Origin of the sequence: Rudaeicoccus suwonensis, assembly GCF_007829035.1 — a bacterium.
Classification (GTDB): domain Bacteria; phylum Actinomycetota; class Actinomycetes; order Actinomycetales; family Dermatophilaceae; genus Rudaeicoccus; species Rudaeicoccus suwonensis.
Genome location: NZ_VIVQ01000001.1, coordinates 856,864 through 914,534 on the forward strand (window position 1 = coordinate 856,864; position 57,671 = coordinate 914,534).

General features: G+C 66.8%; 51 protein-coding genes (2 of these 51 only partly in view). 24 read left to right on the top strand and 27 right to left on the bottom strand.

All coding sequences use genetic code 11. The features are described from left to right. The 4 genes in view from BKA23_RS03935 to BKA23_RS03950 are tightly spaced (at most 1 nt apart) and all read left to right on the top strand, a layout consistent with a single transcriptional unit that may run on beyond the window. On the top strand, window positions 1–27 hold the 3' end of the coding sequence (locus BKA23_RS03935; protein WP_145225673.1) for an acyltransferase. The gene continues 573 nt to the left of window position 1, outside the view; the window shows 27 of its 600 coding nt (coding positions 574–600); its start codon lies off the left edge, out of view; its stop codon occupies window positions 25–27. Next, on the top strand, window positions 24–1,112 hold the full coding sequence (locus BKA23_RS03940) for a DegT/DnrJ/EryC1/StrS family aminotransferase (RefSeq protein ID WP_145225675.1): 1,089 nt from the start codon (window positions 24–26) through the stop codon (window positions 1,110–1,112). The genes BKA23_RS03935 and BKA23_RS03940 overlap by 4 nt, the downstream gene beginning before the upstream one ends. Window position 1,113: 1 nt before the next feature. Beyond that, window positions 1,114–2,097, top strand: a complete 984-nt coding sequence (locus BKA23_RS03945; RefSeq protein WP_145225677.1) for a Gfo/Idh/MocA family protein — start codon at window positions 1,114–1,116, stop codon at window positions 2,095–2,097. Next, window positions 2,075–3,652, top strand: coding sequence for a hypothetical protein (locus tag BKA23_RS03950; protein ID WP_145225679.1), 1,578 nt, complete (start codon window positions 2,075–2,077; stop codon window positions 3,650–3,652). Before BKA23_RS03945 ends, BKA23_RS03950 begins: the two co-directional genes overlap by 23 nt. A 47-nt stretch (window positions 3,653–3,699) precedes the next feature. On the opposite strand, the gene BKA23_RS03955 is transcribed toward BKA23_RS03950, so the two are convergent. After that, window positions 3,700–4,716: a D-glucuronyl C5-epimerase family protein gene (locus BKA23_RS03955; RefSeq protein WP_170226363.1), complete on the bottom strand. Its 1,017-nt coding sequence runs from the start codon at window positions 4,714–4,716 to the stop codon at window positions 3,700–3,702. Between the two features lie 31 nt (window positions 4,717–4,747). Further along, the gene (wecB, locus tag BKA23_RS03960) at window positions 4,748–5,827 is read right to left on the bottom strand and encodes a non-hydrolyzing UDP-N-acetylglucosamine 2-epimerase (RefSeq protein ID WP_145225683.1); all 1,080 of its coding nucleotides are present in this window, start codon (window positions 5,825–5,827) and stop codon (window positions 4,748–4,750) included. A 66-nt stretch (window positions 5,828–5,893) separates the two neighbouring features. Here wecB and BKA23_RS03965 point away from each other — a divergent pair, with 66 nt between their 5' ends. Next, window positions 5,894–7,138, top strand: coding sequence for a lipopolysaccharide biosynthesis protein (locus BKA23_RS03965; RefSeq protein ID WP_145225685.1), 1,245 nt, complete (start codon window positions 5,894–5,896; stop codon window positions 7,136–7,138). Window positions 7,139–7,178: 40 nt separating this feature from the next. Here BKA23_RS03965 and BKA23_RS03970 read toward each other — a convergent pair whose 3' ends face one another. From BKA23_RS03970 to BKA23_RS04000, 7 genes are all read right to left on the bottom strand, one after another. Continuing rightward, a complete protein-coding gene (locus tag BKA23_RS03970; protein ID WP_145225687.1) occupies window positions 7,179–8,555 on the bottom strand; it encodes an O-antigen polymerase in 1,377 nt (458 codons plus the stop codon). Between the two features lie 5 nt (window positions 8,556–8,560). Continuing rightward, the gene (locus tag BKA23_RS03975; protein WP_145225689.1) at window positions 8,561–10,849 is read right to left on the bottom strand and encodes a glycosyltransferase; all 2,289 of its coding nucleotides are present in this window, start codon (window positions 10,847–10,849) and stop codon (window positions 8,561–8,563) included. Then, window positions 10,846–11,478, bottom strand: a complete 633-nt coding sequence (locus tag BKA23_RS03980; RefSeq protein ID WP_145225691.1) for a NeuD/PglB/VioB family sugar acetyltransferase — start codon at window positions 11,476–11,478, stop codon at window positions 10,846–10,848. The genes BKA23_RS03975 and BKA23_RS03980 overlap by 4 nt, the downstream gene beginning before the upstream one ends. Continuing rightward, a complete protein-coding gene (locus BKA23_RS03985; RefSeq protein ID WP_145225693.1) occupies window positions 11,475–12,134 on the bottom strand; it encodes a sugar transferase in 660 nt (219 codons plus the stop codon). Before BKA23_RS03985 ends, BKA23_RS03980 begins: the two co-directional genes overlap by 4 nt. Window positions 12,135–12,150: 16 nt before the next feature. Further along, entirely contained in the window at window positions 12,151–13,287 is a 1,137-nt protein-coding gene (locus tag BKA23_RS03990) for a DegT/DnrJ/EryC1/StrS family aminotransferase (RefSeq protein WP_281287529.1), read from the bottom strand. Window positions 13,288–13,444: 157 nt separating this feature from the next. Beyond that, window positions 13,445–15,307, bottom strand: coding sequence for a nucleoside-diphosphate sugar epimerase/dehydratase (locus BKA23_RS03995; RefSeq protein WP_145225695.1), 1,863 nt, complete (start codon window positions 15,305–15,307; stop codon window positions 13,445–13,447). Window positions 15,308–15,313: 6 nt separating this feature from the next. After that, the gene (locus BKA23_RS04000) at window positions 15,314–16,720 is read right to left on the bottom strand and encodes a tyrosine-protein kinase domain-containing protein (RefSeq protein WP_246104435.1); all 1,407 of its coding nucleotides are present in this window, start codon (window positions 16,718–16,720) and stop codon (window positions 15,314–15,316) included. A 232-nt stretch (window positions 16,721–16,952) separates the two neighbouring features. Between BKA23_RS04000 and BKA23_RS04005 the strand changes: the two genes are divergently transcribed. Beyond that, window positions 16,953–17,753: an HAD-IIA family hydrolase gene (locus tag BKA23_RS04005; protein ID WP_145225697.1), complete on the top strand. Its 801-nt coding sequence runs from the start codon at window positions 16,953–16,955 to the stop codon at window positions 17,751–17,753. Window positions 17,754–17,775: 22 nt separating this feature from the next. Next, entirely contained in the window at window positions 17,776–18,483 is a 708-nt protein-coding gene (locus BKA23_RS04010; RefSeq protein WP_170226364.1) for an arsenate reductase/protein-tyrosine-phosphatase family protein, read from the top strand. 22 nt (window positions 18,484–18,505) lie between these two features. Here the strand turns inward: BKA23_RS04010 and BKA23_RS04015 are convergent, their stop codons facing one another. Continuing rightward, complete coding sequence (locus tag BKA23_RS04015; RefSeq protein ID WP_211841585.1) at window positions 18,506–19,309, bottom strand: DeoR/GlpR family DNA-binding transcription regulator; 804 nt, start codon at window positions 19,307–19,309, stop codon at window positions 18,506–18,508. A gap of 174 nt (window positions 19,310–19,483) precedes the next feature. On the opposite strand from BKA23_RS04015, the gene trpS reads away from it, so the two are divergent. The 6 genes from trpS (at window position 19,484) to BKA23_RS04045 (ending at window position 26,428) form a co-directional block, all read left to right on the top strand. Further along, window positions 19,484–20,521 (top strand): tryptophan--tRNA ligase, encoded by a 1,038-nt coding sequence (gene trpS, locus BKA23_RS04020; RefSeq protein ID WP_145225703.1) that lies wholly within the window; start codon window positions 19,484–19,486, stop codon window positions 20,519–20,521. Continuing rightward, on the top strand, window positions 20,518–21,048 hold the full coding sequence (locus BKA23_RS04025) for a 2'-5' RNA ligase family protein (protein WP_145225705.1): 531 nt from the start codon (window positions 20,518–20,520) through the stop codon (window positions 21,046–21,048). The genes trpS and BKA23_RS04025 overlap by 4 nt, the downstream gene beginning before the upstream one ends. Window positions 21,049–21,135: 87 nt before the next feature. Next, complete coding sequence (locus BKA23_RS04030) at window positions 21,136–21,861, top strand: succinate dehydrogenase cytochrome b subunit (protein WP_145225706.1); 726 nt, start codon at window positions 21,136–21,138, stop codon at window positions 21,859–21,861. A 14-nt stretch (window positions 21,862–21,875) separates the two neighbouring features. Further along, window positions 21,876–23,855 (top strand): fumarate reductase/succinate dehydrogenase flavoprotein subunit, encoded by a 1,980-nt coding sequence (locus BKA23_RS04035; RefSeq protein WP_145225707.1) that lies wholly within the window; start codon window positions 21,876–21,878, stop codon window positions 23,853–23,855. A 43-nt stretch (window positions 23,856–23,898) separates the two neighbouring features. Then, on the top strand, window positions 23,899–24,642 hold the full coding sequence (locus BKA23_RS04040; protein ID WP_145225708.1) for a succinate dehydrogenase/fumarate reductase iron-sulfur subunit: 744 nt from the start codon (window positions 23,899–23,901) through the stop codon (window positions 24,640–24,642). 4 nt (window positions 24,643–24,646) lie between these two features. Continuing rightward, a complete protein-coding gene (locus tag BKA23_RS04045; protein ID WP_145225711.1) occupies window positions 24,647–26,428 on the top strand; it encodes a glycosyltransferase family 39 protein in 1,782 nt (593 codons plus the stop codon). A 33-nt stretch (window positions 26,429–26,461) separates the two neighbouring features. Here the strand turns inward: BKA23_RS04045 and BKA23_RS04050 are convergent, their stop codons facing one another. Next, window positions 26,462–28,174, bottom strand: coding sequence for a hypothetical protein (locus tag BKA23_RS04050; protein WP_145225728.1), 1,713 nt, complete (start codon window positions 28,172–28,174; stop codon window positions 26,462–26,464). A 60-nt stretch (window positions 28,175–28,234) separates the two neighbouring features. Beyond that, the gene (locus BKA23_RS04055; protein WP_246104436.1) at window positions 28,235–29,416 is read right to left on the bottom strand and encodes a glycosyltransferase family 4 protein; all 1,182 of its coding nucleotides are present in this window, start codon (window positions 29,414–29,416) and stop codon (window positions 28,235–28,237) included. Between the two features lie 47 nt (window positions 29,417–29,463). Here BKA23_RS04055 and BKA23_RS04060 point away from each other — a divergent pair, with 47 nt between their 5' ends. The 8 genes from BKA23_RS04060 to BKA23_RS04095 all read left to right on the top strand — a co-directional run bounded on the left by BKA23_RS04060 (window position 29,464) and on the right by BKA23_RS04095 (window position 39,590). Beyond that, window positions 29,464–30,561, top strand: a complete 1,098-nt coding sequence (locus tag BKA23_RS04060; RefSeq protein ID WP_145225730.1) for a mannose-1-phosphate guanylyltransferase — start codon at window positions 29,464–29,466, stop codon at window positions 30,559–30,561. 222 nt (window positions 30,562–30,783) lie between these two features. After that, window positions 30,784–31,830, top strand: a complete 1,047-nt coding sequence (locus tag BKA23_RS04065; protein ID WP_145225732.1) for a quinone-dependent dihydroorotate dehydrogenase — start codon at window positions 30,784–30,786, stop codon at window positions 31,828–31,830. A gap of 7 nt (window positions 31,831–31,837) precedes the next feature. Next, window positions 31,838–33,109, top strand: a complete 1,272-nt coding sequence (locus BKA23_RS04070) for an amidohydrolase (protein WP_246104437.1) — start codon at window positions 31,838–31,840, stop codon at window positions 33,107–33,109. 269 nt (window positions 33,110–33,378) lie between these two features. Further along, complete coding sequence (locus tag BKA23_RS04075; RefSeq protein WP_145225734.1) at window positions 33,379–34,482, top strand: BMP family lipoprotein; 1,104 nt, start codon at window positions 33,379–33,381, stop codon at window positions 34,480–34,482. 129 nt (window positions 34,483–34,611) lie between these two features. Continuing rightward, window positions 34,612–36,132 carry an ABC transporter ATP-binding protein gene (locus tag BKA23_RS04080; RefSeq protein WP_145225736.1) on the top strand — a complete coding sequence of 507 codons (1,521 nt, stop codon included), beginning with the start codon at window positions 34,612–34,614 and terminating at the stop codon, window positions 36,130–36,132. After that, window positions 36,129–37,841 carry an ABC transporter permease subunit gene (locus BKA23_RS17940; protein ID WP_246104438.1) on the top strand — a complete coding sequence of 571 codons (1,713 nt, stop codon included), beginning with the start codon at window positions 36,129–36,131 and terminating at the stop codon, window positions 37,839–37,841. The genes BKA23_RS04080 and BKA23_RS17940 overlap by 4 nt, the downstream gene beginning before the upstream one ends. After that, complete coding sequence (locus BKA23_RS04090; protein WP_211841586.1) at window positions 37,838–39,157, top strand: ABC transporter permease; 1,320 nt, start codon at window positions 37,838–37,840, stop codon at window positions 39,155–39,157. The genes BKA23_RS17940 and BKA23_RS04090 overlap by 4 nt, the downstream gene beginning before the upstream one ends. Window positions 39,158–39,161: 4 nt before the next feature. Beyond that, on the top strand, window positions 39,162–39,590 hold the full coding sequence (locus tag BKA23_RS04095; RefSeq protein ID WP_170226365.1) for a cytidine deaminase: 429 nt from the start codon (window positions 39,162–39,164) through the stop codon (window positions 39,588–39,590). Between the two features lie 20 nt (window positions 39,591–39,610). Here the strand turns inward: BKA23_RS04095 and BKA23_RS04100 are convergent, their stop codons facing one another. The 3 genes from BKA23_RS04100 to BKA23_RS04110 all read right to left on the bottom strand — a co-directional run bounded on the left by BKA23_RS04100 (window position 39,611) and on the right by BKA23_RS04110 (window position 41,061). Further along, window positions 39,611–40,063, bottom strand: a complete 453-nt coding sequence (locus tag BKA23_RS04100; RefSeq protein WP_145225738.1) for a hypothetical protein — start codon at window positions 40,061–40,063, stop codon at window positions 39,611–39,613. Between the two features lie 189 nt (window positions 40,064–40,252). Continuing rightward, entirely contained in the window at window positions 40,253–40,609 is a 357-nt protein-coding gene (locus BKA23_RS04105) for a hypothetical protein (protein WP_145225740.1), read from the bottom strand. A gap of 104 nt (window positions 40,610–40,713) precedes the next feature. Beyond that, window positions 40,714–41,061, bottom strand: a complete 348-nt coding sequence (locus tag BKA23_RS04110; protein ID WP_145225742.1) for a hypothetical protein — start codon at window positions 41,059–41,061, stop codon at window positions 40,714–40,716. Window positions 41,062–41,250: 189 nt separating this feature from the next. Here BKA23_RS04110 and BKA23_RS04115 point away from each other — a divergent pair, with 189 nt between their 5' ends. Then, on the top strand, window positions 41,251–42,618 hold the full coding sequence (locus BKA23_RS04115) for a thymidine phosphorylase (RefSeq protein ID WP_145225744.1): 1,368 nt from the start codon (window positions 41,251–41,253) through the stop codon (window positions 42,616–42,618). Window positions 42,619–42,769: 151 nt separating this feature from the next. On the opposite strand, the gene BKA23_RS04120 is transcribed toward BKA23_RS04115, so the two are convergent. Further along, window positions 42,770–43,765 carry a stage II sporulation protein M gene (locus tag BKA23_RS04120; RefSeq protein WP_145225746.1) on the bottom strand — a complete coding sequence of 332 codons (996 nt, stop codon included), beginning with the start codon at window positions 43,763–43,765 and terminating at the stop codon, window positions 42,770–42,772. Between the two features lie 24 nt (window positions 43,766–43,789). On the opposite strand from BKA23_RS04120, the gene BKA23_RS04125 reads away from it, so the two are divergent. After that, window positions 43,790–44,683 carry an RDD family protein gene (locus BKA23_RS04125; protein WP_145225748.1) on the top strand — a complete coding sequence of 298 codons (894 nt, stop codon included), beginning with the start codon at window positions 43,790–43,792 and terminating at the stop codon, window positions 44,681–44,683. Here the strand turns inward: BKA23_RS04125 and BKA23_RS04130 are convergent. The 7 genes from BKA23_RS04130 to BKA23_RS04160 all read right to left on the bottom strand — a co-directional run bounded on the left by BKA23_RS04130 (window position 44,658) and on the right by BKA23_RS04160 (window position 51,771). After that, window positions 44,658–45,734: an adenosine deaminase gene (locus tag BKA23_RS04130; RefSeq protein WP_145225750.1), complete on the bottom strand. Its 1,077-nt coding sequence runs from the start codon at window positions 45,732–45,734 to the stop codon at window positions 44,658–44,660. The genes BKA23_RS04125 and BKA23_RS04130 overlap by 26 nt on opposite strands. Beyond that, window positions 45,727–46,080 carry a cupin domain-containing protein gene (locus BKA23_RS04135; RefSeq protein ID WP_145225752.1) on the bottom strand — a complete coding sequence of 118 codons (354 nt, stop codon included), beginning with the start codon at window positions 46,078–46,080 and terminating at the stop codon, window positions 45,727–45,729. Before BKA23_RS04135 ends, BKA23_RS04130 begins: the two co-directional genes overlap by 8 nt. A 168-nt stretch (window positions 46,081–46,248) precedes the next feature. Then, a complete protein-coding gene (locus BKA23_RS04140; RefSeq protein ID WP_145225754.1) occupies window positions 46,249–47,544 on the bottom strand; it encodes a DUF58 domain-containing protein in 1,296 nt (431 codons plus the stop codon). Between the two features lie 139 nt (window positions 47,545–47,683). Further along, entirely contained in the window at window positions 47,684–48,694 is a 1,011-nt protein-coding gene (locus BKA23_RS04145) for an AAA family ATPase (protein WP_145225756.1), read from the bottom strand. Next, a complete protein-coding gene (locus tag BKA23_RS04150; protein WP_145225758.1) occupies window positions 48,691–49,899 on the bottom strand; it encodes a DUF4350 domain-containing protein in 1,209 nt (402 codons plus the stop codon). Before BKA23_RS04150 ends, BKA23_RS04145 begins: the two co-directional genes overlap by 4 nt. Beyond that, entirely contained in the window at window positions 49,896–50,537 is a 642-nt protein-coding gene (locus tag BKA23_RS04155) for a DUF4129 domain-containing protein (RefSeq protein WP_170226366.1), read from the bottom strand. The genes BKA23_RS04150 and BKA23_RS04155 overlap by 4 nt, the downstream gene beginning before the upstream one ends. Then, complete coding sequence (locus tag BKA23_RS04160) at window positions 50,524–51,771, bottom strand: DUF7847 domain-containing protein (RefSeq protein WP_145225762.1); 1,248 nt, start codon at window positions 51,769–51,771, stop codon at window positions 50,524–50,526. The genes BKA23_RS04155 and BKA23_RS04160 overlap by 14 nt, the downstream gene beginning before the upstream one ends. A gap of 364 nt (window positions 51,772–52,135) precedes the next feature. On the opposite strand from BKA23_RS04160, the gene BKA23_RS04165 reads away from it, so the two are divergent. Beyond that, window positions 52,136–53,893 (top strand): APC family permease, encoded by a 1,758-nt coding sequence (locus BKA23_RS04165; protein ID WP_211841587.1) that lies wholly within the window; start codon window positions 52,136–52,138, stop codon window positions 53,891–53,893. Between the two features lie 47 nt (window positions 53,894–53,940). On the opposite strand, the gene BKA23_RS04170 is transcribed toward BKA23_RS04165, so the two are convergent. The 4 genes in view from BKA23_RS04170 to deoC are tightly spaced (at most 17 nt apart) and all read right to left on the bottom strand, a layout consistent with a single transcriptional unit that may run on beyond the window. Continuing rightward, window positions 53,941–54,534, bottom strand: a complete 594-nt coding sequence (locus BKA23_RS04170; RefSeq protein WP_145225764.1) for a uridine kinase family protein — start codon at window positions 54,532–54,534, stop codon at window positions 53,941–53,943. 8 nt (window positions 54,535–54,542) lie between these two features. Continuing rightward, the gene (locus BKA23_RS04175; protein ID WP_145225766.1) at window positions 54,543–55,427 is read right to left on the bottom strand and encodes an aldehyde dehydrogenase family protein; all 885 of its coding nucleotides are present in this window, start codon (window positions 55,425–55,427) and stop codon (window positions 54,543–54,545) included. Further along, window positions 55,427–56,875 (bottom strand): aldehyde dehydrogenase family protein, encoded by a 1,449-nt coding sequence (locus tag BKA23_RS04180; protein WP_145225768.1) that lies wholly within the window; start codon window positions 56,873–56,875, stop codon window positions 55,427–55,429. Before BKA23_RS04180 ends, BKA23_RS04175 begins: the two co-directional genes overlap by 1 nt. A gap of 17 nt (window positions 56,876–56,892) precedes the next feature. Beyond that, window positions 56,893–57,671, bottom strand: the 3' portion of a protein-coding gene (gene deoC, locus BKA23_RS04185) for a deoxyribose-phosphate aldolase (protein WP_145225770.1). It continues 205 nt past the right edge of the window; only the last 779 of its 984 coding nucleotides appear in the window; the start codon falls outside the window, past its right edge; the stop codon is at window positions 56,893–56,895.

Genomic DNA, 57,671 nt, shown 5'->3' on the forward strand with positions numbered 1-57,671 from the left:
GTTCTCACGGAGGACAACGCATCATGAGTGACTTCATCCCGCCCGCCAAGCCGCTCATCGGTGACGAGGAGCGCGCGGCCGTCGATCGCGTGCTGCGCAGCGGCATGATCGCGCAAGGCCCGGAGGTCAAGGCGTTCGAGCAGGAGTTCAGCGAGCACTTCAAGCTCGGACGCGCCTGCGTCGCAGTCAACTCCGGGACGTCCGGTCTGCACCTCGGTCTGCTCTCCGCCGGGGTCAAGGCGGGCGACGAGGTCATCGTGCCCTCGTTCACGTTCGCCGCGACCGCCAACGCGGTGGCCCTGACCGGCGCAACCCCGGTGTTCGCCGACATCAGCGCCGACGACTTCTGCCTCGACCCCACTGCCGCCGAAGCCGCCATCACCGACAAGACCGTCGGCATCATGCCGGTGCACCTCTACGGTCACCCCGCCAAGATGGAGCAACTGATGCAGATCGGCCGTGATCGCGGCCTGCACGTCTTCGAGGATGCCGCTCAGGCGCACGGCGCCGCACTCAACGGCACCCCGGTCGGTGCCTTTGGCACGTTCGCGATGTTCTCGCTCTACCCCACCAAGAACATGACCTCCGGCGAGGGCGGCATGGTTTCGGTCGCAGACGCCGAGATGGAGCGGAATGTACGCCTCTACCGCAACCAAGGCATGGAGCAGCAGTACCACAACGAGGTCGTCGGCCTGAACAACCGGATGACCGACATCAACGCCGCCATCGGCCGGGTTCAGCTGACCAAGGTCGACGCGTGGACCAAGCAGCGTCAGGACAACGCCGCCTTCCTCACCGCCAACCTCGACGGAGTCACCCCTCCGCCGGTCGCCGACGGCGCGGTGCACGTCTACCACCAGTACACGATCCGGGTGCACGACGACCGCGACGGTCTGGCCAAGGCGCTGAAGGAGGAGTACAACATCGGCTCCGGCATGTTCTACCCGGTGCCCAACCACCGCCTCAAGCCGTTCCAGGCCGACGTCGACCTGCCCGCCACCGAACTCGCTGCCCGCGAGTGCCTGTCGCTTCCGGTGCACCCGTCGGTGACGCAGGCGGACCTGGAGCGCATCGTCTCCGCGGTCAACACCCTGGCGAAGGCAGGTGCCTGACATGGCGAACCTTCGCGCCGGTCTCATCGGTGCCGGAATGATGGGGCGCAACCACGCCCGCGTCCTCGCCTCGCTGGACGGTGTCGACCTCGTCGGCATCGTCGATCCGAACGGTGATCAGCACGGCGTCGCCGGCGGTCGACCGGTCTTCAACACCGTCGAGGAACTCGTCGAGCACGGCATCGACTACGCGATGGTCGCCGTTCCGACCGCCTTCCACCTGCCGGTCGGTATGGCGCTGGCGGAGGCCGGCGTCCACGCGATCATCGAGAAGCCGCTTGCCGAGAACGTCGAATCGGCGACCGCGCTCGCCGAGGCGTTCAGCTCCCGAGGGCTGATCGGCGGCGTCGGTCACATCGAGCGATACAACCCGGCGCTGCAGCAGGCTCGCAAGCGGATCGAGGCCGGTGACCTCGGCGACGTCTACCAGGTCGCGACCCGTCGCCAGGGCCCGTTCCCCGGACGGATCGCCGACGTGGGCGTCGTCATGGATCTCGCTACCCACGACATCGACCTGACCGCCTGGGTGACCCAGCAGACGTATGTCGAGATCTTCGCGCAGACCGGTCATCGCTCCGGCCGCGACCACGAGGACCTCGTCGCCGCCACCGGTCGCCTGTCGAACGGCACCGTGGTCAACCACCTGGTGAACTGGCTGTCGCCCCTGAAGGAGCGCACGACGATCATCACCGGTGAGAAGGGCACCTTCGTGGCCGACACGCTCACCGCCGACCTGACGTTCTTCGAGAACGGCAAGGTGCAGACCACCTGGGACGAACTTCGGCAGTTCCGTGGGGTGTCCGAGGGCAACGTGATCCGCTTCGCGATCCCCAAGCCGGAGCCATTGCGTGTCGAGCACGAGCAGTTCCGCAATGCGGTGCTGGGGCAGCCCTGCGACATCGTCACGCTGGACCAGGGTCTGGCCACAGTGCGCACTGCATTTCGCTGCATAGAATCCGGTCGTGGAGGGAATGCGAATCGATAGGAGGGACCTGCTCAAGGTCTCCTTCGGCGGGGCGGCGGCGCTGGCACTGGCCGCCTGCCAGCCGCTGACCGAACTCCAGGTCAGGACCTCCTTCGACCAGTTGCTGCTGCAATTGGAGCAGCAGGAGCCGGAGCTGTTCGCCCCTACCGCCGACGCCACCGACGGCATGGTGGCCTGGGGGACGTCATACGTGCTGCAGGCACTCAACGAACGATTTTTGCGGACCGGCCGCACCGACTACGCCGACTTGTTCGTGCAGGTTGCCGACTGCGTCCTGAACATCCGTGATTCGGTGCTGCAACGACGCGACTGGACCGGCAAGGCCCTGCCGATCTGGACGGTCGCGTCGGTCTACACCGCGATGCGCGCCAACGTCACCGACGCGACCGGCACCGTGCTGGCGATCTTCGCGCTGGCGCCACTGGCCCATGCGAAGAGCTACACCATCCACGTGCTCCCGGGCACCAGTAGCTTCGACGTGCGGGTGCTCGACAACACCGGCAAACAGGTGGACTCGGTCACGGGGCTCACGATGGACCCGACATCCGCGTCCTACGCGCCGCGCGTGCTTCGACGCCGGGCGCCGACGACGATGTCGATGACCTGCCAGGACGTTCAACGATCCGGCGCGATGCCGGTCGCGCAGACCGTGGTGCCACGAAGCGCGCGGGTCGGATTCGCCGTACACACCGGCATGATCGCCTCCCCACTGATCGAGTTCTCCACCTCGGTCGCCAAACGCGGCATGAGCAGCAGGTATGGCGCCGATGCCGCTCGCTACGCACGTGCCGCAGCGAGCGCGTGGCTGGTCCACGCCGACGAGGTCACCACGGACAGTCGCGGCACCTACGTCAAGACTCCGCGTGGCACGCCGGTGCGGTATGACGGTGCGGACGTGCCGCACAACCAGGCGCTGGCGCTGGCGCGACTCGGTCTGGGTGTCGGCGCCCACCTGCCGTCGGCGCGCACCAGTGCGACAAAGATCTTCCAGACCTTCGCCGCCGACGTGCGGCAGGCCGGTGCGGGACTGACCTGGAACTACTTCTGGACCAAAGGCGTGTGTTACCGCGGGTATTCGGCTGCCACCGGGATCTCCCAGTATCTGCCTGCGATGGTCGGCAATCACGGCCCGGAGGACACCTCGCACGGCGCGATCGACGTCCTTGCTGTGCTGCAGGCGCTCGATGCCGGCATCGACCTTGGCAAGGTCACGGTGGCGTCGTTGCAGGCGACCTTGCGGTCACTCACCCTGGCCAGCGGATTCTCGACGATCGTGAGTGAGGTCGAGGGTTCGACCAAGGGAGCACGCAATGCGCCGCTCTGGTCCGCGGTGCTCCCGCCGGATCAGCGGGCGAGCTATCTGATGATGCAGCAGGACATCCTGCACCACGCGCCGCCGCGGGGGTCCGATCTGCTCGGAGCCGCGTATGCCGATGCGTTGTCGCCGAGTTCGTCGATCCCGGCGTCGGTGACGCCCACCACGTCGACGCCGTCGTCCTCGAACGGTTCTTCACCCTCGCCGACGGCATCACTGACGACGCCGCTGAACGACTGAAGGCCCGTTCCTCCACTCGGAGGAACGGGCCTTCAGGTCGGCGCCGATCAGAATCCCGGGTCGAGTCCTGCCCCGACGAGTGGCGCGGCCTGCGCGCTGTAGAGGCTCGGCGACCCGGCAACACCGGCACCAGGGTATGGCGCCCACAGGTTGGCGTAGAACGCATACACGGGGTTGGGCGCGAAGGAGTTGATCGCGTTGAGCAGCATGACATGGATCTTGTGATAGTGCAGCGCCTCGTGCACCGGACGGGTCGGCTTCGTCAGGTGCCCCAGGTGGTAGGCCGAGACCACGACGCAGTCGTGATAGGGCAACTCGAAGGCAAGGGTCGTCAGGCCCGCGCTCAACAGCGGCTTGGCAGCGGCGATGCCGTAGGCCTGCGCGTCATACAGGCCGACCAGGCAGAACTGGAAGCCGTTGAGCGCGTGAGTGGGCGCGGTGACTGTGGGGTACTCCTGGTACTGCGGGTGACCGTAGAAGTCGGCGACGAAGCCTCCGTTGGCGATCGTCTTGGTCATCGGCGCCAGCGCCCGGGTGGCCGCGGCCGCGTAGTTGGGTGATTTCGGGTACTGCCGTGCCATTCTGGTGAGCAGCGAGATTGCCTGACCCTGCGCCATCGCGGACCCCCAGCCGGCCGGGAGGGTCTCCGACATACCACCCACGCCGAAGGGATAGCTGTAGTTCCAGCGTCCGGTGGCACGGTCCTGGTTGGTGAACAACCAGCCCGCCTGGCGGACCGCCGCGGTCAGATTGGCCTGCTTGCCGCTGGTGAGGTAATAGCCGTACTGCTGCAGGCCGTACTGCGCGATCGTCGTCGGGTTGTAGACAAACGCGGATCCCAGCTTCACCTTGATGATGCCCTGGGCGTCGAACTGCACGTTGCTGCCGCTGCCGATCGGGCTACGGCTGTCGTAGTCAAGGTAGGCACCGGCCGGGTTGTACGCGCCGTTGATGGGCGGGGTATTGGTCGGTGTCGCCGCAGCTGCGGATGACATGTTCGCTGCGACGGGAACGATCCCGGCTGCGGTCACACCGGTCACGACGGTTCTTCTGCTGATTGCCATGTGTTGCAACTTTCCCTGATCACGGTCCTGCTCAGGATCGAGCGCTGGATGTGCTTCCGCAGAAGTTCGCGAGGGCATCGACGACACGTTCGGCGGCGTGGCCGTCACCGTATGGCGTGGCGTCGGTCTCTGTCGGGGCGTCCCGCGTCACGAGGGCGTCGATCATCGACGGCTGTGTGGCAAGGGCATTCCAACCGAGTTCGACCGTCTCCACCCATTCGGTCTCGGTTCGCACGGTGGTGCATGGCGTCCGGGCAAGGAAGGCTTCCTTCTGCAACCCGCCGGAATCGGTGACGACCCCTGACGCCTTGCACAGAGTAGCCACCAATGTCTGATAATCCAAGGGTTCGACGGGCTCGATCGCGCCTTGGTGCAGGTCGATCCCGAATTCCGCGCACGTGGCGACCAAACGCGGGTGCGCGGTCAGCAGGACCGGGTGGGGAAGCCGGCTCAGCGCCTCGATGATCGCGCGTAGCCTGGCCGGGTCGTCAGTGTTCTCGGCGCGGTGGATGGTGGACAGGTAGAAGTCACCGGCAGTGGCGGTCGCCGGCAGTGCCGCCATCGAGGAAGCCTCCGCCAGCGTGGTCAGGAAGACATCGGTCATGACGTCACCGACCAGGACCGAGCGGTCCGACAGGCCTTCCGCTGCGAGGTGGTTCATGGCGACCTGTGTGGGCGCTAGACAGAGATCGGCCGCGTGGTCGGTGATGACGCGGTTGTGTTCCTCCGGCATGCGACGGTTGAACGAGCGCAGACCGGCTTCCAGATGAGCGACCGGTACATGCATTTTCACGGCGCTCAATGCGCCGGCGACCGTCGAATTGGTGTCGCCATAGACGAGCACCACATCAGGAGTGAAACGCTCCAGGCACTCATCCATTCCGGCGAGCATCGCACCGGTCTGCCGCCCGTGTGTGCCGGAACCGACTGCAAGGTCGACGTCGGGTGCGGAAATTCGCAGACCACTGAAGAAAACGTCCGACATTTTCGCGTCATAATGCTGACCGGTGTGGATGATGATGTGTTCTGCGCCGGCCCCTGCGAGGGCGTGGTCAATAGGGGCTAGTTTGACAAATTGCGGACGGGCACCGACAACGCTCAGAATCTTCACCGGAAAATCCTACCCTGGGTGATTAGCAGTCCGAGGTACGCGCACTGGTGTTGGTAGGGTGCGACGGTGAGCGGCACATCATGGCGGAGAGCCAGTCTGACCGTTCTCATCGGAAGCGTCGCCGGCTTCGGCATCAACCTGCTGCTGACGCCCGTCCTCAGTCGCGTGTACTCGCCGGCGGTCTTCGGCACCTACTCGACGATCCTGGCCGTCGGCTCGTCGATCGTCGGCATCTCCACCTTCCGCCTGGAGGTGCGAGCCCAGGGTGAGGCGGACGGTCACCGGGCCGCCGGGATGCTCCACCTGGCCTTTCTCAGTTCGCTGGGTTGGTCGATCGTGGCGACGGTCGTGGGCGCGGTCGCGGTTTCGTTCGGTGCGCCACTTGGTTGGGCACTGGTCGGGGTCATCGTGTTCACCGGATCCCTGCAACTTGTCGGCACCGCGATCTGGGTGCGACGCCAGCATTACCGATCCCTGGGAGGTGCGAACTTCATCCAGGGAGCCGGCACCGGTATCGCGCAGGTCGCGATCGGGCTGTGGCGTCCGATCGTCGGGGTCCTGGTGGTCGGCTTCGCAGTGCCGCGACTGGTGTGGTCGCAGCCTTACCGGGACCTTGTCCGCGACACCGGAGGTGCCCGTGGACTGTCCTCGGCGTGGCGGTACAACCGTGCTTACGCCATGGTCGCCGGCACCAGCGCCGGTGTGAATTCCCTTGCTGGGCAAGGCTTCGTCGTTTTGGTCGCCGCGATGTACGGATCGGTGGGTGCTGCCCTGGTTGCCATGGCGATGCGCATCCTGGTCAGCCCGTTGACGATCATCGGCCAGGCGGCTGCGTCGGCCGCGGTGGGCGAGATCGGCAGCGCGATGCGCAAGGGGGAGTCTGGTCGTTATCTGCTCGGCAGGGGAGTGCGCGACCTCGGATTCTTCGGTGCTGTGCCGTGTGCGGTGGCAGCGATCGCCGCCCCCTACCTTGCTCCGCTGGTGCTGGGCCGCCGCTGGACAGAGGTCGGCATCATCACCTCGTGGATGGCGCTCGGTGCTTTCCCTCAGTTCGTGGTCGCGCCGTTCTCACAGTTGATGAACATGTCGGGTCGGTCCAACCTGATGCTGCGATGGGATATCTCGCGCCTGATCGCAGTGGCGTTGACCATCACGGTGCCGCACGTGCTCGGTGCCGGTGTCGTCACGGCGGTCGCCGCGTTCTCGATCAGCCAGGTACTGCTCTACGCGGGGCTGTTGCTGATGGTCCGTCGTGCAGTGGAGGTCGGAGCGCAGATCGCCCGCGAACCACGCCACCTTGCGGAACTGTGACCGACTGCTCCATCCCGGGGCGGCACCGGCCGACGGAGAATCAGGTCTCGGCGGCGTGCGCGGCGGGGGCTTTGACCACCACGGATTCAGTGCTCCACCGTTTTCCTTTGACGACTGCCGGCATGAACAACATGAGCACCAATGCCACGATTCCACCGTGCGTGGAAAGGACGGTCAAAGTCGCCGTGTTAGCGGCCGCGACCAGGACCAGAGTCAACGACGGAGCGGAAACCTGCAACGGCAGATGCAGTGATGCCTTGTCGAATATGCGCAGGAAGACGCCGAAGATCGCGGCCATGAGAATGCAACCGAGAATTCCGAAGTTCGCATATCCATCGGCGACGAGATTCGCATTCGCCGACACATTCGCCGAGCCGTAGTAATGCAGACCGATGAGACTGGCCGGCGACAGATCGTATGGCGGGGCTCCAGTGAAGGACAGAACGCTGTGCTTGAGTTCGTAGTTCGGGTTGTGCGAGAAGAAGTCGAAATACAGGGCGGTGTTCAGTCCGGCGGTCGCCAAGGCGCGACGAACGATCAGTGTCGTCATCGCGAACGATCCAGAGAAGAAGTCGAAGACGGCGGCGACTGCGACGGCTGAGCCGAGTGCGATCAGCCACGACCGCCCCGAGCGAACGCTCGGTCGGCACAGAACGTATCCCACCAGCGCGAGCAGGACGCCGACGACGTAGCTCTTGTTTCCGGTGATGCTGTAGAGCACCAGGATGCCCATCGACGCGGACCCCACCAGGATGAGATTGCGACGGTAGAGTCCCACCGCCAGCACAGCCGGCAGCGTGCCCGATCCCAGCCATCCCACGAGGTAGGACCCGAGAGCGGTGACATTCGAGGAGAAGTCGTCACGCTGGGAGTACACATCCGACAGGCTCAGCACCGTCGGCGAGATGCCGGTGCTGCGAATCAGGTAGACGATCCCGCCGACGGAAACCACCAGCAGCACGAGCCAGAAGACTTCTGGGGGCAGCTTCAGGCCCGGCAGCGGAACCCGGCCGCCCGCGAGGCACAGCCGCATCGTTGCGAAGGCCGCCAGCGTCGTCACTTGCAGCGTGAGTACCCCCGAGGCGGTCAGCGGACCCCAGAACACCGGTATGACGATGATCGGCACGGCCACCGTCGCCACCAGGAAGGTGTAGGCGACGTGCGAGGGATAGCGCCACTGCGGATAGTTCATCGACCCGAGGATGAGGAGCATGACGCCGCACTGCAGCACATCGACGAGTGACCAGTTGCGGGCGTCATACCCGAGGTAACGGAATGGGCCTGCGATGAAGTGGGACGTCACGACGACGATCAGCGCGCCGTACAGCACCGTGATGAAGGCGCCGCGACGTTTGCGGCCGGCGGTCGCGTCGTCGTCGGGGCGTGTGACAGCCGCCAAGTGGGAATCGAGTTGCATCACCATCAGGATTCCAGAAGTTCGTGGTTCATCGCGACCAGTCGGGTGGCTTCGCCCTCGAACGAGAAGCGCTCCTCGACAGCACGCCGCCCGTTGTCACCCATGACCGCAGCTGTCTCCGGATCGTCGAACAGCTCCGCCATCGCGGCGGCAACGGCCGCCGGGTCGGTCGGGTCGACGAAGAGCCCGCAGTCGAAGTCGCCCAGCATGGTGCGCCAGTACTCCAGATCAGATGCGATGAACGGGCGCCGGGCAGCCATGTACTCGAACAGCTTCGTGGGCTGGCACTCCATGTGGTTGGGGATCGGGTGGAACAGCACCAGCCCGACCTGCGCATCACGCACGATACCTGGCACTTCGGTCGCCGGGCGGATGCCGAGATAGTCCACGTGCTCGGCGTCCGCCATGATCGCACTGCTGTCGGCGGTGGCAGGGCCTGCGACGGTGATGTGGGCCGGCGGCGTGAGTGAGCCCGCTGCTGCGACCATCTCGGCGGCGCCACGTTCGAGGCTCAACCCGCCGACATAGGACAGTGTGCGCTCGGGGGCGGTGTCGTATGCGGTGGCCGCCGGAAAGTCCCGCAGCCACGGGTAGTTCTGCACCATGACCGTGCGCGGATTGCTGAAGTTGCGCGCGATCGACGGGGTGGCGGCGACGATCGCGTCGCAGCGACCGTCGGCAAGCTTCTCCAGACGGCGCGCGAACGCCGCCACGGTGCGACGGCTCCAGCGGGGCAGATACGGCTTGCCCATCACCTGCTTGGGCAGATCCTCGTGCGCGTCGAAGACGACCTTGCCGCGAGAGATGGCCTTCCAGGCGAGCGCGACAGGAATGAGTTCCGGGTCGTGCACGTGCAGGACGGACGGCTTGAGGCGACGCACGGTGCGCAACGCGTCGACCGGCCCCACCGTCATTCGCAGCAGTCTGTTCTTGCGTTTGTGCAGCGCGTGGATCGGCACCTCGGAAACGGTCTGGTCCTGCGGTGCGCACGCCACGACATGCACGTCGATACCCGCCTCGCGCAGGGCGACGCATTCCTTGCGGAAGATCCGGTTGTCGGTGGGATTGTGCGCGGTCGTCAGGTGGATCACCTGGGGGGATGTGGTCATCGCAGTTCTTCCTGGGTGTTGCGTTGCTCGGGCCTGGCCCAGCACCTGCGCCAGCGTCTGTGCGGCGCTGCTTCTCGAAAACCGTTCGGTGACGATGGTGCGGGCCGCCGCGGCCCACTCGCCGCGCTGCTGCGTGCCGGCGGCAGCAACAGCCGCGACGAGTTCCGGCAGCGAATCCGGCGCTCCGGTCCGTCCGGCCTCGCCGTCGCGCACCACCGCTCGCAGGCCTTCGCCGGCATTGCTGACGGTCGGCAGACCGGCGGCCATGTAGTCGAACAGCTTGTTGGGGCTCATGCCCGTGGTCAGGATCGGCAGCGGTTCGATGCAGTGGATGCCGATGTCGGCAGCGGCCAGCAGTCGGGCGAGTTCCGGCTTAGGCAATGGGTCCAGGAAGCGCACATTGGCTGCATCGGCAGCGGCGTCCTGCAGGCGCGGCTTCTCACTGCCCGAACCCACCAGCACGAAATCCACATCCGGGCAGGCGCGCGCTGCATCCAGCACCATCTGAAGGCCGTTGGAGGGGCCGTGCGCGCCGGCATACACCGCCGTCACGGTGTCGAAACCGAACTCGGTGCGCAGGGCTGAACGCTCCTCGGTGACCGTGAAGTCGTCGACCTCGGTGCCGTTGGGTATGACGGTGAGCTTCTCGCGGGGCACGCCCAACGACTCGAAGTGCTCCTCCCACCCCGCGGTGACCACAACGATGCGGTCGGCATGCCGGTAGATCCACCGCTCGAGGGTCAGCAGGGCCGAATGCACTTTGCTGCCCCGCCGCAGTGCCCCCGCGCCGACGATCGACTCGGGCCACAGATCGCGGATCTCGACGATGAACGGCACCCGGCGGGCCCGTGCGACCAGCCATCCGGCGACCGGCGTGAGCATGTTCGGGCTGGAGGCGTAGACCGCATCGAGCCGGCCCTCGGTCACGCCGACGACGGCGGCCTGCGCGGCATACAGCCCCCAACCGGCCATCCGGACCAGGCTGGTGCCCTCATAGGACGGCACCGGCAGCAGCCGGAAGCGGGCGTCGTCGGTGGCGTACTTCAACTGGGTGTTGTAGTTGTGGTCACCGGCGACAATGGTGGGGGTCCATCCGTCGACCCGGCCGAACAGATCGATGTGGCGGGTGCCACCGCTCTGGTCACGGGGCAGGGCGAACTGATTGAGGACGAGCACACGCTTCATCGCGCTGGGACTCCTTTGACGGTGCGATCAGGCTCGACGTCGCTCACGACGACGGCACCCGCCCCGACCACGCTGCGCGCGCCGATGGTGCGACCCTGCAGGATCGTGGCGCTCGCGCCGACGGTCGCCCCCGACCCGATGGTGACATTGCCCGACACGCAGGCCTGCGGGTTGAGACGGCTGTAGTCGCCCAGGCTGCTGTCGTGACCCACAGTGACGTTCTGGTCGAGGTGTGCATGCCGGCCGATGGTGATGGCGGTGCTCACGCGACTTCCTGGTGTGACGACGACTCCGGGGGCCAGAGACACGTCGGCGCCGATCGTGCTGTCGGGGTGGACGATGGTGGCCCAGGCGCGGACTGCGAAACGCGCGTCGAGATTGCGACGCACCGATGGCGACCCGATGGCGATGACTGCGTGCACCTCTGGGGCGCACCCGTCCAGCCAGTCGGTGTCACCCAGGAGCTGTATGCCGATGCGCTCGAGCGCATCGCGGCTCGCAGCGGACGGCGCATCGTCGAGCACGCCGAGCAATTCGAAGGTGGGCTGCACGGCGTTGATCGCGGCGACGATGGAGCAGACCTCACGGCCGAATCCGCCGCACCCGACGACGACCAGGGGGGTCGTCACGTCGCCACCGCAGCGGTGGTCGCGCCGGAACGAGTCGTGGATTCGTCTGGGGGAGTGGCCGATTGGTCTGGTTCGTCGGCAGCCGCGCCCATGAACTCGTGCATTGTGGTGATGCCCTCGGCCGAGATGCCGTCCCGCTTCAGCACCGCGCGAACGGTGCCCGCGATGATCTTCAGGTCGCCGAGCAGGGTGTGGTTGTCGACGTACCAGACGTCGAGCTCGAACTTCTTCTCCCACGACAGGGCATTGCGGCCGCTGATCTGCGCCAGTCCGGTCAGCCCTGGGCGCACCTCGTGGCGGCGCGCCTGCTGCGCGGTGTAGCGATCGAGGTAGCGCACGAGCAACGGGCGCGGACCCACCAGCGACATGTCGCCGCGGATGACATTCCACAGGGTGGGCAGTTCGTCCAGGCTGGTGGATCGCAGGAAGTGCCCGAGTGGGGTGATCCGGTCGTCGTCGTGCACCTTCCCGCGTTCGGGGTCGACGTCGACCATCGTGCGGAACTTGTGCAACGTGAAGATCTCGCCGTTCAGCCCTGGACGTTCCTGGTGGAAGATCACCGGCCGGCCCATCGACCGCGCGACGGCGGCGGCGATAGCGCCCTGCACCGGCAGCGTCAGCACGAACACCGGCCCGGCGAGGGCAAGGTCCATCATCCGTTTCACCGACACGTCAGCCCTTCCGCACCGCGGTCGTCAGGGCGTCGATGACCCGGTCGATCTGCTCGTCGGTGAGCTCTGAACCGCTCGGCAGGTTGACGCCGCGGGCGAACAGATCCTCCGCGACACCGCCGCCGAACATACGGGCGCCGGCGAACAGCGGCTGCAGGTGCATCGGCTTCCACAAGTGACGGACCTCGATGCCCTGGGCGTTCATCCGCTCGACGATCTGGTCGGGCGTGGCCAGATCCGCCGACGGGTCGAGCATCAGGCTGGTCAGCCAGCAGTTGTCGTGGGAGTCGTCCAGCTCATGGGCAAGTATGTCGAGGCCGGTGACGCCGGCGAAGGCGTCGGCATACCGTGCGCGAATCGCCCGGCGCCGCTGGATCATCGAGTCCAGCCGCGACAACTGACCGACGCCCAGGGCCGCCAGAATGTTCGACATCCGGTAGTTGAAGCCCATCTCGGTGTGTTCGTACCACGGCGCCGGCTGCCGGGCCTGCGTCGAGAGATATCTCGCGCGGTCCAGCAGTTCACGGTCGTCGCTGACCAGCATGCCGCCACCGGAGGTGGTCATGATCTTGTTGCCGTTGAAGGACAGCACCCCGGCCCGGCCGAAGCCGCCGGCACCGCGGCCGTCGCACGATGCGCCCAGCCCCTCGGCGGCATCCTCCACGAGCGTGACACCCAGATCGGCCAGCCCCGGCTCGATCACCGAGTAGTCCGCGCACCGGCCGTACAGATCGACCGGTATGGCGGCGGCGACGTCGTGGCCCTCTGCCTGCAGCACACGCACAGCGTCCAGCAGCAGGGCGCCGTCGACGTTGGCGTCGTCGGAGCGGGAGTCCACGAAGACCGGCGTTGCGCCGGTGTAGAGCACCGCGTTCGCGGTCGCGGCGAAGGTCATGGAGGGCAGCACCACGGTGGTGCCCGGGCCGGCTCCGACCTCGAGCAGGGCCAGGTGCAGGGCGGCCGTGCCGGACGACAGCGCCAGCGCACCGGCGACGCCCACCCGGTCGGCGATCTCGCGCTCGAAGCGGTCGACCATCGGGCCCAGCGGGGCGACCCAGCCGGATCGCAGAGCCTCCAGGACGAGGTCCTCCTCGACCTGCGTCACATGAGCCTTGGACATGTAGATGTGGTCGGTCACCGCTGCGTGGTCCTCTATCCGTTACTTACGTGTCAGTCGCACTCGAACGTGCCGGGTCAGGTCGAAGTCGCCGCGTTCCGGAGTAAGCGCCAGTGCCAGGTGCTGAGCCCGCTTCACCCTCACACGCGGCAGCTGTATGCCGGTCGCACCGGTCGAGTCATACGTTGGTTTCGGGCCGCGAGTAGCTCATGCTCTCGGTGATCAGCCAGTTCAGCGTCTTCTCGCTGGAGTGTGCGGCGAATCCGCGCACTGCGTCGGAGTCGACCGGTGGCACCGTCACGTAGGAGACGAGTGGGTGCGGTGACAGGCGGGCCTGCTCGCCTTCGTAGAACAGCACCTCGGAGAGCTTCTCTCCCGGGCGCAGGCCGGTGAACTCGATGGCGATGTCCTCGCGGCCGGACATGTCGATGAGGGCGCGAGCAACATCGACGATCTTCACCGGCGATCCCATGTCGAGCACCATGACCTGGCCGTCGTCCCCGATGACCGACGCCTGCAAGACCAACTGGCAGGCCTCGGGGATGAGCATGAAGTAGCGCTCGACGTTCTCGTCGGTGACGGTCACCGGGCCACCGCGCTCGATCTGCGCCATGAAGGCGGTCAGCACGGAGCCGCGTGAACCGAGCACGTTGCCGAATCGAACACTGGTGTAGGTGCCCGGGTTGTCGACCGCGAACTGTGCGGTGAGACGTTCGGCCATGCGCTTGGTGTAACCGAGCACGCAGGTGGGGCTGGCGGCCTTGTCGGTGGAGATGTTCACGAAGGTTTCGACGCCGACCTCGCTGGCGGCGGTGAGCACGTTGAGCGTGCCGAGCACATTGGTTTTCCAGCCCTCGTTGGGGTGTTGTTCCAGCAGCGTGAGGTGCTTCAGCGCGGCGGCGTGGAAAACGACATCGGGGCGCTCCTTGGCAAAGATGGCGCGCAGGGCGTCCAGGTCGCGGATGTCGGCCAGCGCCAAGGTCCCGTCGTCGAGCAGGGCGCGGCCCGTGATCGACATCTGGGTGCCGTGCAGACCGGACTCGTCGCGGTCGAGCATCGTCAGCTTGGCGGGATTGAAGCGGGAGATCTGGCGGCACAGCTCGCTGCCGATGGATCCACCCGCCCCGGTGACCAGGATCCGCTTGCCGGCGACGCTGGCGGCAATGGCACCTTCGTCCAGGGCGATCTGGCGGCGGCCGAGCAGGTCCTCCAGGTTGACCTCGCGCAGGTCGCGGACCGAGGCGCCGTTGCCGAGCAAGGAGGCCACCGGTGGCAGGATCAGCAGTTCGAGGCCGATGTCGTGAGCCGCATCCCGCAGGTCGCGCACCAGGTCGGCGTCGGCCGACGGCATCGCGATGATCAGGACCGTGGCTCCGGACTTCTCGGTGACCGTGCGGAGGCGGTTGCGCCCGCCACGCACCGGAACGCCGTCGATGCGCATCCGGCGTTTGCGCGGGTCGTCGTCAAGGATGGCGACGGGTGTGTACTGCCGCTGGCCGTCGCGCACCAGAGCACGCACGAGTTGCCGGCCACCTTCGCCGGCGCCGAAGACGATGGCCTTCTGCTCACCGACGCCGCTGGCGGGACGACCCCAACGGTAGGAGCGCACGAAGAATCGCAGGGCGAACATCCCGACGAGTGCGAAAGCCGGTGCCGCGAAGGGAAGGCTCCGCGGAATCTGGAAGGTGGAGGTTCCGAAGCGCAGCACGCAACTGATGACCATCGTGAGGAAGACGGCCTTCATGATGTCCGCGGTTTCCTCGAATGATCCGAGGTTGTGCGCGAATCGGTGCGGCCCGACGAGCACGCCCGTGACGATCTGAATCAGTCCGACGGTGACCGCGAACCAGAAGATCGGCACGGTGAAGACGTCCGGGATGTCCAGGTCATAGCGGATCCAAGCGGCGGCGCCGGTTGCCAGCGCAGCGACGATCCCGTCGAGCACCAGCCACAACAGCCCGACGCGCCAGTGGCGATTGGGGCTGAACCCCGGCCGCGAGCCTCGCCTACCGGATGTCGTTGCTGCTCTCGTCGTGGGCATCGCCGGTCACTTCCGTGCGAGCCGGCGGCTGGTCCGGGACTTCTCCGCCGACCCGCCCTCGGAGCGGTATTCGTAGTAGCGGTAGCTGTCGTAGCCGTGGCGGCTACGCGGAGTCCGGTTCACCACCACGCCGAGGATCACCGCGTCCACGGTGGCGAGCTTGTCGATGCTCGCGGTCAGGTTGTCCTGCGTCGCAATGGAGGCGCCGACCACGATGAGAGTGCCGTCGACGAGCGTGCTCATGACAGCTGCGTCCGTGACCGGGATCGTCGGAGGAGCGTCGATGATGACGTAGTCGAAGGCGCTCTTCAGACGCTCGAGGACGTCGCGCATGCCGGTCGAGCCCAGCAGCTCACTGGGGTTCGGGGGCAACTGGCCGGCACCGAGAACCGCCAGGCTGGTGTCGCCGTACGGCTGGATGACGTCGGCGAGGTCGACGCGACCGATGAGTGCGTCGGTCAGACCGACGGCACCTTCCATGCCGAGGTATTCGAGCAGTCGCGGGCGACGTAGGTCACCCTCGATCAGACAGACGCGGGAGCCGGCTTCGGCCAGCGCCATACCAAGATTGGCGGAGGTGGTGGTCTTGCCTTCGCCGGCGATCGACGAGGTCACCGAGATCAGGCGGGGGTGCTTCGCGGCGTTGACGAATTGCAGGTTGGTGCGCAGCGATCGGAAGGCTTCGGCGCGGGCGGAGTGCGGGTCGCCCTGCACCGTCAGCGGGTGGGCGGGTGCATCACCGTCAAAGGGGATGCCGCCGACAATGGTGTGCGTGGTGATGCTCTTGACGTCGTCAGTGGAGCGGATGCGGGTGTCCAGGCGCTCACGCAGGAGCGCAGCGCCGACTCCGGCGAACAATCCGAGTATCAGGCCGAAGGCGATGTTCATCGTCGGCCTCGGGGAAATCGCAGCGGACGAGAAGTTCGCCGGCGACACCATGGTCACCTTGACCGGGCTGGACTGGGAACCACTGACCTTTTCGAGGTTCTCGACCGTGCCAGGAAAGGAGTTGCCGATTGCGGCAGCGATCCGTTGAGCTTCCGCCGGTGAACGGTCGGAGACAGCGACATCGATCAGGACGGTGTTGGGCGGCACGGATGCCGACACCTTGCTGGCCAGGTCCGAGGTGGTGCCCGGGAAGTTCAACTGCTTGATGACCGGCTGCAGCACGGCCGGTGTCTTGAGCAGTTGGGTGTAGGACACGACACGTGCCTGGGTGAACGTGCTGCCTTGCGCCAGCTGCGAGTTGTCGCCGTTGCTGTCCGACGTCGAGACGAAGAACTGCACCCTGGAGGAGTAGGTCTTCGGTGTGAGGTAGGTGAACAACACCGCCAACCCGACACAGATCACCGCAAGAACTGGAATGATGCGCCAGCGCTTACGCAGGATGCGGAGATAGGTCTGCAGGCTCACAGGCGTCCTTCATTCGAGGCATTGGGTTCGCAGCGGCCGATGTGATATCCCTGAATTCCCGGCGCGCCTGCAAGATGTTAGCCGGTGGGCACCTGTATAGGTAATCGTCTGAGCACATAATTTTCCCTCGCGTATCTTCCGCAACACGCGCCACAGTGGTTCGGCGCGTATGTCAGCGCGTCCAGCGGCCGAGGTGTCAGCCCGTTCACCGGCCAGCATGGACAATGGATGCATGACCAATCGCAGGCCGGTGGATTCGTGGCTGACCGACATGGACGGTGTGCTCGTGCACGAGGAGCACGCCATCCCGGGAGCCGCGCAGTTTCTGCAGCGGCTGCAGGAGACCGGCCGCCGGTTCCTGGTGCTCACCAACAATTCGATCTACACACCGCGTGATCTGCGGGCGCGGTTGGCAGCAGGCGGCATCGACGTGCCCGAGGAGGCGATCTGGACCTCGGCCCTGGCGACCGCGCAGTTCCTGGACGACCAACGAGCCAACGGATCGGCATACGTGCTGGGTGAATCCGGTCTGACCACCGCGCTGCACGACATCGGGTACATCATGAGTTCGCGCGACCCCGACTATGTCGTGCTCGGGGAGACCCGCACCTATTCGTTCGAGGCGATCACCCGCGCCATCCGACTGATCGACAAAGGTGCGCGCTTCATCGCGACGAATCCGGACGCGACCGGACCTTCGGCGGAAGGCTCACTGCCGGCAACGGGGTCGATCGCCGCCCTCATCACCAAAGCAACCGGTGTCGAGCCGTATTACATAGGTAAGCCGAATCCATTGATGATGCGCAGTGCTCTCAACCGCATCGATGCGCACTCGGAGACCACCGTGATGATCGGCGACCGCATCGACACCGACATCGTCAGCGGGCTCGAAGCCGGCCTGCGGACGATCCTGGTGCTGAGCGGGTCCACCCAGCCGCATCAGGTCGAGCGTCATCCGTTCGTACCCACCCGCGTCGTGGATTCCATCGCCGACGTCGTGCCGTTGATCGATGAATTCGCACCACACGAGTGAGCACTCGAGGAGCCAGCAACCCATGACACAACAGTCGACCGCGGGACCGGGCGGTCAGAGCTCAACCGGCCGTATGCCGCTCGGGCAGATCTTCGGGCAGACGGCGGCTGCGCCGCAGCCCGCGGCGGCCGCTCGGAGCGGCCGCATCCTGATCGTGTGCACCGGCAACATCTGCCGGTCGCCCTTCATCGAGCGACTTCTCGCGCATCATCTGATCGGCGTCGATGTCGAGGTCACCAGCGCCGGCACTCGCGCCCTGGTCGGCGAGCCGATGCAGCCGCCGAGTGAGCAGTTGCTGGGCGAGCGCGGAGTCGGTCCGGCGGGTTTTCGGGCCACACAGCTGACCGAGCACCTGGCGACAGCGGCGGACATCGTGCTGACCGCGACGCGGGAGCACCGCTCGCAGGTCGTGCAGCTGGCACCGGCCGCACTGAAGCGCACGTTCGCGATCGCGGACTTCGCGGACCTGTGCGCGGCGCTGCCCGCTCCGCCGTGGCCGCTGCGCCCGATGGAGCGCACGGATGACCCGCCGCTGCGCCGACTGGTCGGTCAGTTGGCGGCGATCCGCCCGCAGGTCGCGCCACGTCAGGCCGATGATGCCGACATCCCCGACCCGTTCCGGCAGGAGTTCGCGGTCTACGAGCAGATGGCTCAGCAGGTGGATGGCTTCGTGCCGTCGACGGTCGCCGCCATACAGGCCGCGCTGACTGCTGGACCGCCGCTGCGCTGACCGACCGGCTCAGCCCACCGGTTCAGCTGACGACCGGGGTGGGGAGCGGTTCCTCCGACCGCGGCGCGACGATGAGGTTGACGCCCTGCCGGCTGATCTCGCGACGGGCGTCCTCGTCGAGTTCGGCGTCGGTCACCAGGGTGTGCACCTTGTCGAGGGTGGCGATCGTGGACAGCCCGATGATGCCCCACTTGGTGTGGTCGGCCACGACGACGATGCGCTTGGCCGACTTGATCAGTGCCCGGTTGGTCTGCGCTTCCTGCAGATTCGGGGTGGTGAGCCCTGCGTGCAGGTCGATGCCGTGCACGCCGAGGATCAACGTGTCGACGTGCGTCGATGCCAGCATCTCGTTGGCCACCGGCCCGGCGAGGGCGTCCGACGGCGTGCGGACCCCGCCGGTCAGCACGACGAGCAGATCGTCACGAGTCGGGTCGTTGAGCAGGTCGGCCACCCGGGGGGAGTTGGTCACGACCGTCAGGCGCTTGATCGCCCGCAATTCGATCGCCACCGCGTAGGCAGTGGTGCCGGCCGACACCGCGACCGACGAACCTGCGGAAATCAGGCTCGCTGCGGTGCGGGCGATCTCCGACTTCTGCACCGGATTCATCTCCGACTTCGCGGTGAAGCCGGGCTCTTCGGCGCTGCGGTCGGCGCGGGTCGCGCCGCCGTGCACCTTACGGACCAGCCCCTTGTCGGCGAGGGCCTCGATGTCGCGACGGATCGTCATGTCGCTGACGTGCAGGTCGGCGACCAGCTCGGACACGCGGACACCGCCGTGTTCCTCGACCGCTTGGATGATCAGGTCCTGGCGTTGTCGTGCAAGCACCGGCCACCTCCTTGTTGGGACAGGTCTGGTTGTAAACATATCCAAACGGGTTCCAACGTGTGCTCTCCCGTGGCGACGGCTCGGGCGGTGTCCCAGGAGGGCACCAATCGCGGATGAGAGAATCGGCGGCGCCTGTTCCCCCACCTCTCCACGAAAGCGACGCGTGCACCACTGATGAGCGACCTTGCCGCCGGCGCCCGATCCGCACGGATCCTGTCTGGAATGCAGCCCACCCATGATTCGCTGCATCTGGGCAACTACCTCGGCGCGCAGGTCAACTGGGTGCGGATGCAGCAGGATTTCGACGCGTTCTTCTGCGTCGTCGACCAGCACGCACTGACCGTTCAGCCGGACCCGGCCGACTTGCGGGCCCGCACCCGGGTGACGGCGGCGCAGTACCTCGCCGGGGGCATTGATCCGCAGGTGTCGACCGTCTTCGTGCAGTCGCACGTGCCCGAGCACTCCCAGCTCGCCTGGGTGCTCAACTGCATCACCGGGTACGGCGAGGCCGCCCGCATGACGCAGTTCAAGGACAAGTCGGCCAAGCGCGGCACCGACGGCACCAATGTGGGTCTGTTCACGTACCCGATGTTGATGGCCGCCGACATCCTGCTGTATGACGCGACCGCTGTGCCCGTCGGTGAGGACCAGCGGCAGCATCTGGAGCTCACCCGCGATCTGGCGCAGCGGTTCAACGCGCGCTACGGCGACACCTTCGTCATACCGCAGCCGCACATCCCGGGCGAGACGGCCAAGATCATGTCGCTGCAGGAGCCCACCGCCAAGATGAGCAAGTCTGCCGACAACCAGAACGGCAACCTGATGATGCTCGACGAGCCGAAGGCGAACACCAAGAAGGTGAAGTCGGCCGTCACCGACACCGACAACGCGGTGCGCTACGACCCGGAGGCCAAACCGGGCATTGCCAACCTGCTGCGGATCCACTCGGCACTGTCGGGGGACAGCGTCGAGACTCTCGTCGATCGCTACGCCGGTGAGAACAAGTACGGCGCGCTCAAGACCGATGTCGCCGAGTTGGTCGTCGGCGTGCAGGCGCCATTCAAGGCACGTGTCGACGAACTGCTCACCGATCCGGCCGAGCTCGACCGGATCCTCGCCGCCGGTGCGGCGCGCGCCCGGGAGGTCGCCTCGGTGACCTTGCGAAGGGTGTATGACGCGGTCGGTTTCGTTCCCGCGGCGGCCCTTCGATGAAGACCATCGGGGTTTCGATCCCGATTCCGGACCCGCACGCCGGTGCGCTGCAGTCGGCTCGCGCGGCCGTCGGTGACCCGCTCGCGCAGGCCGTTCCGCCGCACGTCACGCTGATGCCACCGACCGAGGTCGCCGGCCCGCTCGTGGGTGACCTGTGCGCGCACCTGTCGTCCGTCGCGGCACAGGCGCAACCGTTTCGTATGACGCTGCGCGGAACCGGCACATTCCGCCCGCTGTCGCCGGTCGTCTTCGTCGCCGTCGCCGAAGGCATCGCCAGCTGTGAGTGGCTGGAAAAAGCGGTGCGGTCAGGACCGGTCGGGCGTGACCTGGAGTTTCCCTATCATCCCCACGTGACGATCGCCCACGGCATACCGGAGCCGGATCTGGATCGGGCGTTCGAAGATCTGGCGACCTACGAGTGCCGCTTCGACGTGGCCGCCTTCGACCTCTACGAGCACGGGGTGGACGAGGTGTGGCGGCCGGTAAGGACTTTCGGGTTTTCGGGAGGGTCCGGCGAGCACCGTTGACCGCTGTGGCCGGGCATTCGGGGCGCGTTCAGATTTAGGCGAGCCTTATCTCGATGTCAAGGTATCTGCGGCGTAGTCTGACGTTTCGTGGCGACATCAACCGTTTCGAAGCCGGTGCGCACCGGCAAGACGGGTAGCTCCGTCTTCCTCAAGACCCTCATGGCGGTCACTGGCCTGATCTTCGTGCTCTTCGTGATTGCCCACATGTACGGCAATCTCTACAAGCTGTTCGACGGCCATCTGGCCTTCAACGAGTACTCCGAGCACCTGCGCACGATCGGCGAGCCGATGCTGCCGAGGCACGGGTTCCTGACGATCATGGAAGTCGTCCTCGGCGTCAGCGTGATCCTGCACGTCTACAGCGCCGTCACCCTGTGGAAGCGCGCCAAGGCGGCCCGGCCGGTGCAGTATGCCGCCAAGCGCAAGAGCGTCGCCCAGAGCTTCAGCAGCAAGTGGATGCGGTGGGGCGGAGTGTTCCTGCTGCTGTTCGTCATCTGGCACCTGCTGGAGTTCACGATCGTCAAGTTCAACGTGGGCTCGGGCGGCAATGGCCCCAACATTGTCGACGACCCGTACGAACTCGTCGTGCACAGCTTCCAGAGCTGGTGGCTGACGCTGATCTACGTGCTGGCGATGGCTGCCCTGGGCATGCATCTGCACCACGGCATCTGGAGCGCCTCGCAGACCCTCGGTTTCACCCCGACACCCGCCGCGCGCCGGATCGCCAAGACCGTTGCCGCGGTCGTCGCGCTGGTGGTCGCAGTCGGCTTCGTCATACCGCCCCTGGCCATCCTCTTCGGTGGAATCAAGTAAAAGGACGCTGGCACATGTCTGAACTCATCGACGACCTGTATCGCCTGGGTGATCCCATCGCGGACACCAAAGCGCCCGACGGCCCGATCGAAAACCGTTGGACCAAGGCGAAATTCGACAACAAGCTGGTCAACCCGGCGAACCGCCGCAAGCTGTCGGTCATCATCGTCGGCACGGGACTGGCCGGTTCCTCCGCCGCTGCCACCCTCGGCGAGGCCGGCTACCACGTGAAGTCGTTCTGTTACCAGGACAGCCCGCGTCGGGCCCACTCGATCGCAGCGCAGGGTGGCATCAATGCCGCCAAGAACTACAACGACGACGGCGACTCGGTCTACCGGTTGTTCTACGACACGGTGAAGGGCGGCGACTACCGCTCCCGTGAGAACAACGTCTACCGCCTGGCCGAGGTCTCCAACAGCATCATCGACCAGTGCGTCGCTCAGGGCGTGCCCTTCGCCCGCGACTACGGCGGTCTGCTGGACAACCGTTCGTTCGGTGGTGTGCAGGTGGCGCGCACGTTCTATGCCCGTGGCCAGACCGGTCAGCAGTTGCTGATCGGTGCCTACCAGGCGATGGAGCGACAGGTCGCCGCAGGCACGGTCACGGCATACACCCGCCACGAAATGCTCGAGGTCATCGTCGTCGACGGCCGCGCTCGCGGCATCATCGCGCGTGACATGGTCACCGGTGAGCTCGAGACGCACCTTGCCGATGCGGTCGTGCTGGCCAGCGGTGGCTACGGCAATGTCTTCTTCCTGTCCACCAACGCGATGGGTTGCAATGTCACGGCCACCTGGCGGGCGCACCGCAAGGGTGCCTACTTCGCCAACCCCTGTTACACGCAGATCCACCCGACCTGCATCCCGGTGGCCGGGGACTACCAGTCGAAGCTGACCTTGATGTCGGAGTCGCTGCGCAACGACGGCCGCATCTGGGTGCCCAAAAACCGCGACGACTGCGAGAAGGACCCGCGCCAGATCCCGGAAGAGGACCGCGACTACTACCTGGAGCGGATCTACCCCGCCTTCGGCAACCTCGTGCCGCGCGACATCGCCTCCCGCCAGGCCAAGAACGTCTGCGACGACGGTCGCGGCGTGGGGCCGAAGGTCGGCGACTTTCGCCGCGGTGTCTACCTCGATTTCTCCGACGCGCTGTCACGGATGTCCGAGGCCGCGATCGCCGAGAAGTACGGCAACCTCTTCGACATGTACCAGCGGATCACCGGTGAATCGCCGTACGAGGTCCCGATGCGGATCTACCCGGCGGTGCACTACACGATGGGCGGGCTGTGGGTCGACTACGACCTGGAGACCACGATCCCGGGCCTGTATGCCGCAGGCGAGGCCAACTTCTCCGACCACGGCGCCAACCGTCTCGGCGCATCCTCGCTGATGCAGTGCCTGGCGGACGGCTACTTCGTGCTGCCCAACACCATCCGCAACTACCTGGCGTCCGGGCCGTACGAGCCGGTCGCCGAGGATGCTCCGGAGGTGCTGCAGGCGCAGGCCGACGTGCGGGAGCGGCTGGACAAGCTGCTGTCGATCAACGGCGACCGCACCGTCGACTCCTTCCACAAGGAACTCGGCCACATCATGTGGGAGTACTGCGGCATGGAGCGCACCGAGGAGGGATTGCGCAAGGCGATCGACCTGATTCGGTCGCTGCGCGAGGAGTTCTGGCGCAACGTGCGCGTGCTCGGCAGCGCCGACACCCTCAACCAGTCGTTGGAGAAGGCCGGCCGGGTTGCCGATTTCCTCGAACTGGGCGAACTCATGTGCATCGATGCGTTGCACCGCCGCGAGTCCTGCGGTGGTCACTTCCGCGCCGAGAGCCAGACCGAGGACGGCGAGGCGCTGCGCGACGACGAGAAATTCGCGTATGTCGGTGCCTGGCAGTTCAGCGGCAACGAGGCCGGAGGGCCGGATGCCCCGATCCTGCACAAGGAAGACCTGGTCTACAACTTCATCCAGCTGAAGCAACGGAGCTACAAGTGACCACGACCGCTCACATCCACTGCGACTCTCCGCGAGGACGGCGATGAACCTCACACTGCAGATCTGGCGTCAGGACGGCCCGAACGCGCAGGGCTCGATGGTCACCTACCCGGTCAGCGACATCTCCGAGGACATGTCGTTCCTGGAGATGCTGGACGTGCTCAACGAGTCGCTGATCGAAAAGGGCGAGGAGCCTGTGGCCTTCGACTCCGACTGCCGTGAGGGCATCTGCGGCATGTGCTCGCTGATGATCAACGGTCAGGCGCACGGCCCGGAGGTCACGACCACCTGCCAGTTGCACATGCGCTCTTTCTCCGACGGCGACACGATCACCGTCGAGCCGTGGCGTGCGGCGGCCTTTCCGCCGGTGCGTGACCTCATCGTCGACCGCTCGGCTCTGGACCGCGTCATACAGGCCGGCGGTTATGTCTCCGTCAACACCGGCGCCGCGCCCGAGGCCAACAACCTGCAGGTGCGCAAGCCGTCCGCAGATCGCGCGTTCGACGCCGCGACCTGCATCGGCTGCGGTGCCTGCGTGGCGGCCTGCCCGAACGCCTCCGGCATGTTGTTCCTCGGCGCCAAGATCACCCACCTGGGCGAGCTGCCGCAGGGCCAGTCGCAGCGCTCGGCGCGCGTAGTGAAGATGCTCAACCAGCATGACGCCGAGGATTTCGGCGGCTGCCAGAATCTCGGTGAGTGCGCCGCTGCGTGCCCCAAGGAGATTCCGCTGGATGTCATCAACCAGCTGAACCAAGACTTCCTGCACTCCAAGAAGTCCGCCCGCTGAGGCGGTGACCACGGCGCACGAGGTGCGGCAGGCACGTCGTCATACGGCAGCGATTGCAACAGTTGCGGTCGCTGCCGTTGCGTTGTCGGGCGCGATCGCGGGTCTGCGCGGGGCGCTCGGCATACCGCGCAACGACGACTGGACGTATTACGTCACGACCTTCCGGACGGCGCGTAGCGGTGGATTGTTCGCACCGGATCAGTGGACGACGACGTTTTTGCTCGGCCAGACGACCCTCGCCCGTCCGGTCGTCGCGGTGGTGGGGGACTCGCGACTGGCGCTGCAATTGCTGGTGATGGTGCTCGCCGTGGTCACGCTGACGGCCATCGGCGTGACGGTGCGGCGGTTCCTGTCGCTGGGGTGGACGCTCGCGGTGATCGTGCTGGTCGCGGTCGGCCCGATCTTCGGCACGCTCAGTGCGTCCTTCATGAGCGACATCCCGGCGATGTGTTTCGAGGCGTTGGGCCTGTGGGCACTGATCCACGCGCTGCGGCCAATGCGGATCTCGATGCGCTGGTGGTGGCTGATGCTGGTTTTCGGCTTGGTCGGTTTCACCATTCGTGAGTACGCCGTGGCGGTGCCGGTCACTGCGGTGGTCTGTCTGCTGATCCAGCGGGGGCGGAAGCTGCGCTCCCGCGACGTCCGGCTGGCGGTGGGCGCGACCATCCTCGTGCAGATCGTCGCGGCGGGGCTGTACGTATGGCGCGACTCGTTCCCCGGGCCACATCGCACGACGGCAGCCTCGGTCACGCTGAAACGCCAACTGAGTGCCCCCTTCGCCGAGGGATTCACTCTCGCCCTGCAACTCGCGCCGGTGGTGGTGCTGCTGATCGCGCTGGTCGTGTCGCAGGTGAGACGGCATCCTCGGCGACTTCTGGCCGTCATACCGGTCGCCATCGTCATCGGCGCCGCGTATGCCTATCTGACCAGACGCGCCACGGTGGTGCTGGGGAACTACCTGGCGCAGACACCGTCATACTCCCAGACCCTGACCGGCTCGGCTCCGGACATCTTCTCCGGATCGGTGTGGCAGGCGGTCAACCTGGGAGCGGGTCTGTGCGGACTGGTGATCGTGCTCGCAGTGGCGCTTCCGCTGGCCGGTTCGGTGACGGCTCGCATAAGTGCGCGGGAGGGTCCTGGCGTGGCAGCGGACGTGGGGCGCACGATGCTCGACGACGTCGAGCGGAGCGCGTCGGTGTCGCGGTTGGTGTGCGCGAGTTTTGTCGTCGTGATGTTCGTGTCGGTGGCCGGCGTCTACCGGCTGACCGGTGGCGTGGTCTACGACCGCTATCTCCTGCCGATCGTGCCCTTTGCCGCAGCGGTGCTGATCGATCTTGCCCTGCGCACCCACGCCGTGAATAGCGCGGCACGGATTGTCTTCGGTGCGGGGCTGATCGGGTGGGCGGCGTGTTCGATCTTCGTGGTCGATGCGGCTGCGGCGAACGACGGCGCCCGTTGGCAACTCGCTGCAGACGTGGCTGCCCGCGGTGTTCCTGCCGCTGAGATCGACGGTGGATATGAGTGGTTCGGCATCCATCAGGCGCAACCGCCCGGTCAGCTGCGGGCAATCGCCTCGGATGTGCCGTTCTGGGAGGGCTTGTTCTCGCCTCGGCCGGTGTGCGCGCTCGTCAGCTACGCCGGACCGGTGGCCCTGCCCGAGGCGGCAACCGACGGGGCTCCTGAGCTGTCACGCACCGTGCGGCTGCTCGATGGGCAGCGGCTGACGTTCGACGCCTTCGATCTGCGCCGGGGCACCGACGGGCGTTGTCCGGTGCTCGCCCCCTGACCGGATCGACAGAGGATGTCTGGAGCATCAGCGCTATGAACCACCGTCGCGCACGTAGGTCTGCATGACGACCGGACCGTGTACGGCTGAGGTCTCGACGACGATGGGTGGCGTTGCTGCGCGCATTCCTCGGAGCAGTTGTTGCTGCACGTTCTTGTCGGCGGCGAGTGGTGGCGTGAAGTCATCGAGCGGTGTGGCGATCACGCAGTCGGCGTGCCTGGCCAGCTGTGCCTTCAACGGGATGTACCGCACCGAGTCCATCGCCAGCCAGGAGACCGTGGCCGCGCTGCGCGCCGGCAGCCACAGGTAGATGCCGGGCAGACCCACCAGCAGCGCCCGGGCGTGAGCCGGACAGGCTGCGGTGAGAGTTTGCGTTGCGTGTTGCGCACCGAGGGAGTTGTCCGCGACCCACAGCCCGGCCGCCGGCCCGGAGGTCACCAGCGTGCGGTGCTGGAAGACCGGACCCTCCTGAAAGACCACCGCGGTCAGGCACATGCCGGTGATCGCGAGCGGTATGACGGCGCTCAGGCGCCAGGCCCGCGCCATACTCGGCTGCCAGACGTGCAGACCGAAACCGAGCAGGACAGCGGCGGTGAAGGGCGCGAGGCCGTCCATGGCGGCGCCGTAGTCGTAGCCGGATGCGGTCACCATTTGCACTCCGGCCGCCGCGGGCAACGCGGTCAGTGACAGCAGCAGGAATCCGCGGTAGCGGGGTGAGGTGACGGCGACGCGGATCGCGATGGGCAGCCAGGTGATGGTCACCAGCATTGCCATCGGCGCAGGAAAAAGCCCGGCGTTGATCGCCAGGGTGTTGGGGGAGGGCATGTTGGTGGCGAAGTCGAACAGCAGCAATCCCGAGATCAGGCTGGCCAGCACGATCAGCAGTGGTTTGCGCATCAGCGCAGCCACGATGGCGGCAGCCAGTGCCAGCGGGAACTTGCCTGCGGTGGTGAAGTAGCTCAGCTCGTGCGAGATGAAGCCGGTGAGCAAGCTCAGGCTCCCGGCGCCCTGACGGCTCGCACTTTGCACGTGAAGTGATTCACGCACCGCCGACAGGCCGGGCACCGCGAGGACGAACGCCGCCAGCAACACTGCGACGATCAGACATGGTGCGAGCACGTCAGTCAGCAGGTCTTTGGTGCTGACACCGCGGTGCCGGCAACACCAGATCACGGCGATGAGCAGGAGAACGGCGGCGACTCCGACGATCGGGAAGCCGACGACGGCGAGTGTGGCAGCGAGGGAGGTGGTGATGGTCCAGCGGCGGCTGTAGGACGAGATCGTCCGATAGCCCGCGCACGTCGCCAGCAGCAGACCGAACATCGGCACCGTGTTGTAGCTGGTGACGATGAGGGAGTAGGGCAGAGCCAGGCACATCGCGCACATCGTCAGCGCAGTCGGGACACGGCTGAACAGCGGAGCCAACGCCCGGTATGACGCGTAGGTCGCGCCCGCGATCCACACTGCCGCGAACGCCTTCGAGGCCGCGACCAGCGCGGTGATGCCGAACGCGGAGATCCACACCCACGTGAACGGCACGGCGAACATCGACCCGAGCGTGTGACCGTCCATCTCGCTGGACAACGGCGCCTGACCTGCGGCCATCCGTCGCGCGAGTGCGATGACGTACGAGCCGTCGTTGAAATCTACGCCGATGAAGCAGCGTGCCAGCAGATAGGCGAACGTCGCCGAGAAGATCGCAAAGACCGTCAGATCAGTGCGGCGGGTTCGGTGGATGGACGGCACCGTGCACACGGTAGCGGCAGCGGCGGGCGCAGGTCGGGCTCGACAACCGGCTGGTTCGGTTCAGGCGGCCCGTCGACGCGCGTATGCCGGGCTGATGACGTCGGCGTAGAACTCCAGCAACTGTCCGGCCACAGCCGCCCAACTGCGAGCCTCCACCTTGGCGCGGCCCGACGCCCCCATCCGCAGCCGCATCGGCTGGTCCGCGATCAGGCCGCCGACCGCCTCGCGCAAAGCGCCTGGGCGATGCGGATCGAAGAGCAGGCCGGTGACGCCAGGTCGCACGATGTCCAGCGGACCTCCGGCGGCCGGTGCCACGACGGGCAGGCCGGTGGCCATCGCCTCCTGCAGCGTCTGCCCGAAGGTCTCGTGGCAGCCGGTGTGGACGAAGACGTCGAGAGCGGCATACGCCCGGGCCAGCTCCGTGCCCTCGCGGAACCCCAAAAAGTGCGCCTTCGGCAGCAGCCGCTCCAGCCGGTCACGGCTCGGACCGTCACCGACGACGGCAAGCGAGATACCGGGAATCCTGCTGAGCTCGGCGAGTCGATGAAGCTCCTTCTCCGGAGCCAACCGACCGACATACCCGACGATGGTCTCGCCGCACGGAGCCAGGCACCGGCGCAGGTCACGCACCTGCTCATCGGTCCCCAGCTCCGGACTGTAGGTCACGGTGTCGACGCCGCGTCCCCAGAGCGCAACTCGCGGAATCCCATGATCCACAAGCTCGTTCATGGTCGACGAGCTCGGCGCCAGCGTCATGTCGGCGAGCGAGTGCAGGTGCCGCACCCATCGCCACGATGCGTTCTGTATGCCGCGAGACACCGGCCCGGCGTGTTGGGACAGATAGGCAGGCATGTCCGTCTGATAGATCGCGACAGTCGGCAGGCCCAGATTGCGTGCCGCCGCCAGACCTCTCGCGCCGTGCCCGAAAGGGGACGCAGCATGGACGACGTCCGGCGCGAACCCTTCGAGGATGCGCTCCATCTCGAACGTCGGCAGCCCCACGCGAAACCCGCGCAGCATCACCCCGCGCACGGTGCGGACCTCGAATCCGCGGTATGACGCAGGCGCTGGTCCCGGGCAGATCACGACCGCGTCGTGACCGTTGTCGGCGAAGTGGTCCAGCACGCGACAGACGCTGGTGGTGACCCCGTTGAGGGTGGGCAGGAACGACTCGGTCACGATCGCAACTCGCACGACGAAAGCGTTGCGGGCCGCGGTGGAATCGCGGTGAACCGTGAGCACACGCTCCGATGATCGTCGGGTGAACGTCGTGGACTAGCGTCTGCAGCATGTCTGACGTCAGCGAGGGTCCCATCGAGGGATTCTGGGCGGTGATTCCGGCGGGTGGATCGGGCACCAGGTTGTGGCCGTTGTCGCGTGCGGGTTCGCCGAAGTTCCTGCACGACCTGACCGGGTCCGGCTGGTCACTGCTGCAGGGCACCGTCGACCGGCTGGCGCCCCTGTCGCAGGAGCGACTGCTGATCGTCACGGGTCTGCGGCATTCGCACGAGGTGCGCGAACAACTGCCAGACCTCGGCATCGATTCGCTGCTGGTGGAGCCCTCGCCCCGGGAGTCGATGCCGGCGATCGGGCTCGCGGCCGCCATCCTCGAGCAGCGTGACCCCGACGCGATCATCGGTTCGTTCGCCGCCGACCACATCATCCGTGACGACGAATCCTTCCGGTCCAGCGTCCGCGAGGCGGTTGCGGTGGCGCGCACGGGTGCGCTGGTGACCATCGGCATCGAACCCACGGGCCCCGCAACGGGTTTCGGCTACATCAAGCTTGGCGCACCGCTGGACATCGATGGTGCACCGCGTGCCCGCGGGGTCGAGTCGTTCGTGGAGAAGCCCGATGCAGACCGGGCCCAGCGGTATGTCGACAGTGGCGACTACCGCTGGAACGCCGGCATGTTCGTGGTGCGGGCCGCGGTGCTGCTGGACATGCTCGACCACTATCAGCCGGGTCTGGCCGAGGGAGTTCGCTCCATCGCCGACAACCCACTACGACTGACCGAGATGTGGCCGCGGCTGACAGAGATCGCGATCGACAAGGCCATCGCCGAACCCGCCGCAGCCGACGGACGAGTCGCCGTCATACCTGGTGATTTCGACTGGGACGACATCGGCGACTTCGACTCTCTCGCCGCGCTGCTGACCGACACCGACGGCATCACGGTGCTCGGCAACGACACGCTCGTAGTTGCTGAGCAAAGCACCGGGGTGATCGCGCCGAGGTCTGGCCGCCTGGTGGCCACGCTTGGTGTCGACGACATCATCGTCATCGACACACCCGATGCCGTTCTGGTGACCCGGCGCGATCGCGCGCAGGACGTCAAGCTCGTGGTCCAGCGGCTCAAGTCGGAGGGCCGCGGCGAGTTGGTATGACGCGCTGAGCCCCACGGTGACCCGCTGCGCGACATTCAACGTGGTGCACGCAACAGCCGCGCTGGCGTCGAATATCCAGGAGGTTGCTCGGGCGATATTCGACGTGGTGCACGCAATTCCCGCCCTGGTGTCGAAGATCGCTGAGGTGAGTCCGGCGGTGCGTAGGTCCGCACGAATGGCGCCCGGTCCGGTTCCCTGCTGTCCACCCGTAGGCTGCTGGACATGAACGCTCGTACGGTGACGCTGGACTGGGGTTACCGGGCGGTCCGTCCCGCGCTGTTCCGCCTGGGTGACGGCGACGCCGAGGCCGCGCATCACGCCACCCTCGAGCGGCTGGCCCGCCTCAGCGATCGCCGGATCTCGCTCAAGCTGCTGTCACGGCTCACCGCGACGCACGCGTCTCCGGTCGAGGTCGCCGGCATCACATTCCCCAACCGCGTGGGCCTCGCGGCCGGCGTCGACAAGAACGGCATCGCACTGCGCGCCTGGTCGCACCTCGGATTCGGCCACGTCGAACTCGGCACGGTCACCGCGCAGGCCCAGCCGGGCAATCCGCAGCCACGGCTGTTCCGACTACGCTCCAGCGACGCGATCATCAACCGGATGGGCTTCAACAACGACGGCGCGGTGGCACTGGCGACTCGGCTGCGCGACAACGGCCCGGTCGGCATACCTGTCGGCGTCAGCATCGGCAAGACCAAGACCACACCGGTCGAGAAGGCCACCCGGGACTACCTGACGAGCCTGCGGGCCCTGGACGCGTATGCCGACTACTTCGCCGTCAACGTCTCGAGTCCGAACACTCCCGGTCTGCGGTCCCTGCAGGACAAGGAGCCCCTCGCCGAGCTGCTCGCCGAAATTGTCACGGCCGCAGGCGAACTCAGCCGCACACCCATCTTCGTCAAAATCGCGCCCGACCTCAGCGACGAGGCCATCGACGACGTGATCGAGGTCGCTCAGCGGGCCGACGCCAGCGGCATCATCGCCACCAACACCACCCTCGCCCGTGACGGCTTAGCGCCCAGAGATCTGCCGCTCGCCGACGAGGTCGGTGGTCTGTCCGGTGCGCCTCTCACCCGCCGCGCTCGGTATGTCGTGGCTCGTGTCGCCGAACGCTCGCGCCTGCCGGTCATCGGTGTCGGGGGAGTGATGACCAGCGCCGACGGCCAGGCGCTGCTCGACGCCGGAGCGAGCCTGGTGCAGGTCTACAGCGGATTGATCTACCGCGGTCCGGGCCTGGTCGCCGACCTCGCTCGGGTGCTGGGATGATCCGCCTGTGACGTCTCCCCGATCCGAAACGCCGTCCGAGCTGTCGCCGATCCAAGCCGGCGTGCTCAGCCCCAGCAGCCTGGTCAGCGCCGAGATCGACCAGTTGACACCGCAACTCATCGACTGGCGCCGCGACCTCCACGCGCATCCCGAGACGGCGTTCACCGAGACGCGCACGACCGATCTGGTTCGCACGGCGCTGCACGCAGCCGACATCGACACCCGCAACCTGCCGCGCACCGGACTCGTCGCCGACATCGGGGCGGACAACCCGACGCACCTGGTCGGCCTCCGGGCTGACCTCGACGCGCTACCCGTGCCCGAGCGCAGCGGATTGCCTTATGCCTCAACGGTTCCCGGAGTTTGCCACGCCTGTGGGCATGACGTGCACACCGTCGTGGTGCTGGGTGCGGCGCTTGCGTTGAAACGTCTGCAACACCTGCTGGTCGCAGCCGACGCGGCGGTGCGTGTGGTCTTCCAGCCGGCGGAGGAAGTCGTACCCGGCGGTGCCCACGACCTGCTCGACGCGGGAGTCCTCGACGACGTCCACCGGATCTTCGCGGTGCACTGCGATCCCAGTGTCGATGTGGGCAGCGTCGGGCTGGCAGCCGGTCCCATCACCGCGGCCTGCGATCTGATCGATGTGACGCTCACCGGTCCCGGTGGCCACACCTCACGGCCGCATCTCACCGCCGACCTGACGTTCGCCCTCGGTAAGGTCCTCACCGACGTGCCTGCTGCGCTGGGACGCCGGCTGGATCCTCGCGCCGGCGCCGCGTTGGTGTGGGGAACCGTGAGTGCGGGCAACGCGGCCAACGTCATACCTGCCACCGGCCGAGTCGTCGGCACCCTGCGGATGCTCGATGCCGACGCGTGGAACACGATCGGCGGCCTCGTCACCGAACTGATCCACGGAGTCGTCGCGCCGTACAACGTGCATGCCGACGTGCAGCATGTGCGCGGCGTGCCGCCCGTGGTCAACGATCCCGTCGCGGTCGCCCTGCTCGCCGACGCAGTACGTATGACGCAAGGCCCCGCGGCAGCCGTGAGCACCCGACAGTCCCTCGGCGGCGAGGATTTCTCCTGGATGCTGCGCGACCGGACCGGCGCCATGGCGCGTCTGGGCACACGGACGCCAGGGGGTGCGACCTACGAACTCCACCAGGGCGACCTGCAGATCGACGAGCGCGCGATCGGTGTCGGCACCCGGATGCTGGCGACGGCGGCACTGCTCTCGTCGACGGCTGTGTCCACGGGTCGGTCCGGGCCCTCCCTCTGACGCGCTGCACACCATCGCACGGGTGGGCGAACGTCTCGCGGCCGGTCGATCGGGCACCAACTGCACAGCGCGGGCACAGTCGTGGGACAGGTGCGGCACTAGGTAACAGTTCGGCAGCGGGTGCTCCGGGGAGGCAGACAGCCGATGAACGCCCCGGTAGGGTGAGCGATCACGCCGCTGATGGCGTGGCGATGGCCCCGTTCTGTCGGCAATGTTGCACGCGTACCGGGCCCTCGAATCCGAGGGATAACACTGACGAAGGAGACACCGTGCGACCGGTGATGAAGATTGCGGCTGTGTCCGCCGTGGCAGCGATGGCTCTTGCAGGTTGTGGCAGCAAGCCGGCGACCAGCTCCAGTGCGAGCGGCTCGACCGGTGGTACCACCGGCACGGCGACCGGCAACAAGATCAAGGCCTGCATGGTGCTCGACACCGGTGGTGTCGACGACAAGTCGTTCAACGAGAACTCCTGGGCCGGCATGCAGGCAGCCCACCAGGCCAACCCGAACATCAGCATCCAGTACGTCCCGTCCAACTCCGGCAGTGACTACACCCCGAACCTCACCAAGTTCGCGCAGTCCGGCTGCGACACCGTGATTGCTGTCGGTGGCTTGATGGGTGACGCGGTGGCCGGCGCGGCCAAGCAGTTCCCCAAGGTGCACTTCGCCGAGATCGACGACTCCAACCAGGGGATCTCGAACATCTACGGCATTCAGTACAACACCGCGCAGGCCGGCTTTCTGGCCGGGTATCTCGCGGCCGGCATGACCAAGACCGGCACGGTCGGCACCTGGGGCGGTCTCAACATTCCCCCCGTGACGATCTACATGGACGGCTTCTGGGAGGGCGTGCAGTACTACAACAAGGAGAACTCCAAGAGCGTCAACGTCCTGGGCTGGAACGAGAAGAACCAGAAGGGCGGCACGTTCTCCGGGTCGTTCACCGACCAGAACAAGGGCAAGTCGATCACCCAGCAGATGGAGGCGCAGGGCGCCGACATCGTCTTCCCGGTTGCCGGCGGTTCGGGCCTCGGTGCCGGCGCCGCAGCGGCGGCCTCCGGTGGCAAGCTCAACCTGATCTGGGTCGACACCGACGGCTGCGAGAGCGCAGCGCAGTACTGCAAGTACTTCATCTCCAGCGCCACCAAGAACCTCGCCGGTGGTGTCGAGGCCTACCTGAAGTCGGTGTCCAGCGGCACCTTCCCGACCGGCAACTACATCGGCACGCTGAGCAACGACGGAGTCGGCCTCGCGCCGTACAACCAGTGGCAGTCGAAGGTTCCGGCCTCGCTGCAGGCGCAGATCACCAAGATCAAGGGCGAGATCGCGTCCGGCGCGATCACGATCACCTCGCCGAGCCAGCCGAAGCAGTAACGCTTTCCGGGGCAGGGCGGGCCACGTAGGCTCGCCCTGCTCTGTGTTTTGTATGACGGAGCTCATGGCCTCCTGCTGGGGGCCGACCCGGCACCGGACAGCCCCGACACCTACGCAGGAGGGTATGGCGTGAAGCTCGAGCTTCGAGGCATCACCAAAAGATTCGGCTCGCTCGTCGCCAACGATCACATCGATCTGGTCGTGGAGCCGGGGGAGATCCACGCTCTGCTGGGCGAGAACGGCGCCGGCAAGTCGACGCTGATGAACGTGCTCTACGGGCTGTACGACCCGACCGAGGGCGAGATTCTCGTCGACGACAAGCCGGTCGTCTTCAAGGGGCCGGGCGATGCGATGGCCGCGGGCATCGGGATGGTGCACCAGCACTTCATGCTCGTGCCGGTGCTGACGGTCGCCGAGAACGTCATGCTCGGTGACGAATACACCAAGAGCGCCGGCATGCTGGACCGCAAGAAGGCCCGTGAGGTCGTCCAGCAGCTGTCCCATGAGCACCATCTCGAGGTCAACCCCGACGTGCTGGTCGAGGACCTCCCGGTCGGTATCCAGCAGCGCGTCGAGATCCTCAAGGCGCTGGCGCGGCATGCGAAGGTGCTGATCCTGGACGAGCCGACCGCTGTGCTGACGCCGCAGGAGACCGACCATCTGATGGACGTCATGCGATCCCTCAAGGAGGGCGGTACCTCCATCGTCTTCATCAGCCACAAACTGCGTGAGGTCCGCGCCATCGCCGACAAGATCACCGTGATCCGGCGCGGCAAGGTCGTCGGCAGCGCCGAACCCTCCGCCAGCCCGGCCGAGCTCGCCGCGCTCATGGTGGGCCGCCCGGTGCAACTGCGGGTGGACAAAGAGCCCGCCAAGCCCGGCGAGCCGGTGCTGCAGATCGAGGATCTGCGTGTGATCGACCCGTCCGGCCAGGTGCTCGTCGACGACGTGTCCCTCGATGTGCGCGCCGGTGAGATCTATGCGCTGGCGGGCGTGCAGGGCAACGGGCAGTCCGAGCTCACCGAGGCGATCGTGGGACTCACCGAGGTGCAGCACGGCACGGTGCGCCTCGACGGGCAGGACATCACCTCGGCCGGCACCGACGCGATCCTGGACAAGGGCGTCGGCTATGTGCCGGAGGACCGGCTGCACGACGGGCTGATCGGCAGCTTCTCCATTGCCGAGAATCTCGTGCTCGACCTGCACGACCGAGCGCCATACGGCACGTCGATCTCGTTGAATCTCAAAGAGATCGAGAGCAACGCCCGGGAGCGCGTCGACGAGTTCGACGTGCGCACACCGTCCATCGACGCGGCCGCCTCGACGCTGTCCGGCGGCAACCAGCAGAAGGTCGTGCTCGCCCGCGAGATGTCGCGGCCGCTGCGGCTGCTGGTCGTCTCTCAGCCCACCCGTGGTGTCGACGTCGGATCGATGGAGTTCGTGCACAAACGGATCGTCGCCGAGCGTGACCGTGGCGCCGCCGTGCTGCTGGTCAGCACCGAACTGGACGAGGTGATCGGCCTGGCCGACCGGGTCGGAGTGATGTATGCCGGGCGCGTCATCGGCGAACTGCCGCCGACCGCCTCGGCCGAGGAATTCGGTCTGCTGATGGCGGGCCACACCGCGGGTGAGAGCAAGGAGAGCGCATGAGCACCCCATCCGGACAGCCGCCGCAGGACTCCGGCGACGCGCCGGAGTCCACAACCGACACGGCAGCCGGCGACAATGCCGTCACCGACAATGCCGTCACCGACAATGCCGTCACCGACAATGCCGTCACCGACAATGCCGTCACCGACAATGCCGTCACCGACAATGCCGTCACCGACAATGCCGTCACCGACAATGCCGTCACCGACAATGCCGTCACCGACAATGCCGTCACCGACAATGCCGTCACCGACAATGCCGTCACCGACAATGCCGTCACCGACAATGCCGTCACCGACAATGCCGTCACCGACAATGCCGTCACCGACAATGCCGTCACCGACAATGCCGTCACCGACAATGCCGTCACCGACAATGCCGTCACCGACAATGCCGCCGAAGGCACTGCGGCCGACGGCACCACCGCTCAGGACACGGGCGTTGCCGAGGGCGCGGTAGCCACAAGCGAGGCGGCCGAGGGAGATTCGTTGCTGAGCCGCGCCGAGGCGCGTAGCGGTGACCGCACCCAGCAGACGATCCTGCAGATCCTGCGCAGCGACCATCCCGCGATCGTCACGGTGCTGGCGGTCATCTGCGCGATGATCGTCGGCGCGATCCTGATCGTGGTGTCCGACACCCCCACCCGCGACAGCGCGCGTTATTTCTTCGCCGACCCCGGCGCAACCTTCAATGCCGCCTGGTGGGCGGTCAAGGACGCGTATGTCGCGCTCTTCGAGGGCGCGATCTACAACCCGAGCGGCACCCAGACGCTGGCGCCGCTGTCCGAGACGCTGGTCTACGCCACACCGCTGATCCTGGCCGGGCTGTCGGTCGCTCTGGCGTTCCGCGCCGGCCTGTTCAACATCGGCGCCCAGGGCCAGATCCTGATGTCGGCCGCGCTGGCGGGCTACATCGGTTTCGCTTGGCACCTGCCGGCGGGGATCCACATCATCGTCGCGATCATCGGCGGCATCATCGGCGGCGCGATCTGGGCGGGCATCGCCGGCCTGCTCAAAGCGCGGACCGGCGCGCATGAGGTGATCACCACGATCATGCTCAACTACGTCGCGGTCTACTTCATCAACTATCTGCTGGCCGAAACCTGGTTCCAGGCACCGCCGTTCAACCAGGCGGTCTCACGCACCGTTGCGCCCAATGCCCAGTTCTGGCATCTGTTCGGGTCCGACCTGCGCGTGAACTTCTCGTTCGTGCTGGCCATCGCAGCGACCGTCTTCGTCTGGTGGCTGCTGAAATTCGGCACCTTCGGATTCCGGCTGCGCGCCGTCGGTGCCAACCAGAACGCCGCGCGCACCGCGGGCATCAGCACCGCCCGCACCTACATCTGGGTGATGGTCATCGTGGGTGCGCTTGCAGGCCTGGCGGGTGTGTCCCAGATCCTCGGGGTCGCCAACAACTACCAGGTGACCGCCAGCGTCGACGGCGGTGTCGGCTTCACCGCCATCACGGTGGCGCTGTTGGGTCGCGGTGGTGCCTGGGGCACCTTCTGGGCAGGTCTGCTCTTCGGCGCCCTCACCGCCGGCAGCAGCCAACTGCAGGTGGCCACGGCCACACCCCCTGACCTCGTGCAGGTGCTGCAGGCGCTGGTCGTGCTGTTCATCGCGGCCCCCGGTCTGATCCGGCTGGTGTTCCGATTGCGCAAGAGTGAGTCGTCCGGCTCGGCCGTGCTGGCGAAGGGGTGGAACGGATGAGCGAGCAGATCGAGACCCAGACCGTCGAGGTCGCGCCCGACCAGGTGGTCGCCCAGCGCATCGTCGAGGTGCGCATGTCACCGACACGGCGGGTGGCCATCGGTGCGGCCATCGTCATACTCGGCCTGCTGACGATCCTGGCTCTGGGCCTGAGCGCCGGCAAGCACTCCACCCAGTTCGACCTCAACGTCGCCGGAACCGGCATCCAGGTGCCGAAGTTCTCGCTGCCGGGCAAGGCCATGTGCTTCGTGCTCGGCGTGATCATCGTCGTGCTCGGTGTCGCTCAGATCGCCCGCGGTTTCGGCAAGAAGCAGCTGCGTTGGGTCGGCATCACGGTCGCGCTGCTGTTCATCGTGGCGTTCCTCGCGTGGACCGGCACCACCGGCAAGCAGTCGATCCAGGTTGCGGCGCTGCTGCAGCAGACCCTGCTGCTCGCGACTCCGCTGATCCTGGGCGCCATGTCGGGTGTGCTGTGTGAGAAATCCGGTGTCATCAACGTCGCCATCGAGGGCCAGATGCTCTTCGGGGCCTTCGCCGGCGCGCTGTTCGGCACGCTGTCGAGCAGCTGGGTCGGCCTGATCGCCGCTGCCGTCATCGGCGGTCTGATGGGCGCACTGCTTGCGGTGTTCTCCATCAAGTTCCTGGTCAACCAGGTGATCCTCGGCGTCGTGCTCAACGCCTTCGCGCTGGGCCTGACCGGGTATCTGTATGACGCGGTCATGGCCAACAACTCCGGCGGCACGAACTCTCCGTCGACCTTCAGCAACATCAAGATCCCGGTGCTGGGCGACATCCCGGTGATCGGTCCGTTGTTGTTCAACCAGAACGTCATCGTCTACCTGATGTACGTCATCGTGTTCGTGATCGACTTCATGCTGATCCGCTCGCGGTGGGGTCTGCGCACGCGTGCCGTCGGTGAGCACCCCAAGGCCGCCGACACCATGGGCATCAACGTCCTGCGGCTGCGCTACAAGAACGTCATCCTCGGTGGCTGCGTCGCCGGTGTCGCCGGTGCGGCGCTGACGATCGGTTCGGTGGGCTCGTTCAACAAGGACATGACATCAGGGCAAGGCTTCATTGCCCTGGCGGCCTTGATCTTCGGCCGGTGGACACCGCGGGGCGCCCTCGGTGCGGCGTTGTTCTTCGGTTTCGCCAGCGCGCTGCAGACGACGCTGTCGCTGCTCGCGACGCCGGTGAAGATCGACACCAACCTGCTGGCGATGCTGCCCTACCTGGCCACGATCTTCGCGGTGGCCGGTCTGGTCGGACGCGTTCGGGCACCCGCCGCTGACGGCGAGCCCTACGTCAAGGGCTGACCCCGTGGCCGACGTCGACTGGGACGCCCTGACGGCACATGCCGTCGAGGCGATGCATCACGCGTATGCGCCATACAGCCACTTCGCGGTGGGAGTGGCCGGCTTCGTCGACGACGGCCGGGTCGTGTCCGGCTGCAATGTCGAGAACGCCGGGTATGGCGTGACGTTGTGCGCCGAGTGCGGGATGGTCAGCGAGCTCGTGCGTGGAGGTGGCGGTCTGCTGACGGCAGTGGCGTGCGTCAACGCGCGCAGCGAGCCGCTCATGCCGTGCGGCCGGTGCCGTCAGCTGCTGTGGGAGCACGGCGGTCCGAACTGTCTGCTGCTGACCCCACAGGGTGTGCTGCCGATGAGCGAGGTGCTGCCGCAGGCTTTCGGGCCGCACGACCTGACCCACGTCACCGGCAGTGCCGGCGGTCAGGACGTCTCCACCTGAGCGGTGACGTCGATCGAGCCTCAGGTGCCGGATGTCTGGTCGTTCGACTGTGTGGAGGCTGGCCCGCCGATCAGGCATTCGCCGGTGTCCTTGGCCAGCGTTGCGCTGTCGAGCGGGCTGATGCCCTTGAGGTTGTGGTCGCGCAGCGCGATGAGGGTTTGCGCGGACAGGTCGTCGTACCCCTTGGTGATGACGCAGCTGATCGCTCCGGAGACCAGCCGCTGCGGCACACCCTTGCTCGCGAGGTAGTCGCTCAGACCATTGGTCACGGCTGCCGGGCTCGGCTTGCCCTGGTTGTTGACACCCGGCGACTCATCGCCCTGCGACGGGGTCACGCTGGGCACCGGTGTCCCCGCACTACTGGGCGTGCCGGCGGCTGCGTGCCCGAATCCGCCTCCGCAGCCGGTCAGCAGCGTCGGCACGGCGAGGAGGGCAGCGGCGACGGTGACCTTGGTTCTGGCTGATGTGCTCATACGTGTTCCCTCGCTGATCCGTTGACTGTGGTCGACGCGTGTGACGTCGTCTGATCGGGTGTGTCTGATCGGTATGACGCGAGATGTCGTCGATCGGTTGCATCCGCGTGGCTCCGCCTGCCGCGCAACGATGTCGATGGTGGTCACCGGGCAGCGGCATACAGACGCTCACCTTGATGAGGGGAGTTGCTACGCCAGTTGATTCTGGCAGGCAGTGACGGCCTCGGAGAGCACCTTCTGGTCGGGCGACGAGATCTGGGCGAGGTTGCTCGCCGCGAGCAATGTCAACGTGTTGGTGCTCAGGTGGGTGTAGGTCCGGTCCGCAACGCAGGTCGTCAGCCAGGTGATGCGCTGCTTGCTGGATGCGCTGGTACCTGCAAGCCGCTCGATTGCGCGACTGGCGCCGCCGATCACCTGCGACTTCGAGGGACGTGACGAGTGGGCGGTCGAGACGGTGGCGGCGTGATGGGTTGCGGCCGAACAACCGCAGAGCATCGCGGCGCTCAACACGGCCGCGACGAACGCGGCAGGGGCACTGCGATGCATGCTGGATCCTTCGGTGGGCATGGGCGGTCGCGCGAATGCAGACGGCCGGTCGCCCGAATGTACCGGCCCGACGCCCCCTGCGCGCCGGGCCGGTGCGGTGAGGCTCAGCCGCCCATCGAGGACATCAACGAATTGGTGCAGCTGGTGATCGCCGACTGCACGTTCGACTGGTCGGAGCTGCTGACCTTGGTCGGCGTTCCGCTCTTCATCGCGTTGAGAGTCGAGGCATCGACCTGGCCGTAGACCTTGTCGACGACGCAGGTGGCCACCTTGTTGCTCAGTTCTCCGCTGATCGCCGACTTTCCGTCGACCTTCTGGTTCTGCATCGCGGAGGCGTAGCCGCTGATGACATCGGCCTTGGCGGGCTTGCTCGCGCCGCTGCCACACGCGGCGAGGCTGAACGGAGCGGCCACCAGGACGGCGGTTACGGCGATGCGGCTGAACGTTTTCATGACGGGTTCCTTCGTTCGATGAGGGGTTGTGTGTGCCCTCCGTGACGGGCGCATCAACACAGACGGCGCGACCTTCCACCCGGTTCCATGGTGATGTTCACCGGTGTTCGACGACACTCGACGTGACCTGCCGGTTCGGCGCCGGCGTCGGATGTCGGGGCCATCGTCGCGGCATGGCAGGATCTGCGGATGAGCAACCCGAGCACCTCCAGCAGTTCCAGCACGCCGGCCGCAGGCGGCGCGTCCGATGTCGGCAACCACTCGAGCGCCGCGGTGGAGACCTTCGACGCCGTCGACGTCATCCGCACCAAGCGCGACCGTGGTGTGCTGAGCGCCGCGCAGATCGACTGGGTGATCGACGCCTACACCCGCGGCGCGGTCGCAGAGGAGCAGATGTCTGCTCTCGCGATGGCGATCTTCCTCAACGGGATGGATCGGTCCGAGATCTCCCGCTGGACCGCCGCGATGATCGCCTCGGGGGAGCGGATGGACTTCTCCTCGCTGTCTCGCCCGACCTCGGACAAGCACTCGACCGGTGGTGTGGGCGACAAGATCACGCTGCCGCTGGCGCCCCTTGTCGCCGCATATGGTGTTGCCGTTCCTCAGCTTTCGGGGCGTGGGCTCGGACACACCGGTGGCACACTCGACAAACTGGAGTCGATCCCCGGCTGGCGGGCGGGTCTGTCCAACAACGCGATGCTGCAGCAACTCGAGAATGTCGGCGCGGTGATCTGCGCGGCTGGATCCGGACTGGCTCCGGCTGACAAAAAGCTCTATGCGCTACGCGACGTGACGTCGACCGTCGAGGCGATCCCGCTGATCGCGAGCTCGATCATGAGCAAGAAGATCGCCGAGGGCACCGGTTCGCTCGTGCTCGACGTGAAGGTCGGCTCAGGCGCCTTCATGAAGTCGGCGGCAGATGCACGCGAACTTGCCCGCACCATGGTGGATCTCGGCACCGACGCAGGAGTTACGACAGTCGCGTTGCTGACCGACATGTCGACCCCGCTGGGTCTGACGGCGGGCAACGCCATCGAGGTGCAGGAGTCGATCGATGTGCTCGCGGGCGGTGGTCCCGCCGACGTCGTGGAGCTCACGGTTGCCCTTGCTCGCGAGATGCTGCACGCCGCCGGACGGACCGGCGTCGACCCGGCGCAGGGTCTGCAGGACGGATCTGCGATGGATGTATGGCGCCGGATGATCCGCGCCCAAGGTGGCGACCCGAACGCGGCCCTGCCGGTGGCCCGCGAGAGCGAGGTGGTGCGTGCCGACACCAGCGGTGTGCTCACGCGTCTGGATGCGCTCGCTGTCGGTGTCGCGGCGTGGCGCCTCGGCGCCGGTCGCGCCCGCAAGGAGGACCCGGTGCAGGCCGGTGCGGGTGTGGTGCTGCACGCGAAGCCCGGCGACCACGTCCGCGCCGGTGACCCGCTGATGACCTTGCACACCGACACGCCGGAGCGTTTCGCACGGGCGACCGAGGCGCTGAAGGGTGCGTGGTCGGTGCAGGACGACGCGGCATACGAGCCCATGCCGATCGTCATCGACCGCATCGCCTGAGCGAGCCCTGTGCGGTGCCCCGCATGCCGGGGCACCGCACAGCCTCGCCGGAGCGGGTCGTCGACTCGAGTTTCGTGGTGTCGGCCGAGTCCTGCCGCGGCCGCGCAGGCGTCATCCGCGGCGCCATTCAGCCGAGCAGTTGCGCCGCGTGTCACCCCACAGTCGGCGCTTCGGCGCTCTGGTCGATCTCACCGACGTCTCCGGTCACACCGGTGAGCGCTGCCCGCCGTCCCAGCACGAAAACGTAGGTCAGGAAGGCGATCTCGGCCAGCACGCCGATGCCGATGCGTGCCCAGGGCGGCAGCTGCGACGGCGTCACGAAGGCTTCGATGCAGCCGCTGACCAGAAGCACCCCGATGAGTCCGATGGCGATCGTCACTGTTGCGCGAGCCTCGTGTGCGAGAGCATCGACACGGCGCCGTGGTCCCGGCTCCACCCAGGACCAGAACAGTCGCAAGCCAGCACCGGCAGCGACGAAAACCGCTGTCAACTCGAGGATTCCGTGCGGCAGGATGAAGGTGAAGAACTCTCCGGCGCGACCGTTCGCCGCCATCACACCGCCGAGCACCGCGACGTTGAGCATGTTGCTCCACAGTATCGCGACGATGGGCACACCCAGCACGCCGAAGGCGATGCACAAGGCGGCGATGAACGCGTTGTTGGTCCAGACATGGGTCGCGAAATCGGTGCCGCCGTACTGCGAGTAATACCCCGCGAAGTCGTGGTTCACCAACTGCTGCGTCTGCGCGGGGGACAGGAAAGACGACTGCACCTGCGGATTGCGGGCCACCCAGACGCCGATCACCAGAGCCACACAGACACTCACCGCAGCCGTGGTGATCCACCAGCGTCGTGCGCGATAGAGCGTTGCCGGGAAGTCCAGCAGAAGGAAGTTCGCCACCGACGACCACGAGGCCGTCCGGCGCCCCAGTGCAGCGGTGCGCGCCTGAGCCAGCAACGTCGAAAGATGTTGGATGACAGCGGGATCCGGTGCTCCGGAGCGGACCTGTGACAGATGGGTGGCGACCCGCTGATAGAGATCGAGCAGCTCGTCGGCCTCCTCGCCACTGAGCTTGGAACGGCGGCCGAGCATTCGTAGCCGATCCCACTCGCCGTGATGCGCGGCGACATACGCATCAAGATCCACGAAGCGAACTATAAGCTCCCCGGTATGGCGAATGTCGCGGTCAGTGGGCCGGCTCGGCCGCTGCGCGGGCTCGCCGATCAAGCCCAACTGGTCACCGGCGAAGGCGTGCTGATCGACGTTCCGGCGGCATCCCTGCCACTGCGCATGCTGTCAGCGCTGATCGACTGGTTGATCTACGGAGCGGTGCTGGTCGCGCTGATCGTAGCCGTGGTCTTCGCCTCCCGCGGCGCCAGCGCGGCGGGAGTGGGCACGCTGCTGCTCGTCGCGATGGTGGCGGCCTTCATCGTGTTGCCGGTGACCATCGAGACCCTGTCGCGTGGTCGCTCGGTCGGCAAGCTGGTGTGCCGGTTGCGTGTGGTGCGCGACGACGGAGGCCCGATCGTGTTCCGGCACGCGCTGCTGCGCGGACTGCTGGGCTTCGTCGAGTTGTGGTTGATGCAGGGTGTGCCGGCGTTCGTCGCCGCCTGCTGCAACTCCCGCTGCCGACGGCTGGGGGACCTGACTGCCGGCACGTATGTCGTGCGTCTCGAACGCGGACTGCAACTCGAGCCGCCACCGGGCATGCCGCCCCACCTGCGGACGTGGGTCGCACACAGCGACATGGCGGCGCTGCCCGACGGGCTGGCCCTCGCCATACGACAGTTCCTCACCCGCCGGGCCGGGCTGTCACCTGCGGCCCGCGACGCGCTGGCCAGTTCGCTTGCGGCACAAGTGCGTCCGCTTGTCGCGCCGGCACCACCGCCATACACGCATGTCGAAGATCTGCTCGCCGCCGTCATGGTGCGCCGTGGCGACTTGGAGGCCGCCCGGCTGTCGCGAGAAGAGACGACGCGCCGCCGATTGCTCGGCGAGCCGTCGTCGCCCGACCCAACTGCCGGTGTCGTCGGCGGGGTCAGTGCTGGTCGTATCCGGGCTTGATCACGCCTTCGATGAGCGCCAGTCGCTCCTCGAACGGTAGGAATGCCGACTTCATCGCATTGATGGTGGCCCACCGCAGAGCGGCGGTCGTCCAGCCGGCCTCATCGACCAGCAACTGCATCTCGCGGGACATGGATGTGCCGCTCATCAGCCTGTTGTCCGTGTTGATGGTGACGCGGAAGCGCAGGTCCTTCAGCTCGGTGATCGGGTGAGTGGCGAACGAATCCGCTGCTCCTGTCTGCAGATTCGAGGACGGGCACATCTCGAGCGGGATACGGCGATCGCGCACGTAGGACGCAAGTCGTCCCAGGCTGGTGGCTCCGTCGTCGTCCCGCGTGATGTCGTCCATGATCCGCACGCCATGCCCGAGACGCTCCGCGCCGCACCACTGAATCGCCTCCCAGATGCTCGGCAGACCGAAGGCCTCGCCGGCATGGATGGTGAAGTGGGCGTTTTCGCGGCGCAGGTATTCGAAGGCGTCCAGGTGCCGTGTGGGCGGGTAGCCCGCCTCGGCGCCGGCGATGTCGAATCCGGCGACGCCGTCGTCGCGATAGCGGACGACCAACTGGGCGATCTCGGTCGACTTGGCGGCGTGCCGCATCGCGGTCAGCAGGGCTCGCACCACGATCCGATCGCCGGATGCCTTCTCGCCGTCACGGAATCCGGCGTTGACCGCCTCGACGACCTCCTCAAGTGTGAGTCCGCCGGTCAGGTGCTGTTCCGGGGCGTAACGCACCTCGGCATACACGACACCATCGGCAGCCAGATCCTGTGCGCACTCGCTGGCGACCCGGTGCAGGGCGTCGGCGGTCTGCATCACAGCAACAGAGTGGTCGAAGGTCTCCAGATAGCGCTCGAGCGAGCCGGAGTCTGCCGAGTCGCGGAACCAGCGGCCGAGTTCGGCCGGATCGTAGGAGGGCAGCCCGTCATAGCCCTCCGCGCGGGCGATTTCGATGATGGTCTCCGGGCGCAGGCCGCCGTCGAGGTGGTCGTGCAGCAGCACCTTCGGCAAGGTGAGGATCTCGGGACGCAGCGCAACGGTCTCACTCATCGCGGTGCACCACCTCGGGGCCGAATGCGGGCAGGCAGACGGCGATGTAGTCGGCGCCGTCTGGCCCGGTCGAGTAGCGGATGCGTTCTCCGGCGCGCGTGCGAATGCTCTCGCCTGCGGACACGCTGGTGCGGCCACCGTCATGGTCGACGTTCACCGTGCCGCGCAAAACAACTGTGTATTCGTCGAATTCGGGTGTCTGGAAGGGCTCGTCCCAATCGGCCGGAGCGACCATGTGCGCGATGCTGACGGCAGAATCGCCGGTGCTCGCGCGGCCGATGTGTTCGTCGATGATCTTGCCGCCGGGCACGGGGATACGCACCGGTGAGGTGTAGTGATCTGGCATCGGACCACTGTAGTGGCGCGGCGCACGGGCACAGTCGCGGTCCGTGGGCGTCCGGGCTCGGTTCCCGCAGGCGAGCAGGCGAGCAGGCGAGTTCGCGGGTGCGGTGGCCGGTATGGCGGTGCGGCGCCCGCCCGGTACGGCGGCGCCCACCCGGCGCGGCTCGTAGCGTCAGAGCAGGCCCTGTCGTTTGAGCATCAGGTAATGGTCGGCGAGCGCGACCGGCAACACGTCCGGTGGTTCGTCGAGCACCGTGACGCCGGCGCGTTCGAGTCCGACCTTGGTGCGGACGCGCAGCGAGATCGTGCGCTCTGCAGCCGCTGCGGCATACACCTGCTGCGCATCGTCGCGCCGAGTGGTCATCTCGCGCACGCTCGGGTCGGCAACCGATGCGATGACAACGCGATGGCGTCCGGCGAACGACGGCAACAGGGGCAGCAGGCCTTCCTCGATCGCTGCGGGTTCGAGGGGCGTGATGAGCACGACGAGTGCACGCTGGCGGACGGTCGCAGTGACGCCGCTGAGCAGTGCACGCCAATTCGCTTCCACCAGAGCGGGTTCCAGCGGCGCCATCGCTGTAACGAGCGCCTGCAGCAGCGCCGCACGGTCGGACATGCCGTCGACCCTGGTGCTGACGCGGCGAGCTCCGGCCAGGAAGGTGACCCGGTCACCAGCGTGCGCGGCCAGGGCCGACAGCAGCAGAGCCGCGTCCAGGCCGCTGTCGAGCCGGGGCATGTCGAAGATTCGTCCGGCGCTCGTGCGGGATGTGTCGAGCAAGAGCACCAGCCGTCGGTCACGCTCTGGTTGCCAGGTGCGCACGACCGGGTCACGCCGGCGAGCGGTCGCCCGCCAGTCGATGCTGCGCACGTCGTCGCCGTCGACGTAGTCGCGCAGCGAGTCGAACTCGGTGCCCTGCCCACGCGTGCGGACCGCGGAGCGGCCGTCCAACTGACGCAATCGCGCCAACCTGCTGGGCAGGTGGCGACGGGAGTCGAAGGCCGGCAGGCAGCGCACCGCGCCGGGCACCACCACCGAGCGCTGTCGCAACGCCAGGCCGAGAATCCCGCGACTGCGGAGGGTCACCGACACGGCCAGTCGGTCACCTCGCCGGGTCGGCGTCAGCTGCTGCACGAGACGCGTTCGTTCGCCCGGCGGCAAGTGCGCGGCCAGCGGCCCACCACTCGCTCCGGCGGACGGTTGCCACGTATCCCGCACTGCGCCACGGAATGTCCGTGAGCCTGAATTGACGATGAACAGAACGCTTTCGGTCGAATCGCCCATGCGAACCTGGGTCACTGGCTGTCGATGCAGCGCGAGCGTGTGTGTCGCAGGCGCCGAGGCGAGATCGACCACGACAAGTATGCCGAGCGCCAGTGCCCACCACAGCACTGTCGTGACCGCGGGGTGCACCAGCACCACCACGCACCCGAGCGCTGCCAGCGCGACGAGCCGGCCGGTCAGTGCCATCGCGATGCACGTCCGGCGCAGGTTCGTCGCGGGTGGTCTCCGGTTCGCAGGGAGCGGTGTACGCGGTGGCGGGTACTGGCTCGCGGACGGTCGGCGACGCCAAGGAGTGCGCCGAGCCGGCATCGCCTGGTGTGCAGCATCACCGGGGGACCGGCACCGATCCGATGGCTGACTCCAACACAGCAGCGGCGCCGACGCCTTCGAGTTCCGCCTCCGGGCGCAGTTGGAGGCGGTGTGCCAGGGTCGGGCGCGCCATCGCCTGCACGTCGTCGGGAGTCACGAAGGTGCGTCCGTTCAGCCACGCCCACGCCCGGCTCGTCGCCAGCAGTGCGGTCGCGCCGCGCGGGCTCACGCCGAGCGACACCGACGGAGAGTTCCGCGTCGCGCGCGCGATGTCGACGATGTACCCGGTCACCTCAGGGGTGACCTGCACCTGCCGGACGGCTGCGGCCCCGGCCGCAAGGTCGCGGGGGCCGGCCACCACCTGCACTCCGGCACCGGCCAGATCGCTCGGATCGAAACCGGCCGCGTGTCTGCGGACGACCTCGAATTCGGCTGCGCGGCTGGGCAATTCGAGCACAGCCTTGATGAGGAAGCGATCCAACTGGGCTTCCGGCAGCGGATAGGTGCCTTCGTATTCGACCGGGTTCTGGGTGGCTGCGACCAGAAAGGGCTCAGGCAACGGATGAGGGGTGCCATCGACCGACACCTGCCGCTCTGCCATTGCCTCCAGCAGGGCCGACTGGGTCTTCGGCGGGGTGCGGTTGATCTCGTCGGCCAACAGGAGGTTCGTGAAGACCGGCCCCTGCCGGAAGGCGAAGTCGGAGGTGCCTGCGTCATACACGAGGGAGCCGGTGATGTCGCCGGGCATCAGATCCGGGGTGAACTGCACCCGTCGGGTGTCGATGCTCAACGCAGCGGCGAGCGAACGCACCAGCAGGGTCTTGGCGACGCCGGGCACGCCTTCCAGCAGCACATGACCCCGGCTGAGCAGGCCGATGACCAAGGCCGACACGGCGGCGTCCTGCGCGACGACGGCCTTGGCGACCTCATGGCGAACCGCCGTCAGGGCCTCGCGCGCTCGATCCGCGGAGTCCGCCGCAGGCTTCGCGAGGGTGAAACCGTCAGCGGCAGAGATGTTTTCGCTCATCGGCGAACCTTTCGTTCGAGGTCTTGCAGATTGGTGGCGAGTGCGACGAGGGCAGCCTCATCCGCGCTGTCGGTGCCGAAGAGAACCCCGTGTACGGCGCGCCGGTCCATACCGGCCGCCGTCGCGACCTCTGTCGTCAGGGCGGCAGGCGGAGCCCCCGGGGGCAGCCCGAAATATGCCGACAACCGTCGGCAGGTCGCGTCGCGCAGGATGCGCCCGGAACGCTTGGTGTCACCCGCCCGGCGGTAGAGCAGACCGCGGCTGACGGTGGTCTCGTTGGCGCGCACGACGACCGGCAGAGGTTCGCGGGCGAGCGCACCGAATCGTCGGCCGCGCCAGAAGACGAGGAGTATGACGACCAGCCCGGCGAGCCACACCATCGGTGGAAGCCAGGTCGGCCAGGCCGGACCGGTCGTGGCGGGATTGTCCGCTGTCTGAGTCGTCGGCGCGAACCACACGACGGACGATCGCGCACCGAGGATCCGTAGCGCGACGGCAGCGTTGTCGGCGCTGGTGATCGTGGCGTTCTGCAGGACGGCGGAACTCCCGATGAGCACGACCTGCGGGCGCACACCGGATATCGGAGGCACTGCCCAGATCGCGCCATCGAAACACGGTGCACCGGCGCCGTCGACGGAGTAGGCGGTCTGGGCTCCGCTGATGCTCAGGCCTCGCAGCCAGACGATGCCGCACCCGCCGTCACCCGCGGCAATGCTGTCGGTGTCGGAGATCGCCTCGGCATTCGCCGGGATCGACAGGCCGCGCACGGCGGCGGTGTCTGGGTCGACGACGACCAGCCGCAACGCCGGCGCCGCGTCGGCGCGCACCGCTGCGAGCGTGTCTGCGGACAGCAACTCCGGACGGGTCACGACGACGGTCGCGCCGGTGAGATCGAGTGCGCGCAGGCGCGCCTCCGTGCGAACCACGGTCACCGTCAGGCCCTGCCGGCCGAGCACTTGGGCGACGGCTCGGGCGCCGGTCGGCCCCGCACCGTCCGGATCCAATGGCTGCTGATTCGAGCGCGGCAGCAGACTTGCTGCGGCGATCAGAGCGATCAGCAGCATCAGGATCACCGTGCCGAAGACCACCTGACCACGTCGGATCCGCAACCGTGACAGGAGCCTGGGCGTGCGCGGTGTCCTGGGTGACCCTGGGTCGGCGGTCGTTTCGGTCGCCGCGCCGGTGGGCTTGGCAGTCGTTGTCATTGGTGATCGACCAAGTCGTGCTGCACCGGGCGCTCGCGCCTGATCTGTTCATCGAGGTCACGAAGCCGGGCGACGTCATGGGCATCGACGGACCGGTGACCGTACCTGACCCGGTCGAAAACGTCCGCAGCCCAAGACAATTCGCTGCTCCGTTGTGGGAAGAACTCAGTCATCCGGACACCGGTCTCGTGCGCCGTGCGGGCAGGCGACGGCGGCAGCAGGGCACGCTCCTCGCCCTGCCGCGCGAGGGCACGGAAGAAGTCGACCGCCGCGCCGGCGTGATCTCCCAGCGCCTCGGCGTCGGCCGCGCGCTGCCGCAGTTGCTCCGCGGTGAGGTCGACCTCGTGGAGCACTCCCACGGCCGGGGTGGCGGCCGGACGGGCGCGACGCCGACGCAAGCGCGTTGCGGCATACACGACGACGGCAACGAGGATCAGCAACGCCGGCGCGAGCACGTATGCCGGCAGCGTCTCGCCGACCCCGGTCAGCAACGTGTGCAGGTGTTCGGTGGCCCAGTCCCAGATGCGCTGGGTGAGGCTGCGGTCGTCGGCGTAGACGGGTTTGGCGAGCTCCTGTCGCAACAGGTCGCGGGCTTGCGTCGGCCCGGGGTTCACCGGAGCGGTGTCAGCCCACACCACGCCCGCCGGGCCTGTTCTGCTGGGCCGCCGCCATGAGGGTGACGTCGAGGGCCTCTTTGCGGATGCGTTGATCGAGGTAGAGCAAGCCCGTCATACCGGCGGTGAAGGGGGCGGTGAAGATGCTGGTGACAAGAGCAGCCAACTCGATCGCTATGACCGCAGTGATCGACAGGCCGACCGTGGATGTGGAGCTCGTCGGAATGCTGGTGATGCCGACTACGACGCCGACCGTGCCGGTGATGATCGAGGATGCGACCCCGGCGATGAGCTGTGTCAGCAACAGGATTCCGACCACCCGCCAGAAGCTTCCGTTGGTGAGGGTGAACGATCGGCGGATCGCTTCGACCGGGCCCAGCCGTTCGAGAACTAGCGCTGCAGGCGCCAACGACGCGCGAAAGAAGGTGTAGAGCACCGCGAGCAGGAGCACGATGAAGAGCACGACGCCCAGGATGATGGCGAGCACGGTTTGCCCGGTAAGCAGTAGGACTACCACGATGCCGATGACGATTGCGATCGCAAGAAAAGACGCCAGGCCCAGCAACAGCATGAGTCCGATCAGCGGCAGGATGCGACCCTTGATGCGCTGCCAGGTCTCGCCGATCGTGATGCGTCGGCCGAGCACTGCCTCGGACAACACGACGGTGAGCATGCCCGTCAGCAAAACCGCTCCGAGGCTGGTGAAGATCGTGCTGGGGTATTCCGCCAGTTGCGGGCCGATGCGCACCGAGTTGCCATTGGACTCGCTGATCGTCGGGACCAGGTTGCCGACCACCAGGACGGTTGCGATGGAAGGAATGGCCATGACGACCGCGACCACGGCGGCGAGCCCCAGAGTGGCGCCTGGGTTGCCGCGGATGGTGGCGAAGGTTCCTTCGAACATGTCGGAGATGCGTAGCGGCCGTAACGGAATCACTCCCGGTTTCGGTGCCAGCCACTGACCGGGCGGGGGACCGGGGTAATAGCCCGGAGGACCTTGCGGCGGATACTGCTGCCCGACCGGTTGGTATGGCGGTGGGTATCCCGGCGGGGGACCGTAGCCCGGCGCAGGTTGTTGTTGGCTGTAGCCCGGAGGTGGCCCGTGGTACCCGGATGCCGGCGGCGGCAGGCGCTCGCCATACGCAGGCGGCGGCAGGCGCTCGCCATACTGCGGTGGCGGTTGTTCGTCGTTCCCCTGATGTGGTGTGGCGGAACCCTGCGGCGATTCTCCCCCGGGGCTGGCCCAGCCGTTGCTCATGACCAGACCCTAACCGTCGACGCAACCGGGAAGGCGCACGGGAAGACTGCCTTCGGTTCGACATGAAAGCGCCCTGCCGGCACCGTCTGGTGGCGCTCGCCAACAGTGCATCGGATCCGCGAATTGCCTTGAAGTGCCTACTGATCGGTTCGTCCGGCCGTGAGGAGTGAGTGAAACCTTCCGGTTTGCTGACAATCGCGTAAATATCTCGCCAATGTGACGCGTGTGGTGCCACCCTTCAGCAATCACGCCACCGCCCGGCGGGTGTTGCTGGGCTGTGCCAGAACGGAGGTTGCTCGATGTCAGTTCCCATGCACTGTCATTCAACCGTTGTCAGCCTCACCCCATCGGACAGGAGCCGTCGATGACAATGCTGGACAAGGGTGGCCCGTCGCGCCAACCCGAACTTGAAGCGGAGGGGATGAGCCGCGACGTCGGTTTCTTCGGCCTCCTGTGGGCTTCCGAAGGTTCGCTGATCGGATCCGGATGGCTCTTCGGAGCGCTCAGCGCCGCGACCATCGCCGGACCGTCGGCGATCATCGGCTGGATCATCGCCTCGATCATCGTCATCATCCTCGCGCTGATCCACGCCGAACTCGGTGGCATGTTCCCGGTCAGTGGTGGCACGAGCCGTTACCCGCACTACGCCTTCGGCGGTTTCGCGGGCGCGACCTTCGGCTGGTTCTCCTACATCCAGGCCGCGACCGTTGCACCGATCGAGGTGCTCGCCGCAGTGCAGTACGCCTCGTCGATGAGCTGGGCCAAGCACCTGTGGTCGAGTCACAACGGTGGCGAGCTCAGCGGGTCCGGCATCGTGGTGGCCATCATCCTGATGTTGATCTTCACCGCGATCAACCTGGTCGGCATCCAGTGGATGAACCGCGTCAACAGCGTGCTCACGTCGTGGAAGGTCGTCATCCCGGTGCTGACGATCATCGTGCTGATGCTGTCGCACTTCCACGGCTCGAACTTCCACGACTACGGCGGCTTCTTCATCCACGGCTCCGAGATCAAGTCGATCATGCTGGCGATCCCCGCCGGTGGCATCGTCTTCGCGCTGCTCGGTTTCGAGCAGGCGGTGCAGCTCGGTGGCGAGTCCAAGAACCCCGGTCGCGACATGCCACGCGCGGTCATCTGGTCGATCCTGATCGGCGCCGCGATCTACATCCTGGTGCAGGTGGCCTTCATCGCCGCCCTGCAGCCGCACCTCCTCATGGAGGCCAAGACCTGGCCGGGTCTGACCACGTCCGCCTTCCAGCAGAACAACGCGACGGCAGCCGCGCTGAACTCGGCACCGTTCTATGAGGTGGCAACCCTCGCGGGTCTGGGCTGGCTGGCCTTCCTGCTGCGTGTCGACGCGATCGTCTCGCCCGCGGGCACTGGTCTGATCTACCTGACCTCCTCCTCGCGTCTGAGCTACGGCCTGTCTCGCAACGGCTTCGTGCCGAAGGCGCTGGAGAGCAACACCAAGACCACCAAGGTGCCGTGGGTCGGCATCATCATCGCTGCCGTGATCGGCATGGTCTTCCTGCTGCCGTTCCCGAGCTGGGGAAAGCTGGTCGGTGTCGTCACCTCTGCCTCGGTCATGATGTATGCCGGAGCGCCGCTCGCGATGGGTGCCCTGCGCATGCAGAAGCCGGACCTGCCGCGGCCCTACCGGTTGCCGATGGGCAACGTGTTGGCCCCGCTGGGCTTCATCTTCGCCAACTTCATCATCTACTGGTCCAGCTGGACGGTGTATTCCACGCTCATGCTGGTGATGCTGGTCGGTGCGGTGATCATGCTGCTGTCGGGTCTGCTCGGCCTCAACGACAACCTGAAGGAGATGGACTGGCGCGCTGCGTACTGGATCATTCCCTACCTGATCGGGATGGGCGTGATCTCTTACCTGGGTGGCTTTGGTAACTCAGGCGGCGAGCCGAGCGGCATCGTCGACGACATCGGCATCTTCAACAACGTGCTGGTCGGCGGACGTGGTCACATCGGGCTCTACTGGGATCTGTTGGTCATCGCGATCTTCAGCCTGGTGATCTATTACCTCGCCATGGCGACACGGCAGACTCCCGAGCAGGTCGACGAGACCATCGAGGACGTCTACCCGATGTCGGGTGGCGGTCACTGACCGATCGCTGAGGTGAATGCGGGCAACTGGCCGGTTGAGGAAATTCCTCAGCCGGCCAGTTGCTTTGCCAGCGCCTTGGGCCGTATGGCGATCGCTCCGAGCGCACACTGCTGCGCCACGATCGCCGGTTCGGCGAACGTGAGCCGCAGGCCGCGTCGCAGCAGCATCACCGGCGGCTTGCGGCGCTCGCGCAGGTCACGCAGCAGCCTCCGGGCGAAGGTGACCCAACGGTTGTGGTGCACGCAGTACGCACCTTCGAGCAGACCGAGCTCCTGCAGGGGCGCGATCGTGTGCGCGGCGAAGATGCCTTCGGCGACCACGACCGCCGATCCGGCCAGCTCGACCTCGCCCGACCCGACGATCGAGGATGTCGAGATGTCATACACGGGTGTCGCGGCGGACCCGGTGCGGCACAGCGACGCGAGCGCGTCGAGGGCAGCCTGCTGGTGCCACGACCCCACGTCGTCCCAGTCGACCGATCCGTCGGGAAGCCGCGGCAGGGTCGGGTCGTCCGCGGGCTTGTAGAAGTCGTCCAGTCGCACAATTGGCCAGCCGTGCTGGCTGCTCAGCTGGGCCGCCCAGCGCGACTTGCCTGACCCGCTCGGCCCGCACAACACGAGAACCCGTGCGGCAGCCGGCATACCTGTCGTCACAGGCCTTTGGGGTGCCAGACGGTCTTGGTCTCAAGGAATGCGCGAACCCGCGAAAGGTCAGGAGTTTCAACCCAATCGGGCTCGACCGCGTCGGCGCCGTCACCAGCTGGTCGCACGACGCGCTTCAGCGTCTGGGCTGCCGTGGCCTCCCACTCCGCCCACGTCGTGCCGGTGGCACCGGCCAGGTCGATGGCATTGACATCGGCGTGGCCGGCCAGCCACGGTGCGAGTTCGGCGGTGCGACCGGTGACGATGTTGACGACGCCGCCGGGAACGTCCGAGGTGGCGAGCACCTCGGCCAGCGAGACCGCGGGCAGCGGCCGGTCCTCGCTGGCGATGACGACGACGGTGTTGCCCGACACGATCGCCGGTGCGATCACCGACACCAGCCCGAGCAGCGAACTTGCTTGCGGCGCGAGGACTCCCACGACGCCGGTCGGCTCAGGGGCAGAGATGTCGAGGTAGGGGCCGGCCACCGGGTTGAGGTTGCCGAGCACCTGGGCGAGCTTGTCCGACCACCCGGCATACCAGACCCAGCGGTCGATCGCGGCGTCGACGATCCTGGCGGACTGCGCCTTGGTGATGCCCTCGCTCGCCGCGACCTCGGCGGCGAACTGTTCGCGACGACCTTCGAGCACCTCACCGACGCGGTACAGCACCTGACCGCGGTTGTATGCCGTGGCTGCCGACCAGCCCTTCACCGCACCGCGTGCGGCGACGACGGCATCGCGGATGTCCTTGCGGGACCCCCATGCGGCGTTGGCGAGGAATTTCGGTGCGCCGCCCTGCGAGGTGACCTCGTATGAGCGGCCGGATTCGGAGCGGGGGAACTTGCCTCCGATGTAGAGCTTGTAGGTCTTGCGGACCTCGACGCGTGCCATCAGTGGCTGCCTTCCGTGACGTATGCCGCGAGCCCGTGACGCCCGCCTTCGCGGCCGTAGCCGCTCTCCTTGTAACCACCGAACGGGGAGGTCGGATCAAACCGGTTGAACGTGTTGGCCCAGACGACACCGGCGCGCAGCTGATCGGCGATCTGCAGGATGCGCGAGCCCTTCTCCGACCAGATTCCGGCTGACAGGCCGTACGGCGTGTTGTTGGCCTTGGCGACGGCTTCGGCCGGCGTGCGGAAGGTCAGGACCGACAGCACCGGTCCGAAGATCTCCTCCTGGGCAATGCGGTGCGCCTGCGACACATCGGTGAAAACGGTTGGTGCGAACCAGTATCCGCGTTCTGGGAGTGCACAATCTGGGGTCCATCGCGTCGCTCCCTCGGCTTCACCAGCCGCGGTCAGCTCGGTGATACGAGCCAGCTGTGCGGCGGAGTTGATCGCGCCGACGTCGGTGTTCTTGTCGAGCGGGTCACCGACCCGCAGGGTGGTGAGCCGTCGCTTCAGCCGGCGGATGACATCGTCGGCGATGCTCTCCTGCACCAGCAGCCGCGAGCCCGCACAGCAGACGTGTCCCTGGTTGAAGAAGATCCCGTTGACGATGCCCTCGACCGCCTGGTCGATGGCCGCGTCGTCGAAGACGATGTTGGCGGCTTTGCCGCCGAGTTCGAGGGTGACCTTCTTGCGCGTGCCGGCAACCGCCCGCGCGATTGCACGACCGACATCGGTGGAGCCGGTGAAGGCGATCTTGTCGACGCCCGGGTGATCGACGATGGCCTGCCCGGTGGCGCCTGCGCCGGTCACGATGTTGACGACGCCGGCCGGAAGGTCGGCCTGCTGACAGACCTGCGCGAACAACAGCGCGGTCAGCGGGGTGGTCTCGGCGGGTTTGAGGACGACGGTGTTTCCGGTCGCCAGAGCTGGTGCGATCTTCCACGCGAGCATGAGCAGCGGGAAGTTCCACGGGATCACCTGGCCGACGACGCCCAAGGGAGCGGGATCGGTGCCGAGGCCCGCGTAGTCCAGCTTGTCGGCCCATCCGGCGTGATAGAAGAAGTGCGCCGCGGCGAGTGGCACGTCGACGTCGCGAGATTCCTTGATCGGCTTGCCGTTGTCGATGGATTCCAGCACGGCGAACTCGCGGGCTCGCTCTTGCAGAATCCGGGCGATGCGGAAGAGGTACTTGCCGCGTTCGGACCCCGGCATACGTCCCCAGACGCGCTCGTAAGCGCGGCGGGCGGCGCGGACCGCCGCGTCGACATCGGTGGCGTCGGCCTCGGCGATGTCGGCGAGCGACTCCTCGGTGGCCGGGTTGACCGTCTTGAACGACGTGCCCGCGGCCGGGTCGACGAATTCACCGCCGATGAATAGCCCGTATGACGAGGCGATGTCGACGACCGAGCGCGATTCCGGCGCCGGTGCGTATTCGAATTTCGGTGTCATTGGTGGTCTTTCGCGGATCAGTCGATGGATACGTAATCGGCGCCGGAGTAGGCACCTTTGCGCAGCTTCTGCCGCTGCATCAACAGGTCGGTCAGCAGGCTCGACGCGCCGAACCGGAACCAGGCCGGGTCGAGCCAGTCGTCGCCCGCGATCTCGCTGACCATGACGAGATACTTGATGGCGTCCTTGCTGGTCCGGATCCCGCCGGCCGGTTTGACCCCGATCATGTCGCCGGTCAGCTCGCGCCAGTCGCGGACGGCCTCCAGCATCACCAGCGTCACCGGCATCGTCGCGGCCGGCTGGATCTTGCCGGTCGATGTCTTGATGAAGTCGGCGCCCGCGAGCATCGCCAGCCACGAGGCGCGACGCACATTGTCGTATGTCGCAAGCTCGCCGGTCTCGAGGATGACCTTCAGGTGCGCGTCGGGCTGGTCACCCGGGCGCGCACAGACCTCTTTGACTGCGGTGATCTGGTCGAAGACCAGCCGGTAGTCGCCGGACAGGAAGGCGCCTCGGTCGATCACCATGTCGATCTCGTCCGCACCGGCCCGGACTGCATCGCGGGTGTCGGCGAGCTTGACCGCCAGGCTCGCACGGCCGGACGGAAAGGCTGTCGACACGGCGGCGACGTGGATCCCAGTGCCCTGCAGGGCGTCGCAGGCGACGCCGACCATGTCGTTGTAGACGCACACGGCCGCGACCTGTGGGGTTGCCGGATCCGTGGGGTCGGGGTAGGCGGCCTTCGCGCACAGACTGCGGACCTTGCCGATGGTGTCGGACCCTTCGAGAGTGGTCA

Coding starts and splice junctions, on each gene's coding strand:
- BKA23_RS03940 (WP_145225675.1), top strand. CDS start 24: ATGAGTGACTTCATCCCGCCCGCCAAGCCGCTCATCGGTGACGAGGAG.
- BKA23_RS03945 (WP_145225677.1), top strand. CDS start 1,114: ATGGCGAACCTTCGCGCCGGTCTCATCGGTGCCGGAATGATGGGGCGC.
- BKA23_RS03955 (WP_170226363.1), bottom strand. CDS start 4,716: ATGGCAATCAGCAGAAGAACCGTCGTGACCGGTGTGACCGCAGCCGGG.
- BKA23_RS03970 (WP_145225687.1), bottom strand. CDS start 8,555: ATGCAACTCGATTCCCACTTGGCGGCTGTCACACGCCCCGACGACGAC.
- BKA23_RS03975 (WP_145225689.1), bottom strand. CDS start 10,849: ATGAAGCGTGTGCTCGTCCTCAATCAGTTCGCCCTGCCCCGTGACCAG.
- BKA23_RS03985 (WP_145225693.1), bottom strand. CDS start 12,134: ATGATGGACCTTGCCCTCGCCGGGCCGGTGTTCGTGCTGACGCTGCCG.
- BKA23_RS03995 (WP_145225695.1), bottom strand. CDS start 15,307: ATGCCCACGACGAGAGCAGCAACGACATCCGGTAGGCGAGGCTCGCGG.
- BKA23_RS04005 (WP_145225697.1), top strand. CDS start 16,953: ATGACCAATCGCAGGCCGGTGGATTCGTGGCTGACCGACATGGACGGT.
- BKA23_RS04010 (WP_170226364.1), top strand. CDS start 17,776: ATGACACAACAGTCGACCGCGGGACCGGGCGGTCAGAGCTCAACCGGC.
- trpS (WP_145225703.1), top strand. CDS start 19,484: ATGAGCGACCTTGCCGCCGGCGCCCGATCCGCACGGATCCTGTCTGGA.
- BKA23_RS04025 (WP_145225705.1), top strand. CDS start 20,518: ATGAAGACCATCGGGGTTTCGATCCCGATTCCGGACCCGCACGCCGGT.
- BKA23_RS04035 (WP_145225707.1), top strand. CDS start 21,876: ATGTCTGAACTCATCGACGACCTGTATCGCCTGGGTGATCCCATCGCG.
- BKA23_RS04040 (WP_145225708.1), top strand. CDS start 23,899: ATGAACCTCACACTGCAGATCTGGCGTCAGGACGGCCCGAACGCGCAG.
- BKA23_RS04060 (WP_145225730.1), top strand. CDS start 29,464: ATGTCTGACGTCAGCGAGGGTCCCATCGAGGGATTCTGGGCGGTGATT.
- BKA23_RS04065 (WP_145225732.1), top strand. CDS start 30,784: ATGAACGCTCGTACGGTGACGCTGGACTGGGGTTACCGGGCGGTCCGT.
- BKA23_RS17940 (WP_246104438.1), top strand. CDS start 36,129: ATGAGCACCCCATCCGGACAGCCGCCGCAGGACTCCGGCGACGCGCCG.
- BKA23_RS04090 (WP_211841586.1), top strand. CDS start 37,838: ATGAGCGAGCAGATCGAGACCCAGACCGTCGAGGTCGCGCCCGACCAG.
- BKA23_RS04100 (WP_145225738.1), bottom strand. CDS start 40,063: ATGAGCACATCAGCCAGAACCAAGGTCACCGTCGCCGCTGCCCTCCTC.
- BKA23_RS04105 (WP_145225740.1), bottom strand. CDS start 40,609: ATGCATCGCAGTGCCCCTGCCGCGTTCGTCGCGGCCGTGTTGAGCGCC.
- BKA23_RS04110 (WP_145225742.1), bottom strand. CDS start 41,061: ATGAAAACGTTCAGCCGCATCGCCGTAACCGCCGTCCTGGTGGCCGCT.
- BKA23_RS04115 (WP_145225744.1), top strand. CDS start 41,251: ATGAGCAACCCGAGCACCTCCAGCAGTTCCAGCACGCCGGCCGCAGGC.
- BKA23_RS04125 (WP_145225748.1), top strand. CDS start 43,790: ATGGCGAATGTCGCGGTCAGTGGGCCGGCTCGGCCGCTGCGCGGGCTC.
- BKA23_RS04130 (WP_145225750.1), bottom strand. CDS start 45,734: ATGAGTGAGACCGTTGCGCTGCGTCCCGAGATCCTCACCTTGCCGAAG.
- BKA23_RS04135 (WP_145225752.1), bottom strand. CDS start 46,080: ATGCCAGATCACTACACCTCACCGGTGCGTATCCCCGTGCCCGGCGGC.
- BKA23_RS04140 (WP_145225754.1), bottom strand. CDS start 47,544: ATGGCACTGACCGGCCGGCTCGTCGCGCTGGCAGCGCTCGGGTGCGTG.
- BKA23_RS04145 (WP_145225756.1), bottom strand. CDS start 48,694: ATGAGCGAAAACATCTCTGCCGCTGACGGTTTCACCCTCGCGAAGCCT.
- BKA23_RS04150 (WP_145225758.1), bottom strand. CDS start 49,899: ATGACAACGACTGCCAAGCCCACCGGCGCGGCGACCGAAACGACCGCC.
- BKA23_RS04160 (WP_145225762.1), bottom strand. CDS start 51,771: ATGAGCAACGGCTGGGCCAGCCCCGGGGGAGAATCGCCGCAGGGTTCC.
- BKA23_RS04165 (WP_211841587.1), top strand. CDS start 52,136: ATGACAATGCTGGACAAGGGTGGCCCGTCGCGCCAACCCGAACTTGAA.
- BKA23_RS04170 (WP_145225764.1), bottom strand. CDS start 54,534: ATGCCGGCTGCCGCACGGGTTCTCGTGTTGTGCGGGCCGAGCGGGTCA.
- BKA23_RS04175 (WP_145225766.1), bottom strand. CDS start 55,427: ATGGCACGCGTCGAGGTCCGCAAGACCTACAAGCTCTACATCGGAGGC.
- BKA23_RS04180 (WP_145225768.1), bottom strand. CDS start 56,875: ATGACACCGAAATTCGAATACGCACCGGCGCCGGAATCGCGCTCGGTC.